Source organism: Shewanella basaltis, assembly GCF_023283885.1.
Taxonomy (GTDB): domain Bacteria; phylum Pseudomonadota; class Gammaproteobacteria; order Enterobacterales; family Shewanellaceae; genus Shewanella; species Shewanella basaltis.
Genome location: NZ_JAKILA010000023.1, coordinates 1 through 57,671 on the forward strand (window position 1 = coordinate 1; position 57,671 = coordinate 57,671).

Annotated in this window: 53 protein-coding genes and 1 pseudogene (1 of these 54 running past the window's edge); 31 read left to right on the forward strand and 23 right to left on the reverse strand. The window is 42.8% G+C overall.

Features of this window, described 5'->3' with window-relative positions; translation table 11 throughout:
* The first annotated feature begins 1,011 nt into the window (after positions 1-1,011).
* The 9 genes from L2703_RS15255 to L2703_RS15295 all read left to right on the forward strand — a co-directional run bounded on the left by L2703_RS15255 (position 1,012) and on the right by L2703_RS15295 (position 12,082).
* A complete protein-coding gene (locus L2703_RS15255) occupies positions 1,012-1,758 on the forward strand; it encodes a hypothetical protein (RefSeq protein WP_248971940.1) in 747 nt (248 codons plus the stop codon).
* A gap of 296 nt (positions 1,759-2,054) precedes the next feature.
* Positions 2,055-2,627 (forward strand): hypothetical protein, encoded by a 573-nt coding sequence (locus tag L2703_RS15260; RefSeq protein WP_248971941.1) that lies wholly within the window; start codon positions 2,055-2,057, stop codon positions 2,625-2,627.
* A 1,644-nt stretch (positions 2,628-4,271) separates the two neighbouring features.
* Complete coding sequence (locus tag L2703_RS15265) at positions 4,272-5,531, forward strand: efflux RND transporter periplasmic adaptor subunit (protein ID WP_248971942.1); 1,260 nt, start codon at positions 4,272-4,274, stop codon at positions 5,529-5,531.
* Positions 5,532-5,572: 41 nt separating this feature from the next.
* Positions 5,573-5,794, forward strand: a complete 222-nt coding sequence (locus tag L2703_RS15270; RefSeq protein ID WP_238106831.1) for a hypothetical protein — start codon at positions 5,573-5,575, stop codon at positions 5,792-5,794.
* A 122-nt stretch (positions 5,795-5,916) separates the two neighbouring features.
* Positions 5,917-6,615, forward strand: a complete 699-nt coding sequence (locus tag L2703_RS15275) for an ABC transporter ATP-binding protein (RefSeq protein WP_238107202.1) — start codon at positions 5,917-5,919, stop codon at positions 6,613-6,615.
* A gap of 10 nt (positions 6,616-6,625) precedes the next feature.
* Positions 6,626-7,939 carry an ABC transporter permease gene (locus L2703_RS15280; RefSeq protein WP_238106832.1) on the forward strand — a complete coding sequence of 438 codons (1,314 nt, stop codon included), beginning with the start codon at positions 6,626-6,628 and terminating at the stop codon, positions 7,937-7,939.
* Between the two features lie 29 nt (positions 7,940-7,968).
* The gene (locus L2703_RS15285; protein WP_248971943.1) at positions 7,969-9,177 is read left to right on the forward strand and encodes an FtsX-like permease family protein; all 1,209 of its coding nucleotides are present in this window, start codon (positions 7,969-7,971) and stop codon (positions 9,175-9,177) included.
* 152 nt (positions 9,178-9,329) lie between these two features.
* Positions 9,330-10,739: a sigma-54-dependent transcriptional regulator gene (locus L2703_RS15290; protein ID WP_248971944.1), complete on the forward strand. Its 1,410-nt coding sequence runs from the start codon at positions 9,330-9,332 to the stop codon at positions 10,737-10,739.
* Positions 10,739-12,082 (forward strand): sensor histidine kinase, encoded by a 1,344-nt coding sequence (locus tag L2703_RS15295; RefSeq protein WP_248971999.1) that lies wholly within the window; start codon positions 10,739-10,741, stop codon positions 12,080-12,082. Before L2703_RS15290 ends, L2703_RS15295 begins: the two co-directional genes overlap by 1 nt.
* A 452-nt stretch (positions 12,083-12,534) precedes the next feature.
* Here L2703_RS15295 and L2703_RS15300 read toward each other — a convergent pair whose 3' ends face one another.
* The 3 genes from L2703_RS15300 to bufA2 all read right to left on the reverse strand — a co-directional run bounded on the left by L2703_RS15300 (position 12,535) and on the right by bufA2 (position 14,876).
* Positions 12,535-13,344 carry an HvfC/BufC N-terminal domain-containing protein gene (locus L2703_RS15300; protein WP_248971945.1) on the reverse strand — a complete coding sequence of 270 codons (810 nt, stop codon included), beginning with the start codon at positions 13,342-13,344 and terminating at the stop codon, positions 12,535-12,537.
* Positions 13,345-13,346: 2 nt separating this feature from the next.
* Complete coding sequence (gene bufB / locus L2703_RS15305) at positions 13,347-14,285, reverse strand: MNIO family bufferin maturase (RefSeq protein WP_248971946.1); 939 nt, start codon at positions 14,283-14,285, stop codon at positions 13,347-13,349.
* Between the two features lie 132 nt (positions 14,286-14,417).
* Positions 14,418-14,876: a BufA2 family periplasmic bufferin-type metallophore gene (gene bufA2 / locus L2703_RS15310; protein WP_248971947.1), complete on the reverse strand. Its 459-nt coding sequence runs from the start codon at positions 14,874-14,876 to the stop codon at positions 14,418-14,420.
* Positions 14,877-15,203: 327 nt separating this feature from the next.
* Here bufA2 and L2703_RS15315 point away from each other — a divergent pair, with 327 nt between their 5' ends.
* Entirely contained in the window at positions 15,204-15,587 is a 384-nt protein-coding gene (locus tag L2703_RS15315; protein WP_238106835.1) for an MAPEG family protein, read from the forward strand.
* Between the two features lie 103 nt (positions 15,588-15,690).
* On the opposite strand, the gene L2703_RS15320 is transcribed toward L2703_RS15315, so the two are convergent.
* Positions 15,691-15,945 (reverse strand): hypothetical protein, encoded by a 255-nt coding sequence (locus tag L2703_RS15320; protein WP_248971948.1) that lies wholly within the window; start codon positions 15,943-15,945, stop codon positions 15,691-15,693.
* 95 nt (positions 15,946-16,040) lie between these two features.
* On the opposite strand from L2703_RS15320, the gene L2703_RS15325 reads away from it, so the two are divergent.
* A complete protein-coding gene (locus L2703_RS15325) occupies positions 16,041-16,703 on the forward strand; it encodes a uracil-DNA glycosylase family protein (protein ID WP_428848666.1) in 663 nt (220 codons plus the stop codon).
* A gap of 1 nt (position 16,704) precedes the next feature.
* Here L2703_RS15325 and L2703_RS15330 read toward each other — a convergent pair whose 3' ends face one another.
* Together L2703_RS15330 and glnD are read right to left on the reverse strand one after the other, a co-directional pair.
* Complete coding sequence (locus L2703_RS15330; RefSeq protein WP_248971950.1) at positions 16,705-17,208, reverse strand: YcxB family protein; 504 nt, start codon at positions 17,206-17,208, stop codon at positions 16,705-16,707.
* 88 nt (positions 17,209-17,296) lie between these two features.
* Positions 17,297-19,939 (reverse strand): [protein-PII] uridylyltransferase, encoded by a 2,643-nt coding sequence (gene glnD / locus L2703_RS15335; protein ID WP_248971951.1) that lies wholly within the window; start codon positions 19,937-19,939, stop codon positions 17,297-17,299.
* 77 nt (positions 19,940-20,016) lie between these two features.
* On the opposite strand from glnD, the gene L2703_RS15340 reads away from it, so the two are divergent.
* The 3 genes from L2703_RS15340 to L2703_RS15350 all read left to right on the forward strand — a co-directional run bounded on the left by L2703_RS15340 (position 20,017) and on the right by L2703_RS15350 (position 24,411).
* Positions 20,017-20,730 (forward strand): 16S rRNA pseudouridine(516) synthase, encoded by a 714-nt coding sequence (locus L2703_RS15340; protein WP_248971952.1) that lies wholly within the window; start codon positions 20,017-20,019, stop codon positions 20,728-20,730.
* A gap of 64 nt (positions 20,731-20,794) precedes the next feature.
* Positions 20,795-21,751 (forward strand): LysR family transcriptional regulator, encoded by a 957-nt coding sequence (locus L2703_RS15345; RefSeq protein ID WP_248971953.1) that lies wholly within the window; start codon positions 20,795-20,797, stop codon positions 21,749-21,751.
* A 335-nt stretch (positions 21,752-22,086) separates the two neighbouring features.
* Entirely contained in the window at positions 22,087-24,411 is a 2,325-nt protein-coding gene (locus L2703_RS15350; protein ID WP_248971954.1) for an OmcA/MtrC family decaheme c-type cytochrome, read from the forward strand.
* Between the two features lie 156 nt (positions 24,412-24,567).
* Here L2703_RS15350 and L2703_RS15355 read toward each other — a convergent pair.
* The 7 genes and pseudogenes from L2703_RS15355 to pepA all read right to left on the reverse strand — a co-directional run bounded on the left by L2703_RS15355 (position 24,568) and on the right by pepA (position 33,769).
* Positions 24,568-24,783: pseudogene (locus L2703_RS15355) on the reverse strand (hypothetical protein).
* Between the two features lie 371 nt (positions 24,784-25,154).
* Positions 25,155-26,693: an MFS transporter gene (locus L2703_RS15360; RefSeq protein WP_248971955.1), complete on the reverse strand. Its 1,539-nt coding sequence runs from the start codon at positions 26,691-26,693 to the stop codon at positions 25,155-25,157.
* A 135-nt stretch (positions 26,694-26,828) separates the two neighbouring features.
* Complete coding sequence (locus L2703_RS15365) at positions 26,829-27,167, reverse strand: PBPRA1643 family SWIM/SEC-C metal-binding motif protein (protein WP_248971956.1); 339 nt, start codon at positions 27,165-27,167, stop codon at positions 26,829-26,831.
* A gap of 144 nt (positions 27,168-27,311) precedes the next feature.
* Positions 27,312-30,224 (reverse strand): valine--tRNA ligase, encoded by a 2,913-nt coding sequence (locus L2703_RS15370; RefSeq protein ID WP_248971957.1) that lies wholly within the window; start codon positions 30,222-30,224, stop codon positions 27,312-27,314.
* A gap of 33 nt (positions 30,225-30,257) precedes the next feature.
* Positions 30,258-30,707, reverse strand: a complete 450-nt coding sequence (locus tag L2703_RS15375; protein ID WP_238107204.1) for a DNA polymerase III subunit chi — start codon at positions 30,705-30,707, stop codon at positions 30,258-30,260.
* Positions 30,708-31,130: 423 nt separating this feature from the next.
* A complete protein-coding gene (locus L2703_RS15380) occupies positions 31,131-31,898 on the reverse strand; it encodes a substrate-binding periplasmic protein (protein ID WP_248971958.1) in 768 nt (255 codons plus the stop codon).
* A 362-nt stretch (positions 31,899-32,260) separates the two neighbouring features.
* Positions 32,261-33,769 (reverse strand): leucyl aminopeptidase, encoded by a 1,509-nt coding sequence (gene pepA, locus L2703_RS15385; RefSeq protein ID WP_248971959.1) that lies wholly within the window; start codon positions 33,767-33,769, stop codon positions 32,261-32,263.
* A 273-nt stretch (positions 33,770-34,042) separates the two neighbouring features.
* Here pepA and lptF point away from each other — a divergent pair, with 273 nt between their 5' ends.
* On the forward strand, positions 34,043-35,155 hold the full coding sequence (gene lptF / locus L2703_RS15390) for an LPS export ABC transporter permease LptF (RefSeq protein ID WP_248971960.1): 1,113 nt from the start codon (positions 34,043-34,045) through the stop codon (positions 35,153-35,155).
* Complete coding sequence (lptG, locus tag L2703_RS15395) at positions 35,152-36,210, forward strand: LPS export ABC transporter permease LptG (RefSeq protein ID WP_248971961.1); 1,059 nt, start codon at positions 35,152-35,154, stop codon at positions 36,208-36,210. The genes lptF and lptG overlap by 4 nt, the downstream gene beginning before the upstream one ends.
* Positions 36,211-36,272: 62 nt before the next feature.
* Here lptG and L2703_RS15400 read toward each other — a convergent pair whose 3' ends face one another.
* The 3 genes from L2703_RS15400 to L2703_RS15410 form a co-directional block, all read right to left on the reverse strand.
* A complete protein-coding gene (locus L2703_RS15400; RefSeq protein WP_248971962.1) occupies positions 36,273-36,782 on the reverse strand; it encodes an RDD family protein in 510 nt (169 codons plus the stop codon).
* Between the two features lie 26 nt (positions 36,783-36,808).
* Entirely contained in the window at positions 36,809-37,063 is a 255-nt protein-coding gene (locus tag L2703_RS15405) for a DUF2960 domain-containing protein (RefSeq protein WP_248971963.1), read from the reverse strand.
* Between the two features lie 145 nt (positions 37,064-37,208).
* The gene (locus L2703_RS15410; protein ID WP_248971964.1) at positions 37,209-37,661 is read right to left on the reverse strand and encodes a GNAT family N-acetyltransferase; all 453 of its coding nucleotides are present in this window, start codon (positions 37,659-37,661) and stop codon (positions 37,209-37,211) included.
* A 187-nt stretch (positions 37,662-37,848) separates the two neighbouring features.
* On the opposite strand from L2703_RS15410, the gene L2703_RS15415 reads away from it, so the two are divergent.
* Positions 37,849-38,421 carry a DsrE family protein gene (locus L2703_RS15415; RefSeq protein ID WP_248971965.1) on the forward strand — a complete coding sequence of 191 codons (573 nt, stop codon included), beginning with the start codon at positions 37,849-37,851 and terminating at the stop codon, positions 38,419-38,421.
* Between the two features lie 18 nt (positions 38,422-38,439).
* On the opposite strand, the gene L2703_RS15420 is transcribed toward L2703_RS15415, so the two are convergent.
* The 3 genes from L2703_RS15420 to L2703_RS15430 form a co-directional block, all read right to left on the reverse strand.
* Positions 38,440-39,189, reverse strand: coding sequence for a substrate-binding periplasmic protein (locus L2703_RS15420; RefSeq protein ID WP_248971966.1), 750 nt, complete (start codon positions 39,187-39,189; stop codon positions 38,440-38,442).
* A 55-nt stretch (positions 39,190-39,244) separates the two neighbouring features.
* Positions 39,245-39,889, reverse strand: coding sequence for a DUF2913 family protein (locus tag L2703_RS15425; protein WP_248971967.1), 645 nt, complete (start codon positions 39,887-39,889; stop codon positions 39,245-39,247).
* Positions 39,890-40,034: 145 nt separating this feature from the next.
* Positions 40,035-40,613, reverse strand: a complete 579-nt coding sequence (locus L2703_RS15430; protein ID WP_248971968.1) for a DUF4136 domain-containing protein — start codon at positions 40,611-40,613, stop codon at positions 40,035-40,037.
* Between the two features lie 438 nt (positions 40,614-41,051).
* Here L2703_RS15430 and L2703_RS15435 point away from each other — a divergent pair, with 438 nt between their 5' ends.
* A complete protein-coding gene (locus tag L2703_RS15435) occupies positions 41,052-41,366 on the forward strand; it encodes a DUF1289 domain-containing protein (protein WP_248972000.1) in 315 nt (104 codons plus the stop codon).
* A 40-nt stretch (positions 41,367-41,406) separates the two neighbouring features.
* On the opposite strand, the gene L2703_RS15440 is transcribed toward L2703_RS15435, so the two are convergent.
* Both L2703_RS15440 and L2703_RS15445 read right to left on the reverse strand, forming a co-directional pair.
* Positions 41,407-41,997 carry a TetR/AcrR family transcriptional regulator gene (locus L2703_RS15440; RefSeq protein ID WP_248971969.1) on the reverse strand — a complete coding sequence of 197 codons (591 nt, stop codon included), beginning with the start codon at positions 41,995-41,997 and terminating at the stop codon, positions 41,407-41,409.
* A gap of 83 nt (positions 41,998-42,080) precedes the next feature.
* A complete protein-coding gene (locus L2703_RS15445) occupies positions 42,081-43,502 on the reverse strand; it encodes a coniferyl aldehyde dehydrogenase (protein WP_248971970.1) in 1,422 nt (473 codons plus the stop codon).
* 343 nt (positions 43,503-43,845) lie between these two features.
* Here L2703_RS15445 and L2703_RS15450 point away from each other — a divergent pair, with 343 nt between their 5' ends.
* Positions 43,846-44,277 (forward strand): universal stress protein, encoded by a 432-nt coding sequence (locus L2703_RS15450; RefSeq protein ID WP_248971971.1) that lies wholly within the window; start codon positions 43,846-43,848, stop codon positions 44,275-44,277.
* 117 nt (positions 44,278-44,394) lie between these two features.
* Here L2703_RS15450 and L2703_RS15455 read toward each other — a convergent pair whose 3' ends face one another.
* On the reverse strand, positions 44,395-46,005 hold the full coding sequence (locus L2703_RS15455) for a PH domain-containing protein (RefSeq protein WP_248971972.1): 1,611 nt from the start codon (positions 46,003-46,005) through the stop codon (positions 44,395-44,397).
* Positions 45,998-46,642: a PH domain-containing protein gene (locus tag L2703_RS15460; RefSeq protein WP_248971973.1), complete on the reverse strand. Its 645-nt coding sequence runs from the start codon at positions 46,640-46,642 to the stop codon at positions 45,998-46,000. The genes L2703_RS15455 and L2703_RS15460 overlap by 8 nt, the downstream gene beginning before the upstream one ends.
* Before the next feature lie 176 nt (positions 46,643-46,818).
* On the opposite strand from L2703_RS15460, the gene L2703_RS15465 reads away from it, so the two are divergent.
* From L2703_RS15465 to L2703_RS15515, 12 genes are all read left to right on the forward strand, one after another.
* A complete protein-coding gene (locus tag L2703_RS15465) occupies positions 46,819-47,145 on the forward strand; it encodes a winged helix-turn-helix domain-containing protein (protein ID WP_248971974.1) in 327 nt (108 codons plus the stop codon).
* A 38-nt stretch (positions 47,146-47,183) separates the two neighbouring features.
* Positions 47,184-47,498: a CorA family divalent cation transporter gene (locus L2703_RS15470; RefSeq protein WP_248971975.1), complete on the forward strand. Its 315-nt coding sequence runs from the start codon at positions 47,184-47,186 to the stop codon at positions 47,496-47,498.
* Positions 47,499-47,558: 60 nt separating this feature from the next.
* Positions 47,559-48,149, forward strand: coding sequence for a magnesium transporter CorA family protein (locus tag L2703_RS15475; protein ID WP_248971976.1), 591 nt, complete (start codon positions 47,559-47,561; stop codon positions 48,147-48,149).
* Positions 48,150-48,165: 16 nt separating this feature from the next.
* Entirely contained in the window at positions 48,166-48,813 is a 648-nt protein-coding gene (locus L2703_RS15480; RefSeq protein ID WP_428848667.1) for an alpha-ketoglutarate-dependent dioxygenase AlkB family protein, read from the forward strand.
* Positions 48,814-49,338: 525 nt separating this feature from the next.
* Positions 49,339-50,424: a deoxyribodipyrimidine photo-lyase gene (locus L2703_RS15485; protein ID WP_346347553.1), complete on the forward strand. Its 1,086-nt coding sequence runs from the start codon at positions 49,339-49,341 to the stop codon at positions 50,422-50,424.
* A gap of 9 nt (positions 50,425-50,433) precedes the next feature.
* A complete protein-coding gene (locus tag L2703_RS19055) occupies positions 50,434-50,754 on the forward strand; it encodes an FAD-binding domain-containing protein (RefSeq protein ID WP_346347554.1) in 321 nt (106 codons plus the stop codon).
* 126 nt (positions 50,755-50,880) lie between these two features.
* A complete protein-coding gene (locus L2703_RS15490) occupies positions 50,881-51,180 on the forward strand; it encodes a BolA family protein (RefSeq protein WP_248971977.1) in 300 nt (99 codons plus the stop codon).
* Between the two features lie 201 nt (positions 51,181-51,381).
* Complete coding sequence (locus L2703_RS15495; RefSeq protein WP_248971978.1) at positions 51,382-52,482, forward strand: TRAP transporter substrate-binding protein; 1,101 nt, start codon at positions 51,382-51,384, stop codon at positions 52,480-52,482.
* A 99-nt stretch (positions 52,483-52,581) separates the two neighbouring features.
* On the forward strand, positions 52,582-53,091 hold the full coding sequence (gene luxS / locus L2703_RS15500; protein WP_248971979.1) for an S-ribosylhomocysteine lyase: 510 nt from the start codon (positions 52,582-52,584) through the stop codon (positions 53,089-53,091).
* A 176-nt stretch (positions 53,092-53,267) separates the two neighbouring features.
* Positions 53,268-55,340 (forward strand): TonB-dependent receptor, encoded by a 2,073-nt coding sequence (locus tag L2703_RS15505; protein ID WP_248971980.1) that lies wholly within the window; start codon positions 53,268-53,270, stop codon positions 55,338-55,340.
* A 409-nt stretch (positions 55,341-55,749) separates the two neighbouring features.
* Complete coding sequence (locus tag L2703_RS15510) at positions 55,750-57,084, forward strand: Na(+)-translocating NADH-quinone reductase subunit A (RefSeq protein WP_248971981.1); 1,335 nt, start codon at positions 55,750-55,752, stop codon at positions 57,082-57,084.
* Positions 57,084-57,671, forward strand: the 5' portion of a protein-coding gene (locus L2703_RS15515; protein ID WP_248971982.1) for an NADH:ubiquinone reductase (Na(+)-transporting) subunit B. 612 nt of this gene lie beyond the right edge of the window; the window shows 588 of its 1,200 coding nt (coding positions 1-588); its start codon is at positions 57,084-57,086; the stop codon falls past the right edge of the window. Before L2703_RS15510 ends, L2703_RS15515 begins: the two co-directional genes overlap by 1 nt.

A 57,671-nucleotide genomic window follows, 5' to 3' on the forward strand; every position in this document is an offset into this window, starting at 1 on the left:
ATGGATGTGAGTTATTATAAAATCTCATTGAGCTTTCTCCTGTTGGTTTGGTCACCTTAAGCATACCGCTGATGCGGCTTGCTAGGGAGGGGGCTCAATGAGTATCAAGGCGCTGCTGTCGGACAAGTTTTCCGCTGCGCTCCAAACTTGCCGCAGAGCGCGGCGTTAGTTGTCTCCGAGAATTACCGAACGGGAAACACAGTCATGCATAGCCATAAAGTTATTCTGTATGCAGGAAAATCCTGCTACCTAAATATGATGTGGGTATATTCCGTTATCGGAGTCCCATCCGTCTATTTCGGGCTGTCTGGCACCGTATTCGTAAAAACGGTATTCTTTTTCACTGGCTCGCTAATATTTTGGATGCCGTTGTTATTGACGTGTATTTTCTTTCACTCTAGATCATTGAAAACCGACGAGGAAGTCGCCAGCTTCAATGCATTAACCGATAAAGAAAAAGGGAGGGTTATTGGTGAATATATCTCATAGCTTTAACCCAACAACTAACAAGTTAAGCAAGCGGGACGCCGTAAACGGCGCCCATTCTTAAGGCGTTAAGAGAAAAGGAAGAAAATTGGAAATCGAGTTTGGAAACTTTCCGTCGCTAGTGATACTAGTTGCACTCACATTGTTCGTAGCACTACCAGTGAAGCTCTCAGCGTCGTTCGTCGGAGCTAGTGAGACAGGGATAGTTCGATCATTCGTGGCGATGATAATTCCAGTAATTATTGTAGTTCTATTGGGTAGCGAGATTCCGCCCGTGGTATTTGCTTATCCATTTATCCTATTTTTGTCCATTATGTTTGTTTTGAAAACGGACTTCATAGGGGCTGTAGTAATATCACTAATATCGGGGTTTATTTACTATTTAGTAGTTGTAAACTTTATTTCAGGAATTTCAATTCAGTGATAGCTCTTAACAAGGCCAAGCACAATCGCCCACAAAAAGCTGTGGGCTGGACTCGCTACGCTCGCCCGTGTTGGCGGCGTTATATTTTTAAAGGAATTTCGGTGAAAAATCTAATAATTGTATTGTTTCTTGGTGTTTTTGTCCTTCTTTCTGGTTGCGCTTCAAAAAGGCCTATAAGTCTACCTAGTGAAGCCCGTATCGGTGTTTACTCTAGTGTGACCGATAAAACAAATAACAATATATGGGATGAAACTACAGCACGAGCAGACCAACAAAAAGATATTATTATTGATGTAAATTGGGGTTTAAAAGGTAAAGTTGAATCTAGTTTAGTTAATGAAGCCGGAAAGAAATGGTCAATAGATGCTTTAGTGGTAACAAATATTGAAGCGAGTTTAGGTGCTGGTGACGCTATATCCTATGGTTTTAGTTCTGTTTATGAAAAGTTCATCCCTGCACTGACCGAAGTGAAAGAAAACTATGATTTAGATGTCATAATCATTGCAAAACCTGCATGGCGCCATTATCACGGCGAAACCCCTCTATATAATAAAGGTATCGGTATCCAATCTTTTGAAGATGGCCTGACGGGTCATGTGGCTGTAGAAATATTTGCAATTGATTTACATACAATGAAAATAATTTTTCCTGCAGTACAGGACGGCATTACCATGCAGCCTTTCATTAGAAACTTCGATTTACCAGATAGTTATGCAGATGTCGATCGCGCTTCAGGCAAAGTGCTAATAAAAGATGCGTATAAAAATAAAGTGTTTGCGGAAGTAGATAACATTATTAGTTGGTACATTAACGAAGTACCGATTAGCTTTAGTGCTAAAAAAATATAACAAGGCAATTATAAGCGGACAAATTTTACTGTGCCGCTTTTTGCTATTCCGCTTCGCGGGCAAAAATCAACCCAGCAAAATTAGCCGTATATTGCGGCGTTGAGGCTGTAGAATTTCTCTTTTTATTGAAAAATAGCCATTTTTTAGGGTTCCAAATGCATTACCTAGTGTCTTAAAAACGCTTAGGATTGATTTGAAGAGCTCGTTTTTTATTTGAATTTGACTGTTAGAGTTATTCTACAGTCCCGTTATGCTTTAAACAACAATCTATCCATCTTAACCTCAAAGGAATGAATATGAAAAAAACTATTATAGCTTTAACTACAATGGCTTTATTAATTCCCTCCGCTTATGCAGAAAACTTAAAAGACTCTGTGCCACAAGCAAAAACAAAACTAGAACAATTTAGTGCCAAAACGGGCGTTATACTAATTAGAGGTTTTCAGAAAATTGGTAGCGCTCAAGGTCTTTATAGCACTTCAGTAAACATTGAAAGTAAAGAGTTCACAAATGTAACGGATGGTTCAAAACAATATGGCATCACTATTGAAACTTTTAAAGAAGATGGTAGATATGACAAACAACATACTTCTTTTATAGATTTTGAAGAAATCGATTCGTTAATTCAAGGTATTGATTATATAAGTAAAATAAAATCAGATGTAACAAAATTTGCAGATTTTCAAGCAGACTATACAACTAAAGGTGAGTTAAAAATTTCCACATTCAATTCTGGAGATAAGCTTATGGCTGCAGTAACAAGCGGTACCATTGGTGGTGTTGCTGCATATTTTAACATTGATGATCTCGCTAAGTTAAAAGAATTAATTCTGAAAGCAAAACAAAAAATCGAATCAATTAAATCATGACAAGATACTATGACCCAATAACTATGATTAAGTTTTAGCTATTGAGGCTAAACATCATTCTTCTGACGATAAATAAACAACAGTTTGGTGTAACAACCAACTAATTCAAAACTCGTACAACCCGCGTATACAGGCGCCTTAGGACTAGGCGGGAGGGTTCAAATCTCTACCCCCTTCGTCACATAAAGAAATTAATTTTTATAATTACTGATCCTTAACATTGAGGAACGCGTTTAAAGGGTTTAATTAGCCCGTGAGCTTTATTAATCTCCCAATAATGTTTACTGAACATGTATTTATAGCCATGAATATAATTTTATTTTGGCAGCTAGAGCTAACACGCTTCTGTCCACAAATGCTTATATGCTTTGCTTAAAAATGTACAAATTCAACTCTGAACTTGAGGCCGTTGAAGACTCTTTATAAAAGAATACGTGAGCAGGTTATGGCCTTTCTCGCACATCCTTGTGCTTCAAGGCATTCAGGCATCCTGCCTATCAGAGCGAGCTAGCTTTGGAGGGGAAGGGGCGTTCCATCTGAAGCGTTAGCATTTTCACTCTTTACTACAAGATGGGCCGAAGCAGGTTGCAAACGAAGTTAAAAACTGGCTCAATTTCCGTCGCAATTTTTTCGCTGCTGTAGTTTGGTTAAAAAGCGAAAATGTTGCCGGAACGCTGAGGGATTGCAAAGGTTGATTGATGATACAAATTATGGGTGGCACTTTTCGTTTTAGATTTACAGGGATACATAGAAGCATCATGATGAAGTCGAACAAAATAATACTACTTATCACTTTTTTAATTTTTATGAGTTTCCTTGCTACAGGTGCAATCTTTTGGAAAGCAGCAAAAGATGAAATTTTCTACCTTTGTAGTAATTTTTCGACTGGTGTTCTGGAATCAAGTGTCATTAAGCAACTGAATACAGCTAACTTATCCAACTATACACATACAAACAATGAAAATGGTTCAATTATTGTGTTTAGGAGTAGACTCTATTTTGTGGCTAATCAATGCATTATAGAGTTAGATAAAAATGGACAAGTTGTGTTCTCGGACTTCAAATAAAGATGCCATGCTTCCCTCATACCGCGGGCTTGCCTCAAATAAGCCCCTTGGGCAAGGATTCGAACTCACGGATAGGGTAGGGATAACAATTTCACTACGTTGAGTGCAAAACGACCAAACAACAAAGCAAACACCTGGATTCCGGCTCAAAAGCATTGCCGGAATGACGTCGTATTTGGCCCGGGCAGGGTGGAGCCTTGTCGCCTCAGTATTCGTGGCCGCAGGCCAAAAGTACAAAACGGCCATAAAGAACAAAACACCTCGATTCCGGCTCAAAAGCATTGCCGGAAAGACGCCGTATTTGGCCAGTGCAGGGTGGAACCTTGCGATCTTAAGCGTTAGTGGCCGCAGGCCATAAAGTACATAAGTACAAAACAAAGTGTCCGCTCGGACACTTTCTCACTAACCGGACAGTTTTTACACCTGTCCGCGGACACTTTTAAACTGTTCAAACACCCTTTTAAATTATTATCTTCATGAAAAACAACAATAAATAACAACTGGCATGGCTTGTGCTTTATCTTGGGTATAAACGTGAAGTGGTACGTGCTGCTAACGTATTACCTAAGGATTTGACATGATTAAAGACACAAGTAGCCAAGATACCGTGATTGCGCCAACGTTAGGCCGTAAATTGCGCTTGCCGTTGATGATAGGTTGCGGTGCCATATTAATGAGTGCATTGGTGTGGGCGAGTTTGAGCCATGACAGTCACCAGCGTTCGGTTGATGGTGCCGATTTACGCTTGGCAACTTTAATCCGTGGCACCTTGGTGCGTGACATTGCCACCACAGGTAAAATTGTTGCAGCTAATGCGCCCATTTTATACAGCACTGAAGAAGGCGTGGTAACCCTATTAAGCCAGCCTGGCGATGAAGTTGAGCTTGGGCAGGTGGTGGCCAAAATTGAAAGCCCGCGCCTACAAAGCGAGTTGCAACAACAGCAATCATTACTTGAAGGAATGCAAGGCAGCCTTGAGCGGGCTAAGTTAGATGCGCGCCGTGAGCAATTGCGTGTTAGTCAGATTTTAGACATGGCCAAAGTGGATTTAGCAGCGGCAGATCGTGAAAGCCGTCGTGGCGATCAATTGATTGAGTCGAGCTTGATCAGCAAAATCGATTTTGAAAAAAGCAAAGATGACTTACACAAAGCCAAACTATTACATAAACACGCCCAGCAAGAAGTCGAGTTAATGCGCGACACCCTCAGTTTTGAAATTAAAAACCGTACCCTTGAGGTTCAGCGTCAGGCCTTAGTGGTGCAAGAACTCACCCGCCAAGCCAATGCACTTAATATTGTCGCCCCAGTGAATGGCATTATTGGTAACTGGCTGGTGGAACAAAAAGCCCGCATTGCAGCCAGCCAACCCATATTAACTGTGGTCGACTTAACCGCTTTTGAAGCAGAACTTGCTGTACCTGAGTCTTATGCCGATGAACTGGGCCTAGGTATGGATGTCGAGCTCAGTTTTGGTAGCGAAAATGTGGTTGGCCAATTGTCGTCAATTTCACCTGAAGTGCGTAATCGTGAAGTGACCGCCAGAGTGCGTTTTGCTAACAGTGACCGCTTATCGTTACGTCAAAATCAGCGCTTGTCTGCCCGAGTGTTACTGGAAAACAGGCCCAATGTATTAATGGTTAAACGGGGTGATTTTCTTAATATGGGGGGCGATGTGGCATACCAAGTTAATGACACCATTGCACATAAAAAAGCCGTTAAATTGGGCGCACGCAGTATGAGCCAGGTTGAAGTACTTGAAGGCGGTGAAGAAGGCGATGTGTGGGTGATATCTGGCACTGAAACCTTTAAAAATGAGCCCACAATTCAAATCCGATAAACATGTTAATGAAAAGACACTCAACTGAGTAAGGACATTCAATGACTTTGATTCAACGTAGACAGCTTATCGCACTAGCCGCATTATTTATTTTGGCGATGGCTGTAAGTTATCGTATTGATAATCATACAGATTGGTTATCGGTAAGTTTGCAGCTAATTGATATGAGCAGCCAGGTATCGACTCGGCTAAGTGATGTTACCCCAGCCGTGAGTTTGCATATAGGTATCAGCGACATGCTTAACATTAAGCTGTTGCTTTAGTTAACGGTAGCGACATTAATCGCATAAAAAAGTCATTATCAACGCCGTATTTAAATTAGCAAAGCCCCATTATTAGCGTTAAGCGCAGGGGTGTGGCAACAGAATTAACCAAGGAAACCATTATGTTATCCATGAAAAACATCAACAAAGTGTTCAAAACTGACTTAGTTGAAACCCATGCACTACGCGATTTTAGCCTTGAAGTGAACGAAGGTGAGTTTGTTGCGGTTACCGGACCTTCTGGCTCAGGTAAAACCACCTTTTTAAATATTGCAGGTCTGCTTGAAGGCTTTAGCTCGGGCGAATACAGCCTTGATGGCGTGAATGTGTCTAATTTAAGTGATAACCACAGCGCAAAAGTACGGAATGAAAAAATTGGGTTTATCTTTCAGGGGTTTAATTTAATTCCTGATCTTAACTTAGCCGAAAACGTTGAAGTGCCACTACGTTATCGCGGTATGAATGCCAGTGAGCGTAAGCGCCGAGTCGAGTCTGCCTTAGAGCAAGTGGGTTTAGGCGCGCGAATGAAGCATTTACCGACGCAATTGTCTGGCGGACAGCAGCAACGTGTTGCCATTGCGCGGGCGTTAGCTGGCGAACCACGCTTTTTACTCGCCGATGAACCTACCGGTAACCTAGATAGCTTAATGGCGCGCCAGGTGATGGAGCTTTTAGAGAATATTAATCAGCAAGGCACCACCATTATTATGGTGACCCACGACCCAGAATTGGCTCGCCGTGCTCAGCGTAATATTCAAATTGTTGATGGCCAGGTGTGTGACTTTTCGATGTACCAACCTGCTGCAACCGGCACTCGCTAAGGGGAACATCATGTTTTTTTATTATTGTGATTTAGCCTGGCGAAGTATTCGTAAAACACCAATGTTATCAATGCTAATGGTGTTAGCGATTTCGATAGGTATTGGTATTACCATCACCACGTTAAATGTGTATAAAACCATGTCTTATAACCCTGCGGGCGAGCGCAGCGAGGTGATTAACTCGGTGCAGCTTTGGAGCCAAGGCTTAGATACCTGGGATGATTTTATTTCAAACATTACTTATATCGACGCAATGAATTTGCGTAATAACCAGCAACTAAGCCTAAAAGCAGCGACCTTTCGGACCGGCTTGGCGTTGCAGTCTGACAACCCCAAAATTGAACCTGTTTTACAAAGTGTAAGGGTGACAGACCGTGATTTTTTTAGGATTTTTTCGGTGCCCTTTTTATACGGCAGCTATTGGGACGCCAGTGTTGATTTACGCCCAGCGTATCAAGTGGTTATTAGCCAAAAGCTAAACTTACGCTTTTTTGAAGGTAAAAACAGTGTGGGTAAAACGGTATTTTTGGACCGTAAGCCGTATCAAATTGTGGGGGTGATTGACCACTGGAATCCCCAACCAAAATATTACGATCCGCTTAATGGTGCTTTTAACGACGCAGAAGAAATCTTTATTCCGTTTTCGTTGACCGCTCAAGAAGAGTTTGATGTGTGGGGTAATACCAGTGGTTGGAAATTCGAGCCCATGATCACTTACAGTGACCGCTTAGCGTCTGAAAAAGTGTGGATTCAGTTTTGGACAGAGCTTAACAGCGAAGATGAAAAGCAACATTACCAAAGCTGGCTGACCCGCTATGTTGAGCAGCAACGCGCCATTGGTCGCTTTACCGATACCGCTAAATCGGCAGCAGAAGCGGTGCAAATTAGTGATATCGATAAATGGCTTGAAGACAATAATGTGGTGCCACAAGACAACAAAATACTCGTTGGCCTCAGCTTGCTGTTTTTAAGTGTGTGTTTGGTGAATATTCTTGGGTTATTGCTGACTAAATTTTTAAAACGCGCCCCAGAGGTTGGTGTTCGACGTGCCATTGGGGCCAGCCGTGGGCAGATATTTAGTCAGTATATGGTTGAAGTAGGCATGATAGGGTTTATTGGTGGGCTGGTAGGCTTGTTATGGGCTTGGGGGTCGTTAACTGCGCTACACAGTTATTTTTCAATGGATCAAAGCGTTACTGGGCTTGATGCCAGTATGTGGGTTATTACACCGTTAATTGCCATTTCGACAGCCGTACTCGCGGGCATTTATCCGGCATGGGTTGTGTGCCGCACTAAACCTAGCGTGTATTTAAAAGCGCAATAACGCCAGTGTAGGTTAAAAAGGACATCGCCATGTTACATATTAAACCAATTTTATCCAGTTTGATGCGCAGTAAAAGTTCACCCATTTTATTGTTATTACAAATTATTTTATCTGTTGCTATTGTTGCTAATGCCAGTTTTATCATTTATGAACGTTTATCGTTAATGCAGCGTGAATCGGGCTATGCCGAAGCGCAAATACTCACCTTTAGCGTGTACAACTTTGACCCCGCGATCGATAACATCAAACAAAATGAAGTCGATCAACTTATTTTACGTGCCTTACCCAATGTGATTGATGCCAGCTCCAGTAATATGCTGCCATTAAGTGATAGTGGCTGGATGGACCGTTACGTTGACGGCCCTAACGAAGATACCGCTAAAAGTACCCCGGGTTTTGCTTTTTATTTGGGTAACGATCATTTACTCAATGTGATGGGGGCTAAATTAGTTGCTGGACGTAATTTTAATCCAGACGAAATCAATACCAATATCGACGACCCTGGTATGTTGGCGATAGTGTCACAGCCTTTAGCCAAAGCCTTTTGGGGAGATGAGTCACCACTGGGTAAAACCATGTACCAGGGGACGCAAACTGTCACCATTATTGGTGTGGTTGATAAGCTACAAGGGGCATGGGTCGACCATGAAAACTTTGAATACAGTGTGATCCAAAATGTTGATTTTGGCGGTAGCAGTAGTAATAAAATGTATATGGTGCGGGCATTACCAGAGCATATCCCTGCATTAGAAGAGGCAATTCGTAGCGCGTTACACGCCGAAAACCCAAACCGTGTACTGGATAACTTTCAAACCGTGGCAGAGCTTAAAAACCTCAGTTACAGCAATCATAGGTTAATGGCGACAGTATTAAGTATGATGGTCGTGTTGCTGTTACTGATCACCGCATTAGGATTAACCGGTATGGTGATGTTTAACATTCAACGCCGCACCAAACAAATTGGCACACGTAGAGCGCTTGGGGCTCGTAAGCGCGATATTATTCAATACTTTATGGTTGAAAATTACTTAATTTGTATTGTGGGCGGCGTGATTGGTGGCGTATTAGCTTTAGTGCTTGGGCAGCAACTGATGTCTTTATATAGTTTACCTATGGTGCCAGTGATTTATCCTATTATGTCTGTTATTGGTTTACTGGTTGTGACAACCCTAGCGGTCATCGTGCCAGCGACCAAAGCGGCCAATATTTCACCCGCTATGGCCACGCGTAGTGTGTAGGTGGCGCATCATTACAGACTTTGTGTTAGGCACTAGCTTGTGTTTTATGTGAGACAATCATTGCTTATGTATTGAATGTTGCCTTAGGCTTGTAGACGTGGCTAATACATACGGATATTTGGATATAACTCAATGAGAACAACATCATCGTAATGGATACTATTTTAATTGTTGATGACAATCACGCCATTTGCCAAGCACTTGCGTTAATGATTGAGTTGCATGATTACCATGCCATTTTTTGTCATTCACCTGATGCAGCTATTGATATTGTGACCCACAAAGAGATCAGCTTGGTGATCCAAGACATGAACTTTAGCCGCGACACGACCTCGGGCGAAGAGGGTAAACAGCTGTTTTATGCATTGCGCCAGTTACAGCCCAATTTACCGATTATTTTAATGACGGCTTGGACACAATTAGAAACTGCAGTCGAGTTAGTTAAAGCGGGGGCCGCTGATTACATGGGTAAACCATGGGACGATGCTAAGTTGTTAAACAGTATTAGCAATTTATTGTCTATTTACCGTTTGTCTCAGCAAAATAGCCAATTAAACCGTATTCACAGTGACCGTATGTCGGTCATTAATGGCGCTGATTTATGCGGTTTGGTGTTTGCCAGTGGTGCCATGCAACGTTGTGTTGATTTAGCGCTGCAAGTTGCCCGTTCTGACGTGTCGGTGATGATCACCGGCCCCAATGGTGCAGGCAAAGACAAAATAGCCGATATTTTACAGGCTAACTCGCCGCTTAAAGATAAGCCCTTTATTAAGGTCAACATTGGTGCGCTACCAATGGATTTATTAGAAGCCGAACTGTTTGGGGCAGAAGCGGGCGCGTTTACTGGGGCCAATAAAACCCGCGTGGGCCGTTTTGAAGCCGCCGATGGGGGAACCTTATTTTTAGATGAAATTGGTAATTTGCCATTGTCTGGCCAAGTAAAGTTATTGCGCGTACTGCAAACGGGAGAGTTTGAGCGCCTGGGTAGCCACCAAACCCGTAAAGTCACCGTGCGAGTGATTAGCGCCACCAATGCTGATTTAGCCGACGACATTGCCCATGGGCGCTTTCGTGAAGATTTGTTTTATCGTTTAAATGTGATTGAGCTGAGTGTGCCGCCACTTAAACAACGCCAAGATGATATTTTACCCCTGGTAAAACATTTTATGGGTGAGCAGTTTATTGTTGATAAAGCGACCCAGCAGGCGTTAATTAATCATTGTTGGTCTGGTAATGTACGCGAGCTTGAAAATGCCTGTAAAAGGGCGTCGTTACTGGCTAAGTCAGCGCAATTAACCGTGGACGATTTTGGTTTAAACACTCACTTAGTTGGCCAAATGACTGCACTTGCAAGCCATGAGCCGAGCCCATCTCTTGCACCTTTATCGGCTAAGTCGCAAGATAATGCCCCCTTGATTAATGAGCCCGATAAACAGCAAATAGAAGCCGCATTAACTGAGCATAATGGTGTGATTGCCAGAGTAGCCAAATCCCTGGGCTTAAGCCGCCAAGCCTTATATCGCCGTATGGAAAAATACGGGATCCGAGAAACAAAATCATGATGTTGTCGCTGCAAGGCAAGCTGGTCATTGCCAATATGCTTAGCTGTTTGTTAGGTGTACTGTGTGGCGCGTTAGTGTGGTTTAGTTTAGGTGATGCTGCCTTGTGGTTGGCGCTGATTGTAATGCTAGTGGTGTGTTATGTTGGCAGCAGGTGGCTTACCACACGACTCAATGAAAGCCTGCAAGCGCTTGAAATCGGTCTGCTTAACTTTAAAGACAACGATTTTAGTGTGTCATTGCATCCCTACGGCGAGCCACAACTCGATAGACTCGTGAGTTTATACAATCAAGCCTCGGCAAAATTGCGTAGCGAGCGCCAGTTTATTTATCAGCGTGAATTAATGCTCGATAAGGTCATTCAGAACTCGCCCAATGTAATGTTATTAATCGATGACGCGCAGCGAGTTGTGTATGCCAATGGTGCTGCCAGGCATTTGTTCAATCACGGTGTCAAAATAGAAGGCATGTTAATGCCAGACCTTGCTGCGTTGCTGCCCGATGCGTTAAAAGCAGCATTGCACAGTGAGCAAGAAGGGCTGTTTTCGATGGCAAGCAGCGATAGTGCGGGTGATGACAGTGGTAATCTTGCCGATAGTGGCGATGTTGAGACCTGGCATATTTCTCGTGGTCGCTTTACTCAAAATAATCAGCAACACCATTTGATTTTGCTTAAACAACTCACCAAAGAGCTTAATCGCCAAGAGGTGGCAGTGTGGAAAAAGGTGATTAGGATTATTAGCCATGAGCTGAATAATTCGGTGGCTCCCATTGCTTCTATGGTTAATTCTGGCAAGTTTTTAACCCAGCATTTAGATAACAACAAGCTGCAATTAATTTTTGATACCATTGAAAATCGCACCACACACTTAAGCCAATTTATTTCGCATTATGCGCAGTTTGCCAAACTACCCCAACCTCAAAGGGAGCTGATTGATTGGGCTAACATGACCCAGCAATTGGCGCAGCAATATCCATTTAAACTGTTATCCCCTTTACCGGTTAAGCCGATAAAACTCGATGCCGTGCAATTAGAGCAGGTTTTTATCAATCTGCTTAAAAATGCCCACGAGTCTGGTACGCCAGCAGACACTGTGTCGGTAATGTTTGAAGAAGTGACCCATCCTGTTAACGGATTGGTCGTTAAAGTAGAAGATCAGGGCTGCGGAATGTCAACCGAGGTATTGTCGCAAGCATTATTACCCTTTTATTCAACTAAACAGTCGGGTACCGGTATTGGTTTGCCATTGTGCCGTGAGATTATTGAAGCCCACGGTGGCCGAATTAGTATGCAAAACCGCCCAGAGGGTGGCTTAAGCGTCAAAGTATGGTTGCCTGCTCAGTAGGGGTAACACTGACAATGATGAATAAAGTCTGATTGTTTCGAGTTATATTTTCCAAAAGAGAGTTAAAGCTGTAACACTATTTGCCTCCCCAATGTAGATAAGAAATATGGCTAGCGGCCATATGCAAATCAGTACAAAGTAAAACAACACCTGGATCCCGGCTTTAAAAGCGTTGCCGGAACGACGCAGTAGCGGGCGTTATTGGTTAATGGTTATTGGTTGTTGGTTGTTGTGTGTTGGTTATTGGGTGTTAGTTGTTGGTTTATCTTTTCTACTTATCAGTTGGTTAATCTTTTGACTTGTCATCCCTGAGTGCTTGTATCAGGGATCCAGGTGTTGCTTTTGGCCTTGCTTAAAAGCATAACAATCAACACCAAGATCCCGGCTAAAAAGCACTGCCGGGACGACGATAAGGTGGTTTTCAAGCACGTCCAGAAATGAGTTAACGTAAATTAGCTGCTCACTACTGCTCGAATTAAGCCGCGTTGAAACCAGGTTTGCATGGTTTGCAGCACCATCATAGGTGCAGATTGCTCATCGTGCCATTGCAACATTTGTTCGCACTGCTCGGCAAAGTTGTTGCCCTGAATAAAACCCTGTAACAAGCTATGTTGCGCTGCAGTTAATGAAACAAATTCTGTTAAGCGCGATTCCCCGCGCCATAACAGCCATGCTCTAGGCGAGTCATAGTCTGGCGAAGGTGGTGTTGTGTCTATTTTCAATGCTTGCCAAGCTTCTACGGCATTACTGTTGCAAGTGAATATTTGTACGCTGGGGTGAAAACGTAAACAGCAATTGGGCCATAATTCTGGTGAAATGGCTTGTAAGTCACTAAAGTTTGCTCGTGTTGAGTCTGCAGCATCAAATGCATTGAGTAAACGGCGTTCAAATCGCGCTAAATCGGCAATAATCGGATACTGTTTAAAAAATGTATCTTGTTGTAAAAACTCCGGTAAACCATCACAAAATTGGCGCAGAGACTTATTGCTTGATGGATATTGATGAGTATAGTCGGCTGCCATTTTATCGAATAAATCGTCACCTAAATACAACCCAAGTAGCTGGTGGTCGGTTTCAATGGTTTCTTTTAAGCGAATTCGGTAAGCGTTAGCATAAATTTGCAGGCGATCATTGGCGCTTATTCCCGCTTGTTCAGACACATTGGCTTTCATCACAGACTTAATGTGTGAATGCTGTGTATCCGAACTCTCTGACAGCAAATACTGCATAAATTGCTGTTGAATCTCAGCTAAACGACTCATGTTTATGCCCTGACTTTTTGCGGTGAAGCGTGATTAGCGCTGATAAGTTTGCCTAAATCATCAAGTGAACGTGTGCCAAATTGCGAACGTGCTAGGGCAGGATCGTCGGGCAAGGTTATCTGAGCTATGTGTTTAGCCTCAAGTAATTCATTATATAACGCGGGGAACTGGGGAATATTGGCATCGCGTTCAATCATGGTGCTCACTGGGCCAAAGCGCTCTAGTGCTGCTTGGTAAAGTGTCCAAACTGACGGTGGCACGTCATGGTCGTGAGTATCAATGACATAATCACCAAAGTCACTGTGGCCGGCTAAATGAAACTGTTGTACCCGGTGTGGGTCGATTTTTTTAAGGTAGTCGAGCGGATTAAAATGATGATTACGGGCGCTGACATAAATGTTATTAATGTCGAGCAATACTAGGCAATCAGCCGCTTCAGCCACCTGGCTTAAAAAATCCCATTCATCCATGGTCGAGTCTTGATATGACAAATAACTTGATACGTTTTCTAGCAAAATTCGTCTACCTAAAAAGTCCTGCACAATACGCACTCGCTCGGCGACATGCTTCACGGTTTCTTCGGTATATGGCAGTGGCAGTAAGTCATGGCTATTAACGCCGTGAATTGAGGTCCAGCAAATATGGTCTGATATCCATTTCGGTTGAATGTCGTTACTGAGCTTTTTAAGGGCTTTTAAGTAATCCATATCTAAAGGATCGGTACTGCCTATCGACATTGATACACCGTGCATTACTACAGGATATTGTTCGGCGATGGCTTCTAAATAATATCGGGGTTTACCGCCAGCAACTAGGTAGTTTTCAGATAGCACTTCAAACCAGTCAATGTCTGGCTGGTGTTGCAAAATGTATTCGAAATGGTCGGTTCGTAAGCCCAAGCCAAATCCGAGAAAGTCTTCTGTAATGCGCGTATCAGGCATGAGGTATCCTACTTTAATGCAAATATTCTAGCTTGGGTTGGGCTAATATTGAATTAGCATAGGGTAGATAGTACGAAAAACGTTGATGGCCCTGAAAAGATAAATGGGTCAGAGCCATCAGACTATACTGAATTAGCTTGTTTTACCGCCAATATCAGCACAAGATTTTGCTGTAGTGCTAACAAAACCAGTACCTTTACAACTTGCCATACCGCCACAAGCGTTATCTGCACCTTTACAATCGTTATGGCCTTTACAGATATTAACACCGTAACAATGTACTAAATCTGCTTGAGTCACCTTACCCACCCAGTCATCTTTTTGCGTACCGCCCACATCAGCACAAGCTTTTGAGGGCATGCCAACAAAACCAGTGCCTTTACAGCTTGCTTGGCCACCGCAGGCATTGTCAGCTGTTTTGCAGTCATTGTGGCCTTTACACACGTTAACGCCATAGCAATGGACTAAATCTGTTTCGCCAGCAGCTAAAGGTGCAGTGCTTGTTTCGGCGGCCATTGCCTGACCTGATAAACTCGCCATTGCCAGTGCTAATGCTGCGCCTGTTAGGCTGGTTTGTGCTTTGGTATTCATAATGCTTTCCTTACAATGTTGATTATTATTGTTACTGCCTCTTCTTGTTACTCGTCACAAGATTGATTTGCTGCAGCTATCACACTTGTTAGGAGTTATGAGTATTGACCGTGAAGTGACTCAATATCTTTCACATTAACGTCTAGGTAAGGCATTTATTTTGGATGTCGACTGGCAGAAACGTAAACGCATGGTGGTAGATTTTTATTTTAATTTATTGAAAATATTATCATTTATATAAGTTTCTGTTAAAGCTGCAATCGATGTTAAGCTAATAAAAAATCGTCAATGAAGACGAATTGATTAAACTAAAGATGAAGGGATACCATGCAAACCATATTGATTTGTTTATTGATAGCCATGTTATTGCCATATATCGCTAAAGTGCCTGTGGCCATGGCGATGACAAAATTGGGCCGTTATGACAATAACCATCCACGTGCGCAGCAAGCGCAATTAACCGGTTTTGGGGCGCGAGCATTGGCAGGGCACCAAAACGCATTTGAGTCGCTCATTGTATTTGGCATTGCGGTATTAACGGCTTTGCTCACCAACAACGTAACCGATGTGGTGGCATTATTAGCCATTGTCCATGTGGTTGCCAGAGTGGTGTACCATGTGTTGTATTTATTAGATTACAGCACAATGCGGTCGTTATCTTGGTTTGTGGCGATAGGCGCGTCGATAGCGATATTTTGCCAAGCTTTTTAAAGCTTTACTGTCATAGCTATAAAAAAAGCCTTGTAATAACCATAAAAAAACGCCTTGTCGGCGTTTTTATGGCAATGGCTTGATACGCGTTGTCATCAGGTTGCTATTGCGAAACCTCTAGGCTGGCAATGCGCTCGTAGCCCATTTCGGTGAGTTGGTCGTTAACGCAATCTAATAAAAATACACCGACTTCATTTTCGGGTAATTGGTCTTCAATGGCGATTTGCTGGCAAGCTTCTTTTAATGACTGGATATCTTTCATTGATGCCTGAGGAAGGGCGCTTGCGTTAAAACTTAATGTTAAACCGCTGGCGATTACTGCGGCAAATGCGATACGAGCAAAAGTTGATGTTGTCATGCTTGTTCCTTCTGTGGAGAACTTTGTTATTGTGACAAATACTACTGCAGCTTAGTTCCTTTGGATATAGCGATTTTTTAAATTGAGCAAAATCGATGTCAGGTATGGAATCTTTACTTATTCAAGTTAGCCAATGCCAGCTTTGTGCCCCCTTTTTAGCGCAGGGAACTCGTCCTGTGGTGCAACTCGACCCTCAAGCAAAAATATTGATCATTGGTCAGGCGCCTGGGCGTAAAGTGCATGAAACGGGTATTCCTTTCAATGATGCCAGTGGCGATAGGTTACGTGAGTGGTTAGGCGTAAGCCGTGAGGTATTTTTTGATGCTAAGCAGGTCGCCATTATGCCTATGGGCTTTTGTTACCCAGGGAGTTATACCGCAACTACTGCTAAAAAAGGTCAATCGGGTGACTTACCTCCTAGACCAGAGTGCGCCCCTAAGTGGCACGCGTTATTATTGGCACACTTAACTCAGGTTAAATTAGTGTTGTTGGTTGGCCAATATGCACAGCAGTATTATTTACGTGAGCATCGCTTAACGATTAATGCTTTAGCCCATAGCGAGTTAGGTGATGACGATATCGCTAACAAGCCCAAAACGCTCACCGAAACGGTAAAGCAGTGGCGCAGCTTTGGGCCTTTATTTGTACCATTACCGCACCCGAGCCCTCGCAATAATATCTGGTTGAGCCGCAACCCTTGGTTTGAACAGGATTTGCTCAGCCATATTCAGCAACGTGTTAGCGAGGCATTAGGGTAAACTACGATTGTTTGCTGGCTATAAAATCAATCGCATTTTGCGTTAAGCAACGTTTAGACAAGTAGGTGGTGCTTTTTTGCAGTGCAATTAAAAAACCGGCATCGGTTTGCGTAATACGGTACACATCTGTCCATAAAATGTGTTGGTTTACGTGAGTAGACTGACTGTGAATACCTTTCTCGTCTATGGTTAAGCTGACGTGATCTCCCGCGGCTTTACTGATCATTTGTCGCCATAACCACCAGGTTTTTTTAAAGCGAATACTGAGCCATTCTACAACGGCTAAACCGATAAAAAAGTAACCTAAATAGTACATTTCTTGGCTATTACTGGGTAATTTCCCCACACTTTCTTGCATTAAAATGGCTAAACCAATCACTGTAAATATCGCAGTTTTACTGTATTGCTTTAGATTAGGTGTCGTATTAACCGACTGAGTAAAGCATTCTTCAAAGTAGGTTTTATCGAGCACATACTCGGCTGTGTAACTAAACGCTGCTGACATGATGACCTATTAGGCTATGGAGTTATTACGATTATCTCATAGTCGTGAGTTTGCTCAAAGCTTGCTGCAAACTCACCACGATAAGCGGTTAACCGGTAATTGAACTTACGAGTGCTACAGACAATTGTTGTTGTTCTATTAGAGTTAATTGTTGACCTTCTTTGTTAGACAATGAAAACACATTGTCTGCTCGCTCACCCACAGTGCTGATGGTGGCAGAATGGATATTAAGGTCGAGTGCTCGAAATGCACTGGCGATTTGTTCCATAAATTCACTGGTGTCCAGCGCTGATACATTTACCAGGGTGCGCGTGGATTTACGTGAATGCAAAAACTCAATAGTTGGGTGGTTATTAAAACTTTGATGCCGTCTTGATGCTCGTTTTTTAGGTAGTTCAACGCCTTGGTCTAGCACCTGATGTAATTTGTTCAGTACTTGTTTACGACGTTGAGCACTGGTGATTGGCTTTTCGTCAAAATCGAGCACCTTAAATGACTCAACCACATAACCGTCTTTAGTGCGGGCTATTTGGGCTTGTTTAACTGAAATCCGCAGTGCCGCTAAGGTGTTGAACAGTTTAACAAAAAGTCCTGTGCGGTCTTTGGTGTACACAAAGACGTCGCTGCAGCCTTTTACTACGGCATCGTCGAGTAAAATTAAGGTATTAAACTGGTTATCTTCAGTCGGTGTGTGGTTATGTTGCAACATTGCTTGGGTGTATCTGGCAATGTCGTCGGCTTCGGCATTACTGAAAAACGCGATAGGTAAACGCTGCCATAATTTTTTTATGGCTAAGGTGGTGTCGGCATCGGCCCTTAGCAGATTGAGTGCTTCTTGCTTGTGTTCGCGCACAATGGTTCGGATCTGCAATACGTTTTCAAAACCGCCTCGCAGTGCTTTACGCGTGATAAAGTACAAATCCTTAAGCAGAGAGGCTTTCCAGTCATTCCATAGGTCGTCGTTGGTTGCTTGAATGTCGGCAATGGTCAGGCAATATAATGCGTCTAGCCGAGTAAGCGTGCCGACCTTTTGGGCAAACGTATTGACAACTTCAGGATCGTATATATCCATTCGTTGTGAGGTAATTGACATCAGTAAGTGGTTTTCTACTAGCCAACAGATTAACTTTTCTTGTGAGGCTTTAAGGCCATGAAACTTGGCAAACATGCTGGCATCCACTGCGCCCAGTTCGCTGTGGTCACCGCCACGTCCTTTGGCTAAATCGTGAAATAGTGCGGCAAAAAGTAAGTTAGTTTTATTAGACATTTTTTGGTAAATGTCTGCCGCCAGAGCTAAGTCTTTGTCGAGACTTTTAATGTCTTTGCCGTAGGCGTAAATGTTTTTAAGCACCTTATGGGTGTGTTCATCAACGGTGTAGGCATGGAATAAGTCAAACTGCATTTGGCCTACAACCTCACGCCACTGCGGCAGGTAAGACGCTAAAATGCCGTGTTGATGCATTAATGTAATGGCTAACCCCATGCCTTCTGGGTGGGCAAAAATGGCTTTAAATTGTTGTCGACAGCGTTGAAAATCTTGCAAGTCACCCATGAGTCGACGTCTTACTTGGCGCAACAAGCGTAGGGTTTCTGCGGTAATACCGACGATTTTGTCGTGGTGAATGGCAATAAACTCAAACAAGGCCATGATTTGGGTGCGATCGATAAACACGGTTTCGTCACGCACGTGAATGTATTGGTCGACTATTTCAAAGTTGTCATTAATCGGGATGATCTCGGGGTTGAGCTGCTCAATGATTTCGCGATGAAAATACGCCATTAAAATTTTGTTTAATTCGCCAATCCGCTTCATTGCCCTAAATAGCTGACGCATCATTTTTTCAATGGCAATACTGCCGCTTTCGCCGATAGACATGCTGTCGCCAAAGCCCATCAATTTAGCCACTTCAGCTTGATATTGCAGTAACAGGCGGTTTTCTGAGCGTTGTGCCGCCTGGTGCAGAGCAAAACGCACTCGAAACAAAAAGTTTTGGCACTCCATTAGTTCGGCGTATTCGTCGTTGGTTAAAAAACCAAAACGACGAAGTGATTGCATGTTAGCAACGCCAAAATGTTTACGGGCCACCCAGGTGAGTGTTTGAATGTCGCGTATGCCGCCAGGGCTGGTTTTTAAATTGGGCTCGATGCTAAATGCAGTACCTTGGGCTTTGGCGTGTCGTTCTTGTTGTTCGCTTTGTTTGGCGTTAAAGAACGCCTGACTTTGCCATAAATCTTGGCCGTATAAGGCGCTTAATACTTGTTGTTGATGCTCGGTATGACCAAACAAATGGCGAATTTCTAACAGGCTGGTTGCGATGGTTACATCGTCTTTACAGGCTTGATAAGTGTCTTTTAAACTTCGTACTGCATGGCCTAAATCTAAGCCGATGTCCCATAATTGAGTTAAAAATTCACTGATTTTTGTGCCATCGCTAGCCGTGAGTTCGCCGTCATGAATGATGCAGATGTCGATATCCGAAAAGGGGTGTAAGGTTTGCCTGCCATAACCGCCAACGGCATTAAGAGAAATAAAGCGGTTGTCGAGTTCAAGCGTTTGCCAGAGTTGGCATAAGAGGGCATCGAAAAAATGCGATCGCTTGTTCAAGGTGTCATTAATTGCACTTTGAAATATGTTGTCTTGTAAAAATAGATCCAGTGACTTTATAGCCTGTTTAAGCTCAGCTGTGGTCATCTCTGGGCGCAAATCTGTACTAGCAGGTTGCGAAAGCATGTTACTCCTTATTAATGTAGTCCTGTTACAGAATAAGGTATTCTTTATGAAATTGGTATCACTCTTAATGAGGTTTTATGGCGTCTAAGCGTGGTCGATTAGATCAGTTTGTTGCACGTGCGTTGCAAGTGTCGAAAAAAGCGGTGCGTCAACTCCTGATTAATAATCACATTTTAGTGGACGGCACTGTGGCTAAATCGCCCGATTTACAGATTGATGAGTTTAGTCATATTGTGTGTAATGACGTTGTTTTACAGCAACACCAAAAGCAATATTACATGCTTAATAAACCAGACGGTGTGGTTAGTGCAACTATTGATGACAAGCACCCAACGGCATTAAGTTTGCTTAAAGGGGTTAACCCTGCCATGTTGCATATTGCTGGGCGACTTGATTTACATTCGACGGGGCTGTTGCTCATTACTAACGACGCTAAGTGGTCTGCTGCATTAATGGCACCAGATCATAAAGTGGCTAAGCAGTATATTGTGACGTTGGCGCATCCGATTAGTGATGACTATATCGAGGCTTTTGCCAAAGGCATGTATTTTGCGTTTGAAGATATTACGACACAGCCTGCACAATTAACGATGTTGTCTGCTCATCAGGCGAGGGTGGTGCTGCGTGAAGGAAAGTATCATCAAATTAAGCGAATGTTTGGCCGCTTTCGTAATCCTGTGGTTGCCTTGCATCGTGAATCAATAGGGGGCATTACGCTCGATAACACCTTATTGCCGGGAGAGTATCGTGTATTAACACAAGCTGAAGTAGATTGCATAATTCAGCACTAGATCAATTTTTTGTTGTTTGTGGCATGTTAATTTATCTGTTCATCGGCAACGGGTTGGATAAAACGTGGATTTACAAGCATTAAAAAAAGTCAGTGAACTCGATGTATTTAGCTTAATGGTATTTAAGTTCATTTATGAAACCGGTTATGCAAATTTTGCTGCAAAAGAGTTGGCTGTGTCTGCGCCCAAGATTAGTCGCTGTTTAACGTCGTTACGCATTATCTTTAATGACGAGCTGTTTTTTCGCCGTCAACAGGGGCTTAAGCCAACGCCATTAGCGGATCGTTTATATCAACCGGTTTGTCAGCTTTGTGACATGTTTAGCCAAATGGAGCGCTCGGTTGAAGAAAACGTCAATCAATGTCAGCGTAGCGTATTGCATGTTGCTGTTTCGCCAAACATTATTACCAGTGTTGCCATAGCGTTAAGTGAGTGCCCTCAAGATACTGTCGGTAAAGTTAGATTACACAGTTGGCAAGCTGACACAGAAGAGCTGATTTACAATGGCGAGTTAGATTTTGGTATTGGTTATGATACCCAAGATTCTCATGGCTTAGACGTTTATCCTATAGCAAGTCCGAGCAATATCTCTATTGTTGGTAATGCGAAACACCCTTTTTGGGATAATGCCGATAACATTAAAATTGAAGATATTGTGCAACATTCGCTGGTGTATTTACGCTGTCGCGGTTTTAATAATCGTATTGATCCATTAGAACTGTATTGCCAAAACAATGGCTTGTTATTAGAAGACATTGAGTATGTTAGCAAGTTAGAGGAGTGGTATTGGCATATATTAACCATGAATAGTTTGTCATTAGCCATTTGCCATGAAGGCTCTTTTGCAGAACAACTGCCACAATTACGCGTAAAGCGCTTACCGAAACTAGAACTTGAACGACTTCACTCAGTGATGCCGATGCCAAATTATTGTTTAATTGAGCGAGCAGAACATTACCGAAGGTATTCTGCCGATGTGAGGCAAATGATAATCAATATCACTCGTTCAGTGTTATTGTGAGCTCAGTCAAGACGTTAATGAACGAATGGGCAGGGATGTCTCTTTAATCGTTATGCTAGATGAAATTTTAAGTATATAAAAATCAATGGTTTATTTTTATAAGTTGTTTGGTTTTCTTTTCTAAATTCATTTCACCCCACCAAATACCTCTTTAGGGTTACAAATAATGAAATTCCCTTTTTCATTTATCAGGATATCCAATAATAAAACTGCTGATTTCTGTTAACGAATTTGCAACCAAACGTCACAGCTTTACTATCTCACGCGGGTATTTTTACTTAAATCCTTATATTTTGTATGTGTAAGACCTACAAATCTAAATCGGGGGATTTAAGATGAAAAAATATAATAGAACAATACTAGCAGCAGCGTTTATTGCCGCTTTTGGTATTGTAGGGTGTGGTTCTGACGGCAGTGATGGTGCTGATGGAGCCGATGGTGTCAATGGCGTTGACGGTGTAGATGGGGCTGATGGAACGTCTGCAGCGCTTACCGTTTCTACGGTTGAAAATGCTTACGACTTTAACTTGCAACTGGACCCAGCAGACATTGTCGTGGTCGGTAGCGATCCTTTTAGTATTAAATTTACGGTATCAGGTAAAGGCTCTGGCAACAAAACCGTGCCTTTTTCAGGCTTAGAGCGAGTTGCGTTATATGTGATGAGTCAGTCAGCTAATACGACTGATTCTGGCGCGCCCATGCTTTGGACCAGCCATACATTGGCAAATAGTTTTGGCAGTAGCATGTATTGTAATTTAACCGGCAGCACTACAGCGCGTGACGGTTCTGTCGTCAATGCTTGTACACTGGTTGAAGATACGGCAAACCCTGGAACCTACATTGGTACTTGGGCTCATGAAGGTAATGCGCCTGTGGTATTTGCCGATGGCGACGCTAATGATTTAGTGCGCGTGATGATACGTGCTTATGATGTTGTTAATGCTGATGGTGATGACATTAGCGATAAAATTTTATCGACACCGCTAGATTTTATTCCTGCAACAGGCGAGTTAGCTGTTTCTGAAAAAGATTCAGTGTCTAATGCAGCTTGTATTAATTGTCATGGCGAGTTAACTGGGTATGACGACAGTGATAAGCGTATTTCAAAAATTGCTGCCCATCATAACTACCAAAAAGTTGAAAACTGCGTCGCGTGTCATAACCCAGCTTATGCAGCCGACCAAAACGACCCTGAATTAGGCTTTAACCCTAATTTTAATGCCATGATCCATACTATTCATGCTGGTGGGCATCTTGCTGAATGGGGTGTATTACAGGGTGATGCAGAAGCGTTTGCTGAAGTTCACTTCCCAACGGAATTGAATGAATGTACTGCGTGTCATGACAATGGCGATCAGTGGAAAGAAAACATTTACCGTGAAGCGTGTGTTGGCTGTCATGTCACGGTGAATTTTGAAACGGGCGAAGGTCATTCTGACTTCGAACTTCCACAAGCTGACGATTCACAATGTATGAATTGCCATGTGAGCGGACTCAGTCCTGCAAGCGCACATAAAGTAGGTAAACGTGCAGAGTATGCTGATTTATTAACCGTAGACTTTACCAGTATCACAGCGGTACCGTCAGCGACGGCTGGAATGCAAACATTGACAATTAAAGCCAATGTAACCATGAATGGTGTTGCTGTAGCAGATGGTACCAACTTAGGCGCTTACAATGCCACAAGTAACCCAACGGGTATGCTACCTGCCAATGGTTTATTGATTGGTAATGTAGATGCAACGGGTAAAGTGAATTCGTGGCGTGACCTAAGCATTAGCCTTAGTCTATCGAGTGGTACTTTATCTGGTGGAGTACTGACGATCGTTAAAGACGTACCTGATGCACAAGCAACTGGCACGATATACATTGGTTCAGAAGCAAATGTGTGTGTTAAATCTGGTAAAGTTGCTGGCTGTGGTGAAGATGACTTAGAGTACGAATACGAAAACCCAATAGGTAATACGTCTTCAATTAAGTACTTTGATCTTGCTGGTGACACAGTTAACTTGATGCGCACAACCGATGCAGACCGTATTACGGTAACAGAAGCTAAGTGTAACTCTTGTCATGGCACACTGGATTATATCAAGGGTCGTCGACATGGTACTTATACCTTTGACCAATGCCAAAACTGTCACAACGAAACTAACGGCGCTTCAGGCCATGATGAATCATGGACAAAAGCTGAAGATGGTTCTGTGGTAGTGACTCCAGATCTTTCTTATGATAACAAAGACTTGGTTACAGTATCACACCGTTTCCACAGTGGTAACTGGAACACAATCGAAGGGATTTACCGAGATCATACTGGCGAACTAATTGGCTACCCAAGCAATGAAACGGATTGTGCCGCATGCCATAAGGATGGAGCAGTATTCTTTGCCGACGATGGTGGATTAACCTCAGGTAAACGTGCGATTAAAGTTGGTGCAACGTCTACTAATGCAGGTTATTACATTTCTCCAGTAGCTGAGTCATGCCGTAGCTGTCACGCTCACTCTAATGGTGCCGCACTTGCTCACTTTAAGAGTAATGGTGCCATCGTAGAAGGCGATGCAATGACTGATTCTGATTTACCTGTAGAGTCTTGTGCAACATGTCATGCTGAGGGTAAAACTTACGGTCTTGATAAAGTTCATTCAACCACTTCTCACTAGGTGAGTCAATAAAACAACTTTTTCTTAATCATCACTTAAGAAGCTAAGCAGGAGGGAGGCAGCAATGTCTCCCTCTTTTTTGGTTTATTTTCACTTATAAGTGCAGCTAGGGTCGCTACGCTGCTAAGATTTTATAGATTCTAGCCGCGCGGCGTTCTAGCAGCGTAGCGCTCTAGGGTCTGTTGATCTTTCAAGGTTATTTTTGCAGCAAATTGTTGGTCTTTTATACAAGGCAGAGACGTTGAAGTGTAGTTATTCTACATAAAAAGTCGATAACGCAGTAAAAATGACCAACAAACGCTGCCCACAGGGTTCGGCTAAAAACGTTTTACTCTTTGTTGAATAGATTTTGCTTAGGTGGCTAGGCTTCAATCCATTCGCCTCGATTAACACGTTTTTAACTCGAACAAAATTCAACCCGCAAAGATCAACAGACCCTAGGTTCTAGACTCAATAATGGTCGCCATTTTATCGTAGATAGCAAAAGGGAGGCATTGTAGCCTCCCTTATTAACCTGAGCTCGGGATAAGGGATGAACTTATACTATTTAAAATCAACATGTTACCCGTTCTCACTTTCAAGCTTGTCATTTGTTCTGCTAACAAGGCTAATTGACGCGTCAATAGCTAGCCTATTGTAAGTCGATTCAACGCAGTGAGCAGAGCAAAGGACTGTTTGAAAGGCATTTGTTATCCCGAGCTCAGGTTTATTAGTATGCAGCATTCATTGAGTGCGATTAGCGATTAGGCTGCCGCTTGTTGGCGCTGCATGGTCAATAACCATTTACCGTAAATAAAGATACCTACAGCTGAAATAATCCCGATAGCGGCAATGATATACCACGCCATACCGATGTTATTGGCTTCATACAGCATATGGGTTAGCGGTTGTGCTTCTATACCAGTAAAATCGACTAAACGCATAAAGGCTTCGCCTTGCGGAATCGCGTCAACGTCGCTTTGGCTCATACCACGACTGACTAACTCATTGCGCGAGATAATCTCTTTAGAGGCATAAATTTGGTAAAGCTTAGGGGCAAAGTAGCCTTCTAATGTCCAACCTATCCCTTGCGGTAACATGACAAAGCCAAGGTACATGGCTTTTTTACCTTCAGGGGCAATGTTGCCCATAAATTCGTTTTTCTTTGGGCTAATCATCATTTCGCCAAAAGAGAACATGGCAATGGCCAACACTATCATCCATGCTGCATTAAATGCACCCACCAACATGATGGCAGTAATACTTAAGATACACCCTACCAACATGGCAGTGGTAATGCGGTATTTAGCCGTAAACGCAGCCACTAAAAAGCAGGTGGTCATGATCATACCAGCGTTAAGGTTTAACATACCTTCAGGCATCACCTTGGTGCCTTCGTTGTTTAGACCAAGCCAGAACTGCAATATGCCATTGCTGGTACCTTCTGGGCCAAACAATGAGGTAACAATAATGCTGGTATCAACCCATTCGGCAATATGAATAGGCAGTACGTCAAACAACGAATTATATAAAAACCAAAAGCCGGCAAACACTAACATGTAGTAAATGACAACAGGCTTTTTTAACTCTCGTAATGCGTCTTTCCATAAGGCTTCTTGTTGGATTTCGCCTGATTTTATTTTTTTGGCACGCTCTAGACGTTCATCTTTACCTGGCTCTTTGTAAGCCAATAAAAATAAAAAATTAAGCGAGATAATGGCTGCACAGGCATAAAACACATTGTCCCATGATAATTGACGCATATGCACAGCGACCAGTGGACCTAAGAAGCCACCGATATTAACCACTTGATAAAAAATACCCCAAGCCATTGAGGTGTTTTCGCGCTTGGTTGACAGTACTAGCGTGCCTTGAATACCGGGTTTAAATACCCCAGTACCAGCGGCAAGCAACATGGCTCCGGCTAAAAATCCCCAAAAGTCTGGGAAAAACGCCATGGTGAGATAACCCATGATTTTAATGATGGTCGAGACAAAAATGGTTTCTTTATAGCCGACACGGTCTGAAATACCGCCGGTAAACACCGGGATAAAGGTTTGCAGCATAGCCCACACTGCAATAATAATACCGTAGTCGTGTAAGTCGATACCTAGGCCGCCTTCAGAGACGGGGGATTTAGCATATAAACCGGCAGAGGCTTTTACGCCATAATAGGCGATACGTTCAACCAGCTCCATGCCGCCGACCAGCCAAAAAATATAACCGAGGCTAGTGATTGATGCCCACATCCCCAGTTGTTTTACTTCACTCAGGTCGTTACCTGAATGCGAATTAGTGCTCATAAGTCACCCTTTATTATTGTGTGTTGAGTTAACGCAAGACACTCTACCTAAGTTGAGGGAAAATATCCAAAAAACAAAAAGCGGATCGTGAGATCCGCTTTGTTTACTGTTATTTGCTGTGTCTTTAGCCGATATTTAGGCGCCACAGCACTTTTTGTACTTTTTGCCGCTACCGCAGGTACAAACGTCGTTGCGATTAGGTTTGGCTTCAAAACTCACTGACTTAGGCTTATTTAGCAGTCCTGTTAGCTCAATAATGTTCTCAGCTTTGTCTGCATCAACCGTAATGTGAGCAAATAGCTTATGCTCAGCAACCATGGCGGCAACTTCTGCTTTACGTTCATCGGTTTGCACCGACAACAATAATGGCGACAGTTCTGTACCGGGTTTGGTGGTGCGCTTGGTGTTATAACCGCTCTCGCCATAGGCTGGCTTTGGGGTTCTACGACCTTTAAAAAAGAATTTATCAGACATGGTTTTGACCCATTAAATAGAATGATGATATTGGCGCAAGCTTATACAGCAAAAACGCAAAATGGGATATTAAAGTTTTCTATAAGTGCAAAATAAAAAACCAGCGACATGTCGCTGGTTTTTTGTATCAATTTAACTAATTGATTATGCTTCTATTTTAGCCAATTCGACTTTTTGCTCGTTTAATTTTTCAATATCACGAGTTAAATCAGTCATTTTGGCGCGTTCTTTATCAATGACTGCCGCAGGCGCTTTAGCCACAAAACCTTCGTTAGATAATTTGCCTTCAATACGGGCAATTTCTTGGGCTAGTTTTTCAAGCTGTTTGTCGATACGCGCCATTTCGGCGGCAACATCGATTAAGCCTGCCATTGGGATAAGCAGTTCCATGTTACCGACTAATTGGGTCGTCGACATTGGCGCGCTGTCACCTTCTTCAAGCACTGTGATGGTTTCGAGCTTGGCAAGGCTTGCAAAGAAAGCTTGGTTGGCTTCAAGGCGGATACGGTCTTGATAACTGACACCACGAACCAGTGCGTTAAGCGGCTTAGAAGGGGCAATGTTAAGCTCGGCACGAATGTTACGTACTGCCACAATCACTTGCTTAACCCATTCAAGGTCGGCCATTGCTGTGGCATCAACTTGATCTGCTTGATAGGTTGGGAATGTAGCCAACATCAAGGTGTCGCCTGTTACGCCAGCTAAAGGTTTAACCCGCTGCCAAATGGTTTCGGTAATGTACGGCATGATTGGGTGCATTAAGCGTTGCATTTTTTCAAGCACGGTCACTAATGTATGGCGGGTGCCACGCATTTGTGCATCGCTGCCATTTTGCATTACCGGCTTAGTTAACTCTAAATACCAGTCACAGAATTGGTTCCAGGTGAACTCGTATAAGGTGTTAGCTGCCAAGTCGAAACGGTACGCAGCCATATGGTCGTCGAAGGTTTTCACGGTTTGATTAAATAAACCAATAATCCAACGATCGGCCAGTGATAACTCCATTTTGCCCGGTTTGCCATCAACGAGTATTTGGCCACAATCAAGTGGTGTGCCTGCTTCGTCGCTGTCTGGGTTGGTTTGAGTTTCGGTGTTCATCAACACGTAGCGTGATGCGTTCCATAACTTATTACAGAAGCTGCGGTAACCGTCTAGGCGTTTCATGTCCCAGTTAATGTCGCGGCCGGTTGATGCCATAGCGGCTAACGTAAAGCGCAGTGCGTCAGTACCGTGGGCTTCAATGCCATCGGCAAATTCTTTACGAGTGCTTTTTTCAATTTTTGCGGCCAGTTGAGGCTGCATCATATTACCGGTACGTTTTTCAACGAGGGCTTCGAGTTCAATCCCGTCAATCATGTCGAGCGGGTCAAGTACGTTGCCTTTAGATTTTGACATTTTATTACCGGCTTCGTCACGGATAAGCCCGGTTACGTAAACGGTTTTAAAAGGCACTTGTGGTTTGCCGTTTTCATCTTTAATGAAATGCATGGTCATCATGATCATACGGGCAACCCAGAAGAAAATGATGTCAAAGCCTGTCACCAACACGTCGGTTGGGTGGAAGGTTTTTAAGTCTTCTACATTGTCTGGCCAACCTAGGGTTGAGAAGGTCCATAATGCAGAGCTGAACCAGGTATCTAGCACGTCATCGTCTTGGCGCAGTACTGCTGAATCGGCAAGTTTATGTTTTGCGCGCACTTCTGCTTCGTTACGGCCAACATAGACTTTGCCGTTTTCATCGTACCAAGCGGGAATACGGTGTCCCCACCATAATTGGCGCGAGATACACCAGTCGTTAATGTCGCGCATCCACGAAAAGTACATGTTTTCGTATTGCTGTGGCACAAATTTGATTTCGCCGGTTTCAACCGCTTCAATGGCGGTTTTGGCCATAGACTCAACCGCAACATACCACTGGTCTGTTAGTAATGGTTCAATGACCACGCCGCTGCGGTCGCCATAAGGCACTTTTAGACCGTGTGGCGCGACTTTTTCTAGCAGACCTAAGCTGTCAAATTCTGCCACGATAGCGTCACGAGCTTTAAAACGATCGAGACCAACATAACGCTCAGGTAGCGGCATGTCGATGTCTTTGTTTGGTGTACCGTCGGTGTTAATGACTTCAACCATTGCGCGCACAGAGGCATCTAAAGTGAAGATGTTGTACATAGGTAATGCATGACGCTTACCCACTTCATAGTCGTTAAAGTCATGTGCTGGCGTGATTTTTACACAGCCAGTACCAAATTCCATGTCGACATAGTCATCGGCAACAATTGGAATTAAACGATTAACGATTGGCAATAATATGAATTTGCCAATCAGCGATTGGTAACGTTCGTCGTCTGGATGAACCGCTACCGCGCTGTCACCTAACATGGTTTCAGGGCGGGTGGTGGCGACTTCTAAATAGTCTTTACCATCGGCAGTGAGTGCACCTTGGGCTAACGGATAGCGGAAGTGCCACATGTGGCCTTGCTTTTCTTTGTTTTCAACTTCTAGGTCTGAAATCGCGGTGTGTAGCTTTGGATCCCAGTTAACTAGGCGTTTGCCACGATAAATTAACTCGTCATCATAAAGGCGCACAAACACTTCTTGCACGGCTTTTGATAAACCTTCGTCCATGGTAAAACGTTCGCGGTCCCAATCAACAGAGGCGCCCATACGACGAAGCTGTTTGGTAATAGTGCCACCAGATTGTGCTTTCCAGTCCCATACTTTGTCGATAAACGTATCACGACCTAAATCGTGGCGTGTTTTGCCTTCTTCGGCTTCAAGCTTTCGCTCCACCAACATTTGTGTGGCAATACCTGCGTGGTCAGTACCGACTTGCCACAAGGTGTTTTTACCCTTCATACGCTGATAGCGGGTGAGGGTATCCATAATTGTGTCTTGGAATGCATGACCCATGTGTAAGCTACCGGTGACGTTCGGTGGCGGGATCATGATGCAGTAGTTGCCTTGTGATTCATCGCCATGCGGCTTGAAGTAACCTTGCTCTTCCCAATTTTGGTAAAGGGCTTGTTCGATAGACTTTGGGTTGTATGTTTTTTCCATAGGAGCGTTATGTTCTCTATCTAAATTAAGTGTTTATTCTGCTAATGCTTGGGTGCTAGGGGTTATGCCGGCACGTTGATATTGACGGTAGCGATTGCGGGCAATGCGCTTTAGTTCATCGTCATTAGCGACAAAATCGATAATATGGGGCAAGTTTACCGCAAAACTGGGCATTTGGTCTGCAAGATTAATCAGAACTTGGCGACTTTTATTTGGCCCTAAGGTGTCAAAACCGATTTCAACTGGCGCACCAGTCATCGGGCCTTCGCCCTTTAAATTGTGTGGCACAAAGGCGCTTGGTTCAAATTGCCACAATAACTCGTCAATGGCATAGGCTTGTTGTTTGTCTTTGCAGTGAATATAGACGGTTTTTTGTTGGCGGTAATGTTGTTCAGCTAACCTACAAGCGGCCAAATGCAGCGCATCTAATGCACTCATTTGATTATGATTATCAGGCATAAGGTAAAACAAGGCTTGAGTCATGTTGTGCAGCTTTTTAGCGGTTAATAAGTTGGCCACGAGTTTACACTAAAATCGCTTGCGGGTTAATGGCTGTGTGATGCGATATTCATATGATGTTGCAATAGCTCAATACCACTAAAGTCAGTTTAATCGTGCTATTAATCCGGCATATATCGCGACCATAATGGATTTTCTGCGCCTAGTGGGTAACCGCGTGTTAATTGAGGGCTCGTAATCGATAACTCGGAATAATCAGAAAGGAAAGCCATTGTGGCTTAAAGTTTCGATTGCTGTAGCTTTGTCAAAAAGTGACTTTATCTAACGAAAGCGTGTAGCTATAAACTGCATTATTGTCTATGATATCGGCGATAAAATAGCGTTGTTGCTAACTTGTAACAAGTTAATCCTTGTTTAAGAATAGGTTTTTATTTGGGGGGATGGTGGTTATTGCGCTTCTGTTGCGAAGTAACGTTGGAATAGCGTTTGATAATGACCCGATGCTTTTAGCTCATCAAAGGCGTGTTGCCATTGTGCCACGGTTTCATCATTGATGTCGTTTGAAAAAGCAATATACAAAGTCGAATCATAAAGTTTAATGGATGTTTTCTCTATAGAGTTGACATCAATATTGGCAGCTTTGGCCAAAAATGGCATCACAAGTTCGCTCATTGGAGCAACATCAACTCTTCCGTGATTGAGCATTTTTAACGATTGAATTTGCGATTTGTCGGTACTTAAATTTGAGAATTCATTTGCTTCTAAATAGGTGTGGTCGGCATTGCCTTGTACCACTCCAATTTTAGCAACACGCTTTAAATCCGTTAAGTTTTTTAATGTAAGCCCTGAGTGACGCTTTTGGTAAAAGTAGACACCACTGGTGATGATAGGGCCAACCCATTTCATGCCGTTTTCGCGCTCGGGTCTTTTGGCTATGACAAACAGAGCGGTATTGGGTTGTGTTTTAAGTTGTTGAAACGCGCGATTAAATGGCAAAAGCTCGATATTGGCGCTCAGGCCATGTAATTTTGCCATGTCTTTGACAAGCTCAACAGAAAACCCTGTTAACTGTTCATCTTTTTTGTAACTAAATGGATGTAATGAGTGAGTAATAAAGTTGATACTCGGGGTGGTTTGAGCCAATGCGGGTGAGGGTAATAACACAATTAAGATTGCACTGATTAACCTAGGCACTAACCGTGAAAAAGGCTTCACTTAACAATGTCCTGATCCACTAACTGGAAAAGTAGGTAATGAAGTGTCATGTAATCAAATCCTTATGATCGTATAGGCCTGAAGTGGTTGTCTCTATAACGTTATTTGTAGCTGAGAGAATAAACGCTCATTAACTCATCTTTGTCATGCTAACAGCGTTAACCTCGCCTTTGAGTAAAACTCATTGCATGCTTAAAAGCAGGTTTGGCTGATATTGTGATTATGTTTAATGACATCAATGCGTTCAATGTCGCTTAGTCTATACTGCACAGTTTTTTTGTTCAATATTTAAGCGCGTGTAGGGCTGTAAAAAAAGGGTAAAGCACTTGCGTTACCCTTTTTAGTTGGCGTTAAACTCACGTTTACTCGCTGATATCTACGCCTGCGCGATTGATTAAGAACTGGCTTAAAATTGGCACCGGGCGACCGGTTGAGCCTTTATTAGCACCACTATTCCAAGCCGTACCAGCCACGTCTAAATGTGCCCAGTTGTACTTTTTCGCAAAGCGAGATAAGAAACACGCGGCTGTGATCGAACCTGCTGGACGCCCACCTAGGTTGGTCATGTCAGCAAATGGGCTATCAAGCATGTCTTGATATTCGTCCCATAATGGCATGCGCCATGCGCGGTCGCCACTTTGCTCACCTGCATTTAATAATTCATGTGCGAGTGGATTATGTGAGCTAAACAAACCTGAAGCGTGCTTACCTAACGCAATGACGCAAGCGCCAGTTAAGGTTGCAGTGTCGATAACCAATTCTGGATCGAAACGCTCAACATAGGTTAATACATCACATAGTACTAAACGGCCTTCAGCGTCTGTGTTTAACACTTCAACGGTTTGGCCAGACATGGTGGTTAAAATATCACCAGGGCGATATGCATTACCTGATGGCATGTTCTCACAACCAGCCAGTACACCAATCACATTGATTGGTAATTTCATTTCGCATAATGCTTTCATGGTGCCGATAACACCGGCTGCGCCGCCCATGTCGTATTTCATTTCATCCATGGCCTCGCCTGGTTTTAATGAAATACCGCCAGAGTCAAAGGTTAAGCCTTTACCAATAAGTACAATAGGTTTCTCTGCGCTGTTAGCTGCGCCCTGATATTCCATCACTGTCATGATAGATTCATTGCTGCTAGCACGGCCTACTGCCAAATAAGAGTTCATGCCCAATTTGGCCATTTGCTCTTCGCCTACAGTGGTAACTCTGAGGTTTTCGTAAACTTCAGCCATTTGACGAGCCTGTGAAGCTAGGTAGGCTGGATTACAAATGTTAGGCGGCATGTTAGCCACATCACGACACAAGTGCATACCTGCTGAAACCGATGCGCCATGCTCAATAGCACGCTCGCCAATGGTTAACTCGCGACGAGTCGGCACGTTAAATACCATTTTACGCAATGGACGACGCGTTTCACCTTTACGGGTTTTTAGCGTGTCAAATGAATACAAGCTGTTTTGAGTTGTTTCAACGGCTTGGCGTACTTTCCAGTAGGTGTCACGCCCTTTGACATGTAGCTCTGTTAAGAAGCATACTGCTTCCATTGAGCCAGTTTCGTTCAGTGTACTGATGGTTTTTGTAATAATTTGCTTGTATTGGCGCTCATCTAATTCACGCTCTTTACCGCAGCCAACCAATAATACGCGCTCACTTAACACGTTTGGTACGTGATGCAATAGCAACATTTGCCCAGGCTTACCTTCAAGGTCTCCACGGCGAAGTAGGTTACTAATATAACCTTCACTGATTTTATCCAATTGCTCTGCGATACCAGACAAACGGCGAGGTTCGTAGACACCAACGACGATACAAGCTGAACGTTGTTTTTCGGGGCTGCCGCTCTTTACGCTAAACTCCATGAGCACTCCTAGATTCTTAAAGACAAATTTTTATATTTATTAGATAATGTTTGCATTAGGCCATCTGGCATATAATCGACGAAAAGGTGTTAACTGTTTGGGATTATTAACGAAAAAAAGGCGAAATCTGACAGCCAAAATAAATGTTAATCATGACCCCAAAGCACCTTCCGCGCTGGTCAGAAAACTAGCAAAACTGCTGAAAGTAGACAGTTTACATGAAAGTTGCTCTGATACCAGTAAAAAGATAAGTTTAGCCACCGGATCCCACTTGTGATTGTATTTAGATACCTGATTGGTGAAGTTTTAAAAGCGCAAATAGCGGTACTTGTCGTACTGTTAACTATTTTTATCAGTCAACAATTTGTGCGTGTTTTAGCCGACGCTTCAGACGGCGAATTTCCTGCATCATTAGTCATGACATTGCTCGGGCTTAACCTGCCTCAATTAACGGTATTAGTATTGCCGCTAAGTTTCTTTTTAGCCATTTTGTTGGCTCATGGGCGCATGTATGCCGAAAACGAAATGGTGGTGTTACATGGTGTTGGTGTTAGTGAATGGTACGTGACTCGTGTAACCTTATTGGTTGCTTTTGCCAATTTGATTTTTACGGCTTATCTGTCTGTGTACGTTGGTCCCTGGGCGGAAGAGCGCCAAAATCAAGTTTTAGAGAAAGCGCAATCAGAGGCTGGATTAGCTGCGTTAACTCAAGGGCGTTTTCAGGCTAGTCCAAATGGCCGTGCGGTATTATTTGTTGAGAAAATCGATAAAGATAATGCGCTTAATAAAGTGTTTGTTGCGCAATTGCCTGATCCTGAAGATGAAGATGGATTAACCCATATTATTGTCGCCCAACAAGGTAGGGTGATTGAAGATAATATTGGTAGCCAACAATTGCAGCTTGATAAAGGCGTACGTTATCAAGGTAGCCCTAAATCGCTTGATATTCAGGTGATTGAATTTGGCGGTTATAAAATGGAAATTAAAGAACAGGAAGTGGATGAGCGTAGACGCAAACTGTCGGCTCTTCCTGTTGATGAATTACTTGCCACGCCAGGCCCTGAAGCCGCTGCAGAGTTTCAGTGGCGTTTAGCCATCCCTATTGCTATTCCGCTAATGACCTTAATAGCGGTGCCGTTAGCCCGTGTGAATGTTCGTCAGGGTAAATTTGCCAAAATGTTCCCCGCGATTTTGTTGTATTTGGGGTATTTTGGTTTGATGGTGGCAGGGCGTAAAGCCTTACAAGATGAAGTCGTTCCGCAGTATTTAGGCATGTGGTGGATCCATGCTTGTGCATTATGCTTAGGGTTATTGTTGTTAATTAAAGAGCGCCCAACGGGTCAAAAATTATTGAGCTTCTTTAGCCGTAAGCAGGTGGCTGCATGAGAATTTTAGATTTTTATATTGCCCGAATGATTATCAGTACCTCGGCGTTATGTTTACTTATATTGACTGGTTTGTCTGGCATTATTAAATGGGTCGATCAGTTACGAGTGGTTGGTCGAGGCAGTTATACCTTGGTTGATGCGGGTATTTACGTACTGTTTTTAGTGCCGCGTGATATTGAAATGTTTTTCCCAATGGCTGTATTGCTTGGGGCATTAATTGGCATGGGGATGTTGGCGTCTAACTCTGAGTTAGTGGTAATGCAAGCATCTGGGATGTCACGTTTACAGATCACACAATCGGCAATGAAAACCGCCATTCCTTTAATGATAATGGTGATGGTATTAGGGGAGTGGGGCGCACCTGTGGCTGAAAAAAGCGCCAAAGAGTTGCAGGCGGTAAAAGTCTCTGGTGGCAGTTTAATTAAGTCTAATCGGGGTATTTGGGCTAAAGACGGCGATATGTTTGTCAATATTGGTGAAGTACAAAACATAGATACACTTAATAATGTCAGTCTTTATCGCTTTAATGACGATTTAGCTTTAACCAGTGTGACTCACGCAGATAAAGCATTATTTGTCGATGATGTGTGGCAGCTTTCTGGGGTGGTTAATACGTCTGTGCAAGATGAACAAGTGATTAGAACCCATGTTGATAAAGACGTTTGGCAATCATCTTTAACCCCAGATAAGCTCAGTGTTGTTTCGGTTAAGCCTGAGTCGTTATCGATAAGAGGATTGCTTGATTATTTAGATTATTTAGACATTAATCAGCAAGATTCGAGTCGATATGAATTGGCTTTGTGGCGCAAGATTATGCAGCCTGTGACAGTGGCTGTGATGATATTGGTTGCTTTATCGTTTGTATTTGGACCGCTACGCACCGTTACCATGGGAGCTAGAGTGTTGTTGGGTGTCGTGGCTGGATTTAGCTTTTATATTAGCAACCAAATATTTGGCCCTATGAGTATTGTGTATGACTTACCTGCATTTGTGGGGGCTGTCACTCCCAGTATTTTATTCACGGGTATAGCCATGCATTACATACGCAAATAAACGTTCGCATTTGCTAAGAGACAACAATGGCAACATGCGTTGCCATTTTTTGTTGGTATAGATTAAGCACCATGCCAATTGCGCATTTGGTTGGCTTCAACCGACAATACCACCACTTCTGAGCGGGTCATTTTATCTTGCAGGGCAAGTTTATCGGTGTTGATTAAAATCCATAAATTACCAATGCCTAATAACGACCACACGATACGAGCACAGGCCGTTATAAGGCTAAGATTTTGGCCATTAGGGTGTTGTACTTTTAATCGCCATGCTCTCATGCCCAGTGTTTGTCCACCTCGGCTCCAAAAAAGGGCGTAAAAGCCACACACGCAAAGGGTTAACCAAAGCTGATAAATGCCATGGTAAAGCGGTGTATTATTTAATAAGTCTGAAGTATGTTCAAAACCGTTTAATGAAATAACGCCGCTACTTTGTAAGCCAAAAAAGATGCCAAATCCAATTGCGCCGGCAAACATATAAACGGCTACAGCGAGCATAAAATCGTAGACAATAGCCCCAAACCTGCGAATAAAGCTGGCTCGAGGGAAGTTGGCGTGTTCAGTGTTTAACATGGATATTCCTTAACACTCATGTGGGGTTAGATTTCATCATCTTCGCGAACAAATTTAATGCTGCTAAAACCAAAACGGGCAAATTCGCTTTTACGAAATTCTTTTTCAGCTTTAGCCCCTTTTTTTGAGGTTAATGCGATTTGCTGTTCCATTGCGAGAAACTTTGTTAAATCAATCCCTTCAGCTTCAGCTGCGGCTTCATAAAGGTCGTGATGTATGTCATAGCTAAACGGGATCGTTTTGGTTTGACCTTTAAAGGTGTATATCACTTGGCGCGCCATGGCGACCTCCTGAAATTAATGTCAATTATTTTAAAGGGGCTAATTAAGGCGAGAGCCTGCCCTGTATGAGTGTCTAAATGGCCTAATTACTGACGACAAGAGTAATGCCTGTCCATCGTGCTAGTTGGGCATAATTGTCCCATGATCAACTGCCTAACGCCAAATATAAATAGCATGCATCATCGGGGTAGCTGCTTAGCGATTGAGTTAAGCTTTTAGATGTTGCATGTGGTTTAAATCCTTGTTGTTGCCAGTAAGATTGAGCTCCCTGAACGGCAACAAGTCCTATTCCATCTATATTTGCGGTTTTTGCAAGGTTAAGCACATAAGCGATGAGTTGCTTGCCTATTCCCATATTTTGAGCGTTTAGCGCAATGGCCATGTCGTGCAAATACCAACTGTTAGTGTTTTGTGTTGATATTTCGCAGTTAAGTGACGGTGCGTCTGCGCGTGACCAAGGGTGTACTAATGCATAGGCTAAAACCTGTTGTTTCTGCTCAAAAACCACACAGGTAGAAGGTGATGCTAACCATTTACTTTGCATGACGGTTAACGATTCGGGTGTTAGCTCTACATAGCATTGAGCTTGAATTGCCATGATAGTAGGCCAATCAGCGGCGCAAATTGGGCGTATTAGCATATTAGGTGACTGTGGGTTATTTGGATGGCGATTATACTTACTTATGCATTAAAATTTAAGCGTTTATCTGTGTTAAAGTGGCAAGGGTTTTCTCATAGGTGTTATGTGGCTAGCGCGATTTATTGATATAAGGAACATTAAGATAATGGCAATTTTTTTACCTTCAATGACAAAAAGAGCGGGGTATTTATCGCTATTGTGCCTGTTAGCCTGTCCCTCTTTTATGGCAACAGCAGGCATTGAGGCGTTCAAATCAGGGACTGTGATTAAAGATTACGGTAAGGTTGCAGAGGTCAAAAGTAGTTTGGTCATTCCAAAAGGAATGACGTTTAAGGTGGCTTTTGATTTAGCAAAAGCAGCTAACCCCGGTGAATTAAATCGCAGTATTGAGACTTTAGCGCGTTTTATCAATATGCATGTTGCTGCGGGAGTCAAGCTCGAGGATATCTCTCTTGCTATGGTGGTACATGGACAAGCAGCCAGTGATTTGACTCAACAGCGATATTATCAAATGTTGAACGCAGGCCAAAAAAATGCCAATGCAGATTTAATTGCGCAATTGGTAAAACATGGCGTTAAGTTTTATGTGTGTGGTCAGACCGCAGCTTATTACGGTATTACGCCCGATGAATTATTACCCGGTGTTGATATGGCGTTATCGGCATTAACGGCTCATGCAGTGCTAGCTCATGAAGGTTACAGCGTAAATCCTTTTTAGACTGGTTGGTTTTGAGTACTACTTTGTTTGTTCAAATACTGCCTGCAGGGTGTATTTATCAATGATGTGTTGGATTGTGCCGTCTGCCTGTAACTCAGCTATCGCGGCATTAATTTGAGGCAACAATGCCGCATGCTCCTTGCGAAGTCGCATCACTAAATCACCTTTTGAATGAATGGCGGCAAGTGCGATTGGGCTGTTGAGTTGTTTGGCCCAATATAATGCCGGTAAGTCACCTGAAATTGCCGCTTTTACTCTGTTTTTCTCAAGGGCGATGATCAGTTCACGTTCTGAAATGAAGTCGACCCGAGTGAATTCTGCATCATTGTGATACAGGTATCCTCTGACGGTACCTATTGCTTTACCGGTTAATTGGTCTGCATGTTGCCAGTCTTTGGCATTAGCTTTTAATGTGATGATATTTTCTTGGATAGCCAGCAAGGCGGATGATTGCACAAACAACTTGCCTAAATCGTTATTAGGAAACCAACTTGGGCTGACAAAGTCAAAGTCGAGTAAACCGTTGTCCAATGCGTAATTGGTTCTTCTGGGCGGGAAATTATGCTTTTCAATGTTAATCTGTGCTTTGGCAAGTAACAGAGGAACGATTTCGCCTAAAATACCAGGGTTTTCAGGCGCGTTTGGTATGTAATAAGGCACCCAGCTACTCGAACCATTTACGTTGTATTTAAGAGTGGTCTGAGCAAAAGCAAATCCAGAGATAAAACATAACATTAAGCACGCTACAGCAGTTACACTTCTTTTCATGGTACCTCCTTACATGACAACGGTGCCATACAATATATCTTTGCGCCCTTAATAACTAATATTGATCAAGGCACAGTAGACATAAACTTGGGTGTAGATTGTTAGGCCGTAAGGTGTAAGTTTTGTGGTGTTTAACCAGTGTGGTTTTTTTATTGCCCTGGCTTAATAAAATCCCTTGAGCGAGTGCTAAACGCGCCACTTGGTTTTCGTCACCGCGAATGTACATTGCAATGGGCTTAACAATGTTGTCGTCGATAATGTGTTGACTAAACTCTTTAGCAGAGATAATCAAACTTGATTGCCCATCACTGTCCAATTTCAGTTTAGCATCGATGTCGGTATCTGTGATGACTAGCCATTCTAGCGCGCGTAATTCAGCAAGCAGATTGTTTAATCCCGTACCGCTTGGTGTCGTACAATGATTGGCTTGTTGGTATTGATCGGCAATGCATGTAAGCAGCCGTTTGAGTTGGGCTCCAGCGCCTTGACTGCGTGCTTGACGGATCCATGTGGTGAGGTCGTCTGCAACTAATTTAGAAAAGCGTTTAGTTTTTAATGATTCAACCATCCAATTGCATAAAAAGTGGCTTTCTTGTGCTGGTGTTCTTGGCGATTTATGCTGTGCTGCAGCTGTGTTAATGGCATCGATACCGGCTAAGGCCAACGTCAGTAATGCTTGGTTATACGTTTCGGTGGTCATATCTAAAAATCAATCAACTAAAATTACCGTTAGTTTACCGCGGTGCAGTCAATTGCTAAATAGATATTTAATCAGATTGCGATTACAGCGAACAGATTAAGAGATTGGCCATTGGGTATGTTTGCGACACAATGGCCAACTTTGATTATTTTTGCGGTGGGAATTGTGCCAAAATGGCCATGACGGTTTTGTTGATCTCTAAGGCTTTTTCTTCGCCACCTTGATCAAAGTGATATTGGCCGTTTCCGCGCCAAATTAAGCGCTTATCTTTTGGGTCGACAATATCAATTTGGATAGTTTGTGTTTTTGCAGTGTCACTGCCTAGGGGAATTCCAATGCTAGTACCTAGGCCAATCCCCCCTCCCGATCCCCAGGTGCCTGAGCCAAGACCAATTGACAAGCCTGAATCTTTTTCTTTATCTTCAGTTACAAAGGCGTAATTGACTATAAAGTCGGCATTATCAGCCTGATAGACATACCCTTGGTTAAGTAATGTTTGCTTAATATCCGCGTTTATTCTGTCTGCGGTTAATGGGTCGTCGGTTTGCTTAACGGTGAGTTGGCTAAAGGTTTTTAGCGAAGAAAAATCATAGTTCACATCATAATCTTGTTTAGGCTTTGCTGAGCAAGAGGCCAGCAATAACAGCGCACTTAATACGATAATAGGCTGATGCCATCGTATATGGCGGCTAAATAATTGACCAGAACGCCTTAATGTTTTCATGAGACCTCCAATGGAACAGCAATAATGTACAAAATTAACTCAATTAGTATAACCTTAATATACGATGATGATGGGTGTGTAGATTATTAGGTTGATATGACTATACCGCATTAATACCAATACTGATTAGAATATGATCTATTTTAGGCTGCGTCACTAGACCCATTACAATGAAAATGACGGCAGGTGTAGTCATTTACATCAACGTCATTTTAAGCCGTAATGGGGGGCGCAACTGCGAAGAGCAAATTTATCAGCGTGGTATGGTTTGTTAGCCTTTCTTCGCGTAGTGCACTATAACCTAATGCACTATAACCTAATTGACTATGCCCTCAAAAGGCAGCCTCGACAACCGCATTGATATCTTTTGCTTGAAGAGCACATGTGAATGCGGATTGGTATAATCAATAGTCTTACAGGAGTTAATCTTACTCAATGATGGAACAGTTAAGCTTTTTTGCGGTTCCCAGCCCTTGTATCGGCGTGTGTCAGTCTGACAGCCGAGGTTACTGTCTGGGGTGCTTTCGTAGCCGTGATGAGCGTTTTAACTGGATGAATTTTAGTGAGTTACAAAAGCAAGATGTCATCCGTTTGTGCTTGCAACGTAAACGACGCAGGCAATTTGCATTGCATAAAGCGAGGCAACAGGAACTGCTTAACCAACAAGCGGCTCATACAGCACAATTAAATTTTGAAGACAGTAATGACTCAACTGATGATATTGATTTAACCGGCTTTAATTTAGATGATTAAAGTTGAGTTCGTTAAACCTCTAGTGGCTTCTGTCGCTGGATTACTGAGCTTTCATGGCGTGCCAAAATAATTTGAAGCTGGCACTACGGTGCTTTGGGTCATTACCGAGTTGTGGGTTGTCAGTAAAGTATCTGATGGCTGCTAAATATTGTCCATGACAGTTTTCCAGTAATAGTTCACTGGGAAAATCGCCAATAATGCCTTGCTGTTTTCCTTGTTCAATTAACTCGACCACAAAGCCTAAAATGCTGTTCATTGCTTGCTTTCTTACCGCTACATTAATGTCTGCCGACATAGAGTACTGTAGAAAAAACAACTGCTTAAGAGGCTGTGCTATTGCCCAGTCAATGGCTGTTTGCCACAGGTTATTGGCGTCTTTTTCAATGTTGCCACTTAGCACAACCTTGCCAACCATATTGCTAGCAAATTCCTGTTTAATAGACAAAAAAAGTTGATTCATTATGTCATTTTTAGTTGGGAAATGATGAAACAACGTGCCAGTCGCCACCCCAGCGGCTTTTGCAATAGATGCTGTTGAAGTGGCGTTAAAGCCTTTTTCGACAAACAGTGACAATGCCGAATCTAAAATGGCTTGTTTCTTATCTGTGATGCGACCTTGTGTGCTGACCATTAATGCTAAGCGCCTGTATTTGAGGTGGTTGAAAACGATAAATAGCCCAACAAAGACCTAGTGTAAGTTGGGCTGCTGTGCAATTAACGCAAAAAGAATTTCATTAATAGTCGCTGAATAACGCTGCCATAAGGTGGGTGAACAAAAACACCCGTATTAATTTTACCACTGTTTAATACGGTTTTAGCATGGCTGAATGTTAAAAAACCTTCTTTGCCATGGTAATGGCCCATTCCTGAAGGCCCGATACCGCCAAAGGGCGCGTCGTCGGCAGCAACATGAAATACCGTGTCATTAATACATACGCCTCCCGAATGAGTTTGCTGCAACACAGCTTGCTGGGTTTTATCATCAAAACTCATGATGTACAACGCAAGCGGCCTGTCGCCGCGGTTAACATAACCTATGGCCTCTGACAGATTTTGATAGCTAATAATGGGTAATAACGGACCAAAAATCTCATCTTGCATAAGTAACATGTCGTCCGTTGTTGCGGTGATCAGTTGGGTGGCTAATTTACGACTGGTGTTTGAAATGGGGTCATCTGTTGCCGATACAACCTTTGCTCCTTTGGCTTTTGCATCCTCAAGTACTTTTAATAAACGCTGATACTGGCGGTCATTAATCACATTGCCGTAATCTGGATTATTGACAAAGTCAGGATACATTTTGTTAAAACGTGCCCGATAAGTAGCGATAAATTCATCGACTTTGTCGGCAGGGCAGAGCACATAATCAGGTGCGACACAAATTTGGCCAGCATTTAAACATTTGCCGAAAATGAGGCGTTCAACGGCGGTTTGTAAGGGCATGTCTGGGGCTATAATGGCCGGAGATTTTCCGCCTAATTCTAGTGTGACTGGGGTTAAGTTGTTAGCTGCAGCTCGCATAACGTGGCGCCCTACAACAGTTGAGCCGGTAAATAAAATATGATCAAAAGGCAGAGATGAAAATTCTGCCGCGACTTCTGCTTCACCTTCAATAATGGCAACTTCAGAGGTATCAAAAATCGTGGCCAGCAATTGGCGTAACACGTTATTTGTTGCAGTGGTAAACTCAGACATTTTAAGCATGGCACCATTACCAGCTGCAATGGCTGTGATGAGCGGCCCTATTGATAACATGATGGGGAAATTCCACGGAACAATAATACCGATAACCCCTAACGGTTGGTATTGTACCGACACTTTAGACGGTGAGAGCAGCATACCAGCATGACGACGACTGGGTTTCATCCAAGATTTAAGGTGTTTAATGGTGTAATTAATATTATTAATACAAGGTAAAATGTCTGAAATAACCGTGTCGTTAGATGAGCGATGACCATAATCTTGATTGAGTGCATCAATTAATGTTTGTTGGTTATCCAGTAATGCAAGTTTGAGTTGTTTGAGCTTATTTACCCGTGATTGATAACTTGGAGCCGGTTGTGACAAGTAGCGGCTTCGTTGCTTGTCGAGCATTTGTGCGAGTGACTTGACTGGTTGTTCAGCTGCTATGTTCATGATTATTCTCCGGCTGAGGTAAGTTGTCGCTAGGGCCTGTATATCTTTGCTGCAAAAACAACCTTAAAAAATCAATAGACCCTATTGTGCTAGTTGGAACAGTCAATCTACTGGTGCGTACAAAAATAAACCGACTGATTAGTCGGTCTGATGTTATGCGGATTTTTGATCAAACGCAAGTGTTCGGTATGTTTTTGATTTTGATCACTAAAAAATCACCCATTAATGACTACACTTAAATGGTAAGAAGGGTTACTAACCGCGTGAATACAGCCTGTGGTTTACGTAAGTTTAAGCTGGTTAACTGACTCTTTTGTGGTTCACGTTTAAGGAGGGTAGCAACATGCGTACACGTAATATTTTATGGCCGACAGATTTTTCTGATACGGCGTCTCATGCTTTGCGGTATGCCATTGAAATGGCAAACTTATACAATGTGGGTATTCGTATTGTGCATGTGGTTGATCAACCCCTTGGTGACGAAAACTATATGGTGCTTGCTATTACACCTGAAGAATTGGCTAAAACCATGGAAGATGCCGCCGCCAAGCAAATGCATGAATTATTAGCTCAGTTAAAAACCGATTTAAAGATAGAAACAGTGATCCGCCGTGGTGATGCGGTGACCGAAATTTTAGCAGAAGCTAATAGCGACGACATTGGCATGGTGGTTATTGCCAGTCATGGTCGTACTGGTCTTGCGCACTTTTTACATGATAACGTGGCAGAAGAAGTGGCTAATAAAGCAAAATGCCCAGTGTTAGTGGTTAAATAACCTGAGCTTGGCTTATAGTCATTGCTTTCAAATAGCCCACCGTTGTAGTGGCGTTATTTAGACCCACATGCAAGGATTTTATTTTGCGGTAAGCTGCATGTGGGGTATTTGTGTTGGTTAAATCCAGGGTTCATTATGACGACTTATCGCATGTAATGAGCGTGAAATGATCTGCTCAGCAATAGTGACCGGGATATAGGGAAATACAATACTACCGCTGGCGAGACCGACTTCGACATAAGCCAGTTTAGAGCGTTTTTGTCCCAGTGTTTGCGTTATTTTGACATGTTGAACTTTATCAAAAGCAATCCGTTTCCATTGTCTGCCTAGCAACCCTGTATGCTGCCAGAGCACATTATCGTCAAGCACATATCCCCATTGTCGATAACGTAAATAAATGATCCCAATAACTGCGCTGGTGATTAGCCAAGTGGTTTCGTAATAGCTTAAAGTGCGGCCATCGAACCAAGCGATAACCGACAGTAAAGTGGCGATTGCAAGTGGCAACATCATTCGTTTTGTAAACCAATAAATATGAATGCGGTTGTAATGGCCAGGTAAAACGCTTGCCCCACCACTGAGATTAGGCATGGCTGCTAATATCGATTCCACTTCGCAGGGGGTAACACTGGGTATAAGCATATGTTGTTTGGTTTTTTGCTCAACTTCTTGACCTTTGACTTGTTTAAAATACAAGGTCCAACGTTTAAATAAGCGTGCTAATACAGGTTGCTCTGCGTGGATAAGTTGTATCCGTTTAATGGCTAATGCATCTTGTTGATGCGAAATTACTCCTCCGCTTCGCTGGAGGGTGTCGTTGAGTCTGTCTAGTTTGTAGGGGTAATACTTCAATACGGCGGCAATAATCGAAATAAGCGAAAAAAGCCCGTATAAAACAATGATCCCTGCAATTAAGAATAAGCTTTGTAAAGCGATACTTTGCTGGGTTTGGCTTTCTATCCACAACCAGAATTGCTTTGCTAGTGGCGAGTCAAACAGGTTTTCCATGTCGATTTGACCAGCGATGGGACCTGCAATCACTGCAAACCAGATAAAGTTGTTATGGTAAAAACCAAACATAAGTAAATCGCCCAAGGATTTACGCGCAATAGCTTGTGAGTTGTGTTGCTCATGTAATGGTTCAGTCGCTGTGTGTTTTGCATGTGCTATTGATGCTTGAACTGCTTGATGTGGCGAGTTTTCTGCTTGCGTTAATTTAAGGAGTAAGCGTTTAAGCGTGAGTGCTTGCCAAGTATCGAGTGCGGCAAGTTGTGCTTCATCTTTTTGTGAGCCCGCGGTTTCAATGATCAGGGTGCCTAGTGCAAGCGGTTTAAAATAAAAAGGCTGCTCATAACGAATATTTTGAATTCGATTTAGTGGGATTTCATCTTTTTTAGTAAAAAAAAGTCCACGCTTTACTTCAAGTTGATCGCCATTTAACCGAAAACGAAATTTACGCCACTCAATGATGGCAGCCGTGCTCACCAAAATGGTGATGACGCTGATAGCTAAAATAAACCACTGTGCATCAAAACCTTGTTTCCAGCCGGTATAAACAAATGGAATGACAGCAAAACCGTTACTGAGAACCCCCTTAATGGTGCTAAAAATGTAGGTGATAATCGACCAGGGCGACAAGGCTTGCCAGCTGGTTAATTGCTCAGCAAAATGTTGCTGAGTTTGAGTGTTATTTGCGTGTTGCGCTACCCCCTTTGGTTGATTATCCATTGGGTGTATCCTCGTTATGATGAACAGGTGTTGGGCGTGTTAATGGTTCAGCATGTTGTATTGAAGGCTGCGCATGGCTTGCGCCTGCTTTTGTCAGCAAATGCTGGCGTAGATGTTCGGCTTCATCAGCATTAAGGCCTGGCAAATCTATTTCAGCGACACCGCTACCAGCACTAAAGCATTTTAGTGACACGAGATTGTATCTTCGCTCTAGTGGCCCTTGTGAGAGGTTAACGTGCTGTAAGCGAGTATAGGGTAATGCCGTTGTCGAGACCCAAAAAAGTCCTTCTCGAAATACCAATTCATGCTCAAACACCCCATAGGCAATTTTTTGGGCTTTAAGATGAACGAGTTTTATTATAATGACTGCCAATAGCAGACAAATAGGTAATATTGCTAAGGTCGCACTTGTTGGGATATTGGGATTGACTATACCAAATACACTAACGACAAGGGTGATTAACACGGCAACGGCGATACTGATAATCAGCAGTAATTTGGGGTAGTTATTATCGACAGCTTGCAAAGAGAGTTCGGCTAAGGGAATGTATTGTGTTTGGGCTAAACTAGGGCCATGCCGATAGAGGTGCAACTGAGCCTTTGGCTCTGTAAAGTTGTCGTTTGTGTCCATTTTCATTATGGTTTTTTCCTTAGTTACCGTCGATATTATAGTGCCATGCTTTACCATAAATCAGTTGTAAATGTTTGCTTAAATGTTTTTTATCCCTTGTTGGTAAGCCTGATATTACTTGCATCTAAGGCATGACATACAGTAATTTCAAATAAAGCGATATTGTATAGGACGTTATCATCATGTTTTCTGAACTTAATGTGGTCAGTAAGTCGCAAAAAGCATTTTTGCGAAAGCTATATTTAGCGCACTTACTTGATGAAGAACAGCATAATTTATTGAGTTTACAAAAGTTAACGGCAATGCCAAGACGCACACTACAAGATGCTGTTGCCGCATTTGCCGATATTGGTATTCAGGTTGATTTTATTCAGCACGGTCAGCGACATAATGACGGTTACTATCGTATTTCGACTTGGGGCCCCATTAGTAGTGCTTGGGTTAACAGCCACTTTCAACAGATTAAAATGGTGATAGAAGAGGGCGAGCCCCAAGAATTGGCCATCTAGTTAATTTGGTTTTAGGGTTGTTTAGACACGAGTCAATTATGACAATACGCATTTTATTATTTGATACTCAAGGCCAGCTATTGTCTAATGGTGACGCGAGTCTAATGGGGCAATATGATCCAGAACAACACCTAATATGGATTGATATCAATGGCCCGAATAACCGAGCGTTTTTTCAAAATAACCCGCAGTTTGGGGTGGATAACCTCGATTTTGACGACGCTCATAGAGAGCGACACCCACCGCAATTAGAATCATATCGTGATCATGACTATTTATTAACTCATGAGTTAATGGAGCGTGAGTTGTATCTTTTGCTGGAGCGAAGTCACTTGCTGATGCACGTTAACTAGCAGTTTTTAATAACTCAACATCTTGCATCGTCCACAAGTGTTAACGCTATTATTGAGCAATTGCTTAATGAGCATGCTGTTGAACCTGCCAATATGAGTACGATATGTTTTTCGATAATGCGCCAGATTGTGACAGATTATTTAGCCGTAATGCTGGCTTTAGAAGAGCGTCTTAATGATATTGAAGATGAAATATTTAATGCCTCAACTGACGACTTATTAGCGGAGTTAATGGCCTACAGCAGTAAATTACAAAAAGCCAAGCGCTCGTTTGGTTATCATGAAGAACTGCTGCAGCAGTTGCTCAATGACACACCACAACATATTCAATTTGATTACTCTCAGCTAAGCTATTTATACAATCAGTTTGAGCGGTTATCGAGTCGTGCCAGCTTATATCAAGGTTTAGTGAGTAACTTAATTAATGGTTTTATTTCAGTCAGTGCCCATAAAACCAACCGTGTCATGATGACCTTAACCTTAGTCACGGCTATATTTTTGCCTCTAACGGTTATTGCGGGGATTTATGGGATGAACTTTGAGCACATGCCAGAGTTAACGTGGCCTTATGGTTATTATGCGATATTGATCATAATGGCGCTGATTGTCGTATCGGGCTTATGGATTGCTAAACTAAAACGCTGGTTTTAATCCTTCGGAGGTGAACTTGTCTGGATTACAACATGGGTTTGACTTTGGCGCATCACAAGCCGAGTTGGAGTTTGATACCCAAGCCAATTATGCATTGACTCCCCCAGTGACTTGGATTAAACGTTTTTTGTCGATTAAACAGCAACAGTTATTACTCAATGAAGTGGCTCATTACCCACTAGAAAGAGTATCTATTGAGGTATTTGGCAAGCATCATCTCATTCCACGTACTCAGGCATGGTTTGGCGATCAAGGGTGTGATTACCATTATTCTAAACTACACATCAAAGCTTTGCCCTGGCCTAATATACTCAGTCGTTTACGCCAAAAATTGTTGACTGACCATCAATTACACAGTAATTCAGTGTTAGTTAATCGTTATGCCAATGGGCATGATTGTATGGGCTGGCACAGTGACGATGAACCTGAAATTGTTGAAGGTTCTGCTATTGCCTCGGTTACACTCGGTGCCTGTAGAGATTTTGTTGTTCGTCATAAGAAAACACACACCAAAGTCAATTTTGCATTAGAGTCTGGCGATTTGCTTATTATGCACCCAGGTATGCAGCAACACTGGCAGCATGCTCTACCCAAACGACTAAAAGTGACCCAGCCAAGAATTAACTTTACCTTTAGGCATATCATTCCCCATTTTTATGGCTAATACCAATCCGCATTAGAATGCGCTCTTGTAGCGAAAGTTATCAGTGAGGTATTCGAGACAGCTTTTTGAGGGCCTAGAGCTCTAGGATTTAGAGCACGAGGATTTAGAGCACTAGGTTAAGCAAGGCTAACAAACAATACTACGCTGATAAATTCCCCCTTTGCCGCCTAAAATAGATCTCATTGTAATAAGGATTGGTATAATTAACCTCAACTCTGGATAAGAGATGTATCGATAACGATATAAATCAATAGATTGACTAAAATCCACTGTCAAGCTTGTGATTTGTTTTGCTAACAAGGCGAATTAACGCGTCAATAGCTAGCCTATTGCAAGTTAATTCAACGCAGTGAGGAAGGCAAAGGACTGCTTGAAAGGCGTTTGTTATCCAGAGCTGAGGTTAATTACTGCCGCAAATGGCAATAGTTCAAATTAACCGGTTATCAAAATGACATGTTATTGAACCTTATCGCAGCGTGTTGACGTATTGATTAGGCATGAAACACCCGTTAAGTGATGCCAACCATGAGTAATGCAACCGTTCAATCTTTATCTGCGTGCAATAGGACTTCTTCGTCAACCAATGTTAAAGCGCTTTATTGGCTTGGTGATGATTTACGTTTAACCGATAACCCCATTTTTACCGACATAGCCCAGCATGCTCAACAACTGATGATAGTGTTTTGCATTGAGCCGCACTGGTTTAGTGCGGCGCAATATCAGGCAAAACCAATGGGGTTACATAGGCTTAAATTTTTGCTCGAGTCGTTGCAGGCGTTAGACGAAGCGCTTAATCAGTATGGGCAGCAATTGCATATATTGTATGGCGAAGCGCAACAGTGTTTGCCTTATGTTATTAACCTTCATGGCATTAATTGTGTTTATCGAAGCAACCACAGCGGTGCAGATGAACGTGCAGTTTTGCAAGCGGTTAAACAACAATGTCACCGGGATATTACCTATTCGACTTTAACGACCCAAACCCTGTTTACGTTGCAGCAATTGCCATTTGAGTTGGACGCCTTGCCAGCTAGTTTTAGCCAGTTTAAAAAGCTGGTTCACAACTGCCATTTTGATGCGGCGAAAGATCCCGTCGCCTGGTTGCCACCTATGGTTGTTCTGCAGTCGCAAGATAAATTCATACAGCAATGGGTTACCTATCCTGATTGGCTCCCACAAACTCATCAGTTGACTAACGTATTTTGTGGCGGCGAACCCCAGGGTAAATTGCAGTTAGACAGTTATTTTGCTTCCAATTTACCCCACAGTTATAAATTAGTGAGAAATGAATTAGCTGGGTGGGAGCATTCAACAAAATTTTCGCCTTGGTTAGCAAATGGTAGTGTATCTGCCCGACAAGTGTTGTCGGCATTGCAGCAATTTGAGTCGCAACATGGTGCTAATGAGTCGACGCAATGGATTGAGTATGAGTTACTTTGGCGTGAATACTTCCACTGGTATAGCCACAAATTTAACAATAAACTATTTTGGTTTTCGGGGATCAGTGGCAAAAAACCATTAACCAGTTTTTATGCCCAACGATTTCAGGCGTGGAAAACGGCAACCACTCCTTACCCGCTAGTGAATGCATTAATGTCACAGTTAAACTAAACTGGCTACATGTCTAATCGTGGCAGACAAATAGTGGCCAGTTGTTTAATCCACGAATTACAGTGTGATTGGCGCTATGGTGCGGCTTATTTTCAGCAACAGCTAATTGATTTTGACGTCGCAATCAATTGGGGCAACTGGCAATATTTGGCAGGTGTGGGGGCTGATCCTCGGGGCTCAAGGCGGTTTAACCTTGCTAAGCAGCAACAGACTTACGATCCAAAAGGCCAGTTTATTAAAGCCTGGTTAGGCCGTGCTGCGTTGTCGCAAGATAACCTAGAACAGGTTGCTCAACTTGATTATGTTGATATGGCAGATTGGCCCAGTTAACAAGGTGATGGTCATCTCTTGGTTTGTTTTGTGTGCTATTAAACAGTTTTGATTTGCTTGTTTGACCTTTATTGTGCAAAACAGTACCCTGCGATTTCATTGATATGAATTAATAAGAGTATCACTATGTCTGTCGAACAAATCATTACAGATAAATTGAGTCAAGCTTTTGCGCCAGTGCATCTTGAGGTGATTAATGAAAGTAACCGTCATCACGTGCCGCCCAATTCAGAAACCCATTTTAAAGTGGTTGTGGTAAGTAACACATTTAGCGAACAACGTTTACTGGCTCGTCATCGTTCAGTTAATCAAGCATTAGCTGACGAACTTGCTAATGGGGTTCATGCATTGTCGATAAATGTTTATACCGAATCAGAATGGCAAGCATTAGATGAGGTTCCTAGAACCCCTAACTGCAAAGGGTAATAGCGTTTTAGCTATGGTGGCTAAGCCACTCTCGTAAGCCTTCAGGTTATGTCATATTAGGATTAACAATTATACTGTTATTCAATATGTTATATTGTAAAGCCTCACTTTTTAGTCAGGCTTTTTTATTGCTCTAATTGATTGTCTGTTGCTATTGTTATGTTACAGATATTGGTTGTTAGCGAAACTTGAGGATATGTTATGAGTAAGGTGAAGCAGGCCCGTTGGATTATAGGGCTTACCCTGTTATTTGGGTGTCAGCAAGAGCCGGCAACCCCTTTATCGACAGTAGCGCTACCTAAAAAGGATACCCAAGTTATTCAATGGCGCTTAGCGACGTCTTGGCCAAAAAATCTGGCCGGTTTGGGGATGGCTCCCGAGAGATTTGCCCAGTTAGTTGAGCAAATGTCTGATGGTCGCTTATTAATTGAAGTATACGGTGCTGGTGAGCTTATGCCGGCATTATCTGTTTTTGATGGTGTGAGTAATGGCACAATTGAAATGGGTCACAGTGCGTCTTACTACTGGAAAGGTAAAGCCCCCGCATCTCAGTTTTTCTCTTCAATCCCTTTTGGGTTAACAGCTCAACAAATGAATGCGTGGCTTTTTTATGGTGGCGGAATGCAACTGTGGGAAGAAGTGTATCAACCATTTGGTATTTTACCTTTAGCTGGTGGCAATACTGGAATGCAAATGGGTGGATGGTTTAATAAGCTAATTGTGTCACCTGCGGATTTTAAAGGACTTAAAATGCGCCTGCCGGGTATTGGGGGGGAGGTGTTAAAAAAACTTGGTGGAGTGCCCGTTGATGCTTTGGCCGGCCGAGAATTATATGGTGCATTACAAACCGGGGCGATTGATGCAGCCGAATGGGTTGGGCCTTATAATGATTTACCCTTGGGGTTAAATCAGGTTGCTCAATATTACTATTATCCTGGCTGGCATGAACCGGGTTCTACGATGGAGTTTTTAATTAATCAGCAAGCCTTTGCAATATTGCCGCAAGACTTGCAAGCCATCGTAAAAGTGGCGGCTCGTGCCGTTAATCAAGACATGCTCGATGATTATACCCAAGGCCATATTACGGCGATGGAAAAGCTTATTAACGAACATGGCGTTAAGATTGTGCCGTTTCCACAGTCGGTATTAGTTGCGCTTAAGGGCGCGCGCGATGAGGTACTGGCTCAAGAGGCTGCTAAAGATCCTTTATTTGCTAAAGTATTGCAGGCTTATTTGAGTAATGAAGCCTCGGTTAAGCGTTATTTTGAGTATACTGAGGCAGCGTTAAATCATGTTGAATAAAACGATATTAACACAAGCTGTGACAGCGTCTGAATAGTGATACTATTTCGATATGAGATCGTATAGTTGTATATTAAATTTATATTCTGGGAGAGAGCAATGCCTTTATTAGACAGTTTTACCGTAGATCATACTCGTATGAATGCTCCGGCGGTGCGCGTTGCCAAACATATGAGCACCCCAAGTGGCGATGCCATCACTGTGTTTGATTTGCGCTTTTGCGCGCCAAATAAAGACATTTTAAGTGAGCGTGGCATTCACACGTTAGAGCATTTGTTTGCCGGCTTTATGCGTGATCACTTAAATGGTAATGGTGTTGAGATTATTGATATTTCTCCAATGGGTTGCCGTACAGGCTTTTACATGAGTTTGATTGGTCAGCCAACAGAGCGTGCCGTTGCCGATGCGTGGCTTGCTGCGATGAGTGATGTGACCAATGTGGTCGATCAAAAAGATATTCCAGAATTAAACGAATATCAGTGCGGTACTTATGAAATGCATTCACTGTCAGAAGCCCAAGATATTGCTCGCATGATTATTGCTGCGGGTGTGAGTGTTAATCGAAATGACGAACTTAAACTAAGTGATGAGATTTTAGGTAACCTATAAAAAGTCACTAGGGGAGTAAAAAGCGGCTAAGGCCGCTTTTTTTGTCACTAAACGCCTAAATTATTGATTAAACGTTATCAGTATGCTGTTTTTATGTCACTGAAACCGTTATTGTATCGAGCACAAAAAGAGATACATTTATTTTGGCCCGACCAGACAAATATACGGAGATAATTATGTCTTACCACCCATTTGGCCTATCAGTCATCGCTGCTGCGGTCTTACTTGCTTGTCATTCACCCCATGCTGTTGCCCAAACGGTTACAGAGTCAATTGATAAGGCAAATAATCAAGTTGATTTACAGCAATCTAGTCAAAAGCAATTTCATTATCGTCAAAGTGATATTGCCTTAGGGTTAACGGGGGCGACAGTATTACCTAAAGCGCCAAATGCAAATGTTGAGTTAATGCATCGTGGCGTGTCAGACGGTGTTGCAATCATGCAAGATGGTATTTTCTTTTCTCCGGCACCCTATTCAGGTCAAAATATTGTTTTACAGCCTAATTTACAGCAGCAACAAAGCGTAACCTTGTCCAGCATGACAAGTGTTGTTGAAGGCTCAGAAGCTGCTTTTGGCAAGTTAGAATATCAGTCAGTCGCCATTAGTGAGAAAAAATATGCAGGCGAATTTAATCTTGAGGCGAATGACGATGCTGATTACAGCAGCGGTGTAATTATCAGCGGCACAACAAAACAATATGGCATGTTATTGGCTGTAGATTACCAATCAGCATCGGATGAAGTGGGTTACGAGTTAAATCGCGATGCGGATGCGACCCAAAAAGACATTATGTTTAAAATTGATGCCGACAGCTTACCTGGGGCGCGAAACAAACAAACTACCGAATTTAGTTATCAGTATTCTAGTCAAGATACCGAGCAAGGCACACTTGGTTTAACCAACAATGATTTTGAGCTAGTGCCTAATCAACGTTACGCTGCGGCCAATATTGATTTTACCGAAACTGAACGTCAACGCTATGTGTTAGCGCATAAACTTTTATTGTCGAAAACCTCGACTGTGGCAACTGATTTTTATTACCAAATCTATGCCCAAAAAACCGAAGATATGTTGTTTGTTGATGGCCAAACCATAAACAACGCTTTGCTAAGTGATATTGCCTCATTTGAAATAAATCCAAGTGCAGATGGCATGAACTTAGGCGCACTGTCGCAAGATAACGATTTTGCCGGCTTTGGTGTGCAAACCAAAGGCGTTAGCATGTATGGTCAACATCAAGTGACCTACAGCGCTCGTTATCATACCGATAAAGCGGAAATGGCCTTAGCTGAGCAAGACTGGTTATGGGACCAAGATTTGTCGTTAACGGCTGCGGGCGATAAAGCAGCCACTTTTGTTTATAAAGATGACGCATCGGCATTTTCGTCTGCTGTTGATACTCGACTTAATTACGGCCAATGGTCTGTCAATTTAGGTTTGGGTTACGAGCATGTGAGTGTCTCGCGTAATGTGAGCGATGATTATGATTTGGTTGAATCTGATTTTTCAGATGACGGCTGGATGCCATCTGTTGAAGTTGCTTATACCACGGGGGCATGGTCTGCAGCAGTGCAAGCTAAACAAGCTTGGACAGCAGCATCAGCAGGTAACCTTGAACAAGAAGCTCAAGAAGCATTGCAATATCAATTAGCTGTGGCTTATAAACAAGATACATTGGCCATGGCCATGACGGCCTACATGCATGATTATGATAACCAGCATGTTGGCTGTATGTTTGGTATGGTGTGCGATTACGAACAAATTACACTGCAAGAAAACATCCAAGATGTGACGGTAACAGGCATCGACTTGTCGGCTGAATATAGCCTAATGTTTGACCGTTTTTCTATTCCGCTTAAAGCCAAATACCAATACACCCAAGCCGAAGCTGACAGTGGATATTGTTCAAATAGCAATGGCTGCTTTGACGGTGAAGCTCAATTACCTTGGGTACCTAAGCAACAATTGGCGTTAAGTTCGGGGGTGGTTGTGGGTAATGTTTCTGTGATGGCGCAAGCGCTTTATCAGTCTGAATTAGAATATTCGGGTAATCTTGTTAACCTCGGCTCCATTGATAGCCAATGGAAAATTGACCTTGCTGCGAATTATCAGATTACTGAGCAACATGAAGTGTATTTACGAGTTGAAAATTTATTTGACGAAACATTAGTTGCTAATAGGACTCTTGGAGGCCTTCAAGCTCAGTCAGAAATGACCACTTATGTTGGGTATCAAGCTCGTTTCTAAGTGATGTTTTACTGAATTTTATTCAATAAACAAAACAATAACAGCAACTCAAGCGTACTTAAACGTGAGTTGCTGTTTTTTTGAATGACAAAGTAGATAAAATTATTTCGATAAATATTAATGCTATAGTATGTCAAATTGACACTTTGTCGTGATGGTTTTAGGCGCTCACTTTACACCGTGAGCTCGAGTAAAATTTTGTCGCTAGACTAAGATATAGGTATGAAAACACCTATTATTTTCGTGGCGATAGTCTCATATTTACGGTAAAATGCGCGCGACCAGCGTGATTGCGATCGCATTTTCGTATTAAATCTGCGCCAGCTCAAATGGCAAGTATTTGTTAATACTTTGTTTTTGTAGCGGAACGTGGCGCATTGTCTTTCCTTCAAACGTAGTGCTTGTGGATATGATTACAATTAAGAAAGGATTGGAACTGCCTATAGCAGGCGGACCAGAGCAAGTTATCCATAATGGCCCAGCCATTAGACACGTAGCTACTTTGGGTGAAGAGTATATTGGCTTACGTCCAACGATGAAGATCAAAGTGGGCGATAAAGTACAAAAAGGCCAGGTTCTTTTTGAAGATAAAAAGAATTTAGGCGTTAAATATACGGCTTTAGCCAGTGGTACTATATTAGAAATCAACCGAGGTGCAAGACGTGTACTTCAATCTGTTGTTATTGCAGTAGAAGGTAACGATAGCGTTACTTTTACCCAATACGATGCGGATAAATTAGACACGTTAGATGTACAGGCTGTGCGCGACAATCTGATTGAGTCAGGTTTGTGGACGGCTATTCGTACTCGCCCTTTCAGTAAAGTACCTGCTGTAGATGCTACTGCTGCTGGTATTTTTGTTACTGCAATTGATACTCACCCTCTTGCTGCCGATCCTGTGGTAGTCATAGCTGAACATAAAGAAGATTTTGCTAATGGCCTTAAGGTATTAGCACGATTAACTGAAGGTAAAGTTTACCTATGTAAAGCGCCAGGTGCGGATATCCCTGCTGCCAATGCGCAAGTTGAAGAGTTTGCCGGCAAACACCCTGCAGGTTTAGTGGGTACACACATTCATCATGTTCTTCCTGCTTCTGCCACGCGCAGTGTATGGCATGTAGGTTATCAAGATGTGATTGCCATTGGCCAATTATTTACTCAAGGTGTGTTAAACACTGAGCGTGTAGTGGCGATTGGCGGCCCTAGAGCAAAACAACCTCGTCTAGTTCGTACTGTATTAGGTGCTAGCATGACTGAACTTACTGCTAATGAAACAGTAGGCGATGCAGTGCGTGTAGTATCTGGTTCGGTATTGGGTGGCCGTACTGCTGTTGGACCTCATGCTTATTTAGGTCGTTATCATCAGCAAGTCAGTGTACTTGAAGAAGGTACAGAAAAAGAACTGTTTGGTTGGGCAATGCCAGGTGCGAACAAGTTCTCGATTACTCGTGCTTTCTTGGGACACTTAAGTCCATCTCGTCTGTTTAATATGACAACAAGTACTGGTGGCTCAGACCGTGCAATGGTGCCTATTGGTAGCTATGAGCGTGTGATGCCGTTAGATATTTTACCTACCATGCTACTTCGTGACCTTGTCTCTGGGGACTTTGATGGCGCAGCTCGTTTAGGCGCATTAGAGTTAGATGAAGAAGATTTGGCATTGTGTACGTTCGTATGTCCAGGTAAGTATGACTACGCTTCATATTTACGTGATTGTCTAGATACGATCGAGAGGGAAGGCTAATGAGCTTGAAAGATTTTATCGAGCGTATTGAACCGCAATTTGAAAAAGGCGGTAAGTACGAAAAGTGGTATGCCCTTTATGAAGCGGCAGCCACGGTATTTTACACTCCAGGTAAAGTGAACCATGGTTCAACCCATGTTCGCGATAACCTTGACCTAAAACGTATGATGATTACGGTTTGGGCCTGTACATTCCCAGCGATGTTTTTTGGTATGTACAACGTAGGCTTGCAAGCACAAATTGCTTTGGCTGCCGGTTTCGGTACCCCTGACGTTTGGCAAGTTGGTTTATTTGAGTTATTAGGCGCACAACTGACTGCAGACTCAGGCGTTGCATCCTTGATGTTCTATGGTGCTTGTTTCTTCCTACCGATATACGCTGTTACCTTTGTGGTTGGTGGTTTCTGGGAAGTGCTGTTTGCCTCTGTGCGTGGTCATGAAGTTAACGAAGGTTTCTTCGTCACCTCGGTACTGTTTGCATTAACCTTACCCGCTACGATCCCATTATGGATGGTGGCACTGGGTATTACCTTTGGTGTGGTTGTTGCAAAAGAAATCTTTGGTGGTACAGGGCGTAACTTCTTAAAC

Coding starts and splice junctions, on each gene's coding strand:
- L2703_RS15415 (WP_248971965.1), top strand. CDS start 37,849: ATGGCAATTTTTTTACCTTCAATGACAAAAAGAGCGGGGTATTTATCG.
- L2703_RS15325 (WP_428848666.1), top strand. CDS start 16,041: ATGTCAGGTATGGAATCTTTACTTATTCAAGTTAGCCAATGCCAGCTT.
- L2703_RS15295 (WP_248971999.1), top strand. CDS start 10,739: ATGTTGTCGCTGCAAGGCAAGCTGGTCATTGCCAATATGCTTAGCTGT.
- L2703_RS15440 (WP_248971969.1), bottom strand. CDS start 41,997: ATGGTCAGCACACAAGGTCGCATCACAGATAAGAAACAAGCCATTTTA.
- L2703_RS15485 (WP_346347553.1), top strand. CDS start 49,339: ATGAGTAATGCAACCGTTCAATCTTTATCTGCGTGCAATAGGACTTCT.
- L2703_RS15300 (WP_248971945.1), bottom strand. CDS start 13,344: ATGAGTCGTTTAGCTGAGATTCAACAGCAATTTATGCAGTATTTGCTG.
- L2703_RS15375 (WP_238107204.1), bottom strand. CDS start 30,707: ATGACTCAAGCCTTGTTTTACCTTATGCCTGATAATCATAATCAAATG.
- L2703_RS15465 (WP_248971974.1), top strand. CDS start 46,819: ATGTTTTCTGAACTTAATGTGGTCAGTAAGTCGCAAAAAGCATTTTTG.
- L2703_RS15510 (WP_248971981.1), top strand. CDS start 55,750: ATGATTACAATTAAGAAAGGATTGGAACTGCCTATAGCAGGCGGACCA.
- luxS (WP_248971979.1), top strand. CDS start 52,582: ATGCCTTTATTAGACAGTTTTACCGTAGATCATACTCGTATGAATGCT.
- L2703_RS15340 (WP_248971952.1), top strand. CDS start 20,017: ATGGCGTCTAAGCGTGGTCGATTAGATCAGTTTGTTGCACGTGCGTTG.
- L2703_RS15450 (WP_248971971.1), top strand. CDS start 43,846: ATGCGTACACGTAATATTTTATGGCCGACAGATTTTTCTGATACGGCG.
- L2703_RS15430 (WP_248971968.1), bottom strand. CDS start 40,613: ATGAAAACATTAAGGCGTTCTGGTCAATTATTTAGCCGCCATATACGA.
- bufA2 (WP_248971947.1), bottom strand. CDS start 14,876: ATGAATACCAAAGCACAAACCAGCCTAACAGGCGCAGCATTAGCACTG.
- L2703_RS15315 (WP_238106835.1), top strand. CDS start 15,204: ATGCAAACCATATTGATTTGTTTATTGATAGCCATGTTATTGCCATAT.
- lptG (WP_248971961.1), top strand. CDS start 35,152: ATGAGAATTTTAGATTTTTATATTGCCCGAATGATTATCAGTACCTCG.
- L2703_RS15290 (WP_248971944.1), top strand. CDS start 9,330: ATGGATACTATTTTAATTGTTGATGACAATCACGCCATTTGCCAAGCA.
- L2703_RS15490 (WP_248971977.1), top strand. CDS start 50,881: ATGTCTGTCGAACAAATCATTACAGATAAATTGAGTCAAGCTTTTGCG.
- L2703_RS15370 (WP_248971957.1), bottom strand. CDS start 30,224: ATGGAAAAAACATACAACCCAAAGTCTATCGAACAAGCCCTTTACCAA.
- L2703_RS15470 (WP_248971975.1), top strand. CDS start 47,184: ATGACAATACGCATTTTATTATTTGATACTCAAGGCCAGCTATTGTCT.
- L2703_RS15365 (WP_248971956.1), bottom strand. CDS start 27,167: ATGTCTGATAAATTCTTTTTTAAAGGTCGTAGAACCCCAAAGCCAGCC.
- L2703_RS15405 (WP_248971963.1), bottom strand. CDS start 37,063: ATGGCGCGCCAAGTGATATACACCTTTAAAGGTCAAACCAAAACGATC.
- L2703_RS15455 (WP_248971972.1), bottom strand. CDS start 46,005: ATGGATAATCAACCAAAGGGGGTAGCGCAACACGCAAATAACACTCAA.
- bufB (WP_248971946.1), bottom strand. CDS start 14,285: ATGCCTGATACGCGCATTACAGAAGACTTTCTCGGATTTGGCTTGGGC.
- L2703_RS15265 (WP_248971942.1), top strand. CDS start 4,272: ATGATTAAAGACACAAGTAGCCAAGATACCGTGATTGCGCCAACGTTA.
- L2703_RS15425 (WP_248971967.1), bottom strand. CDS start 39,889: ATGACCACCGAAACGTATAACCAAGCATTACTGACGTTGGCCTTAGCC.
- L2703_RS15270 (WP_238106831.1), top strand. CDS start 5,573: ATGACTTTGATTCAACGTAGACAGCTTATCGCACTAGCCGCATTATTT.
- L2703_RS15330 (WP_248971950.1), bottom strand. CDS start 17,208: ATGTCAGCAGCGTTTAGTTACACAGCCGAGTATGTGCTCGATAAAACC.
- L2703_RS15360 (WP_248971955.1), bottom strand. CDS start 26,693: ATGAGCACTAATTCGCATTCAGGTAACGACCTGAGTGAAGTAAAACAA.
- L2703_RS15505 (WP_248971980.1), top strand. CDS start 53,268: ATGTCTTACCACCCATTTGGCCTATCAGTCATCGCTGCTGCGGTCTTA.
- L2703_RS19055 (WP_346347554.1), top strand. CDS start 50,434: ATGTCTAATCGTGGCAGACAAATAGTGGCCAGTTGTTTAATCCACGAA.
- L2703_RS15400 (WP_248971962.1), bottom strand. CDS start 36,782: ATGTTAAACACTGAACACGCCAACTTCCCTCGAGCCAGCTTTATTCGC.
- glnD (WP_248971951.1), bottom strand. CDS start 19,939: ATGCTTTCGCAACCTGCTAGTACAGATTTGCGCCCAGAGATGACCACA.
- L2703_RS15285 (WP_248971943.1), top strand. CDS start 7,969: ATGTTACATATTAAACCAATTTTATCCAGTTTGATGCGCAGTAAAAGT.
- L2703_RS15280 (WP_238106832.1), top strand. CDS start 6,626: ATGTTTTTTTATTATTGTGATTTAGCCTGGCGAAGTATTCGTAAAACA.
- L2703_RS15460 (WP_248971973.1), bottom strand. CDS start 46,642: ATGAAAATGGACACAAACGACAACTTTACAGAGCCAAAGGCTCAGTTG.
- L2703_RS15420 (WP_248971966.1), bottom strand. CDS start 39,189: ATGAAAAGAAGTGTAACTGCTGTAGCGTGCTTAATGTTATGTTTTATC.
- L2703_RS15410 (WP_248971964.1), bottom strand. CDS start 37,661: ATGGCAATTCAAGCTCAATGCTATGTAGAGCTAACACCCGAATCGTTA.
- L2703_RS15435 (WP_248972000.1), top strand. CDS start 41,052: ATGGAACAGTTAAGCTTTTTTGCGGTTCCCAGCCCTTGTATCGGCGTG.
- L2703_RS15275 (WP_238107202.1), top strand. CDS start 5,917: ATGTTATCCATGAAAAACATCAACAAAGTGTTCAAAACTGACTTAGTT.
- pepA (WP_248971959.1), bottom strand. CDS start 33,769: ATGGAGTTTAGCGTAAAGAGCGGCAGCCCCGAAAAACAACGTTCAGCT.
- L2703_RS15495 (WP_248971978.1), top strand. CDS start 51,382: ATGAGTAAGGTGAAGCAGGCCCGTTGGATTATAGGGCTTACCCTGTTA.
- L2703_RS15260 (WP_248971941.1), top strand. CDS start 2,055: ATGAAAAAAACTATTATAGCTTTAACTACAATGGCTTTATTAATTCCC.
- L2703_RS15350 (WP_248971954.1), top strand. CDS start 22,087: ATGAAAAAATATAATAGAACAATACTAGCAGCAGCGTTTATTGCCGCT.
- L2703_RS15445 (WP_248971970.1), bottom strand. CDS start 43,502: ATGAACATAGCAGCTGAACAACCAGTCAAGTCACTCGCACAAATGCTC.
- L2703_RS15320 (WP_248971948.1), bottom strand. CDS start 15,945: ATGACAACATCAACTTTTGCTCGTATCGCATTTGCCGCAGTAATCGCC.